General features: G+C 63.9%; 47 protein-coding genes (2 of these 47 running past the window's edge). 25 read left to right on the top strand and 22 right to left on the bottom strand.

What is annotated here, in order from left to right:
- The 3 genes from K420_RS19545 to K420_RS0103070 form a co-directional block, all read right to left on the bottom strand.
- Window positions 1-2,302, bottom strand: the 5' portion of a protein-coding gene (locus tag K420_RS19545; protein ID WP_051452930.1) for a response regulator. 1,364 nt of this gene lie to the left of the window's left edge; the window shows 2,302 of its 3,666 coding nt (coding positions 1-2,302); it begins with the start codon at window positions 2,300-2,302; its stop codon lies off the left edge, out of view.
- Window positions 2,303-2,428: 126 nt separating this feature from the next.
- Window positions 2,429-3,139, bottom strand: coding sequence for a response regulator (locus tag K420_RS0103075; protein WP_084019733.1), 711 nt, complete (start codon window positions 3,137-3,139; stop codon window positions 2,429-2,431).
- 112 nt (window positions 3,140-3,251) lie between these two features.
- Window positions 3,252-5,273: a PAS-domain containing protein gene (locus K420_RS0103070; RefSeq protein WP_027456760.1), complete on the bottom strand. Its 2,022-nt coding sequence runs from the start codon at window positions 5,271-5,273 to the stop codon at window positions 3,252-3,254.
- Window positions 5,274-5,481: 208 nt separating this feature from the next.
- Here K420_RS0103070 and K420_RS0103065 point away from each other — a divergent pair, with 208 nt between their 5' ends.
- The 6 genes from K420_RS0103065 (at window position 5,482) to K420_RS0103040 (ending at window position 13,981) form a co-directional block, all read left to right on the top strand.
- Entirely contained in the window at window positions 5,482-7,119 is a 1,638-nt protein-coding gene (locus tag K420_RS0103065) for an acyl-CoA synthetase (protein ID WP_027456759.1), read from the top strand.
- Window positions 7,120-7,202: 83 nt separating this feature from the next.
- The gene (locus K420_RS0103060; protein WP_027456758.1) at window positions 7,203-8,981 is read left to right on the top strand and encodes an acyl-CoA dehydrogenase family protein; all 1,779 of its coding nucleotides are present in this window, start codon (window positions 7,203-7,205) and stop codon (window positions 8,979-8,981) included.
- Between the two features lie 4 nt (window positions 8,982-8,985).
- The gene (locus K420_RS0103055; RefSeq protein ID WP_198293784.1) at window positions 8,986-10,629 is read left to right on the top strand and encodes an electron transfer flavoprotein-ubiquinone oxidoreductase; all 1,644 of its coding nucleotides are present in this window, start codon (window positions 8,986-8,988) and stop codon (window positions 10,627-10,629) included.
- A 106-nt stretch (window positions 10,630-10,735) separates the two neighbouring features.
- On the top strand, window positions 10,736-11,050 hold the full coding sequence (locus tag K420_RS0103050) for a DUF485 domain-containing protein (RefSeq protein ID WP_027456756.1): 315 nt from the start codon (window positions 10,736-10,738) through the stop codon (window positions 11,048-11,050).
- Window positions 11,047-12,720, top strand: coding sequence for a cation acetate symporter (locus K420_RS0103045; RefSeq protein ID WP_027456755.1), 1,674 nt, complete (start codon window positions 11,047-11,049; stop codon window positions 12,718-12,720). The genes K420_RS0103050 and K420_RS0103045 overlap by 4 nt, the downstream gene beginning before the upstream one ends.
- 193 nt (window positions 12,721-12,913) lie before the next feature.
- Window positions 12,914-13,981 (top strand): GGDEF domain-containing protein, encoded by a 1,068-nt coding sequence (locus K420_RS0103040; RefSeq protein ID WP_027456754.1) that lies wholly within the window; start codon window positions 12,914-12,916, stop codon window positions 13,979-13,981.
- 60 nt (window positions 13,982-14,041) lie between these two features.
- On the opposite strand, the gene K420_RS0103035 is transcribed toward K420_RS0103040, so the two are convergent.
- The 6 genes from K420_RS0103035 to K420_RS17935 all read right to left on the bottom strand — a co-directional run bounded on the left by K420_RS0103035 (window position 14,042) and on the right by K420_RS17935 (window position 18,117).
- On the bottom strand, window positions 14,042-14,590 hold the full coding sequence (locus K420_RS0103035; RefSeq protein WP_027456753.1) for a rhodanese-like domain-containing protein: 549 nt from the start codon (window positions 14,588-14,590) through the stop codon (window positions 14,042-14,044).
- A 73-nt stretch (window positions 14,591-14,663) separates the two neighbouring features.
- Entirely contained in the window at window positions 14,664-15,656 is a 993-nt protein-coding gene (gene clpX, locus K420_RS17940) for an ATP-dependent Clp protease ATP-binding subunit ClpX (RefSeq protein ID WP_035854438.1), read from the bottom strand.
- A gap of 79 nt (window positions 15,657-15,735) precedes the next feature.
- Window positions 15,736-15,990: a cell division topological specificity factor MinE gene (gene minE, locus K420_RS0103025; protein ID WP_027456752.1), complete on the bottom strand. Its 255-nt coding sequence runs from the start codon at window positions 15,988-15,990 to the stop codon at window positions 15,736-15,738.
- A gap of 1 nt (window position 15,991) precedes the next feature.
- On the bottom strand, window positions 15,992-16,807 hold the full coding sequence (gene minD, locus K420_RS0103020) for a septum site-determining protein MinD (protein ID WP_027456751.1): 816 nt from the start codon (window positions 16,805-16,807) through the stop codon (window positions 15,992-15,994).
- 41 nt (window positions 16,808-16,848) lie between these two features.
- Window positions 16,849-17,637 (bottom strand): septum site-determining protein MinC, encoded by a 789-nt coding sequence (gene minC, locus K420_RS0103015; protein ID WP_027456750.1) that lies wholly within the window; start codon window positions 17,635-17,637, stop codon window positions 16,849-16,851.
- A gap of 132 nt (window positions 17,638-17,769) precedes the next feature.
- On the bottom strand, window positions 17,770-18,117 hold the full coding sequence (locus K420_RS17935) for a hypothetical protein (protein ID WP_035854436.1): 348 nt from the start codon (window positions 18,115-18,117) through the stop codon (window positions 17,770-17,772).
- A gap of 273 nt (window positions 18,118-18,390) precedes the next feature.
- Here K420_RS17935 and gpmI point away from each other — a divergent pair, with 273 nt between their 5' ends.
- The 3 genes from gpmI to K420_RS0102990 all read left to right on the top strand — a co-directional run bounded on the left by gpmI (window position 18,391) and on the right by K420_RS0102990 (window position 21,329).
- Window positions 18,391-20,043, top strand: a complete 1,653-nt coding sequence (gpmI, locus tag K420_RS0103005) for a 2,3-bisphosphoglycerate-independent phosphoglycerate mutase (RefSeq protein ID WP_027456749.1) — start codon at window positions 18,391-18,393, stop codon at window positions 20,041-20,043.
- A 219-nt stretch (window positions 20,044-20,262) separates the two neighbouring features.
- Window positions 20,263-20,448 carry a response regulator gene (locus K420_RS0102995; RefSeq protein WP_027456748.1) on the top strand — a complete coding sequence of 62 codons (186 nt, stop codon included), beginning with the start codon at window positions 20,263-20,265 and terminating at the stop codon, window positions 20,446-20,448.
- 122 nt (window positions 20,449-20,570) lie between these two features.
- A complete protein-coding gene (locus K420_RS0102990; protein WP_027456747.1) occupies window positions 20,571-21,329 on the top strand; it encodes a TerC family protein in 759 nt (252 codons plus the stop codon).
- A 3-nt stretch (window positions 21,330-21,332) separates the two neighbouring features.
- On the opposite strand, the gene K420_RS0102985 is transcribed toward K420_RS0102990, so the two are convergent.
- The 4 genes from K420_RS0102985 to K420_RS0102970 form a co-directional block, all read right to left on the bottom strand.
- Window positions 21,333-21,896 (bottom strand): DUF1439 domain-containing protein, encoded by a 564-nt coding sequence (locus tag K420_RS0102985; protein WP_027456746.1) that lies wholly within the window; start codon window positions 21,894-21,896, stop codon window positions 21,333-21,335.
- A gap of 73 nt (window positions 21,897-21,969) precedes the next feature.
- Entirely contained in the window at window positions 21,970-24,957 is a 2,988-nt protein-coding gene (locus K420_RS17930; protein ID WP_051452929.1) for a hybrid sensor histidine kinase/response regulator, read from the bottom strand.
- 3 nt (window positions 24,958-24,960) lie between these two features.
- Entirely contained in the window at window positions 24,961-25,797 is an 837-nt protein-coding gene (locus K420_RS0102975) for a phosphate/phosphite/phosphonate ABC transporter substrate-binding protein (protein WP_035854433.1), read from the bottom strand.
- A gap of 89 nt (window positions 25,798-25,886) precedes the next feature.
- Complete coding sequence (locus K420_RS0102970; protein ID WP_027456744.1) at window positions 25,887-26,960, bottom strand: AraC family transcriptional regulator; 1,074 nt, start codon at window positions 26,958-26,960, stop codon at window positions 25,887-25,889.
- Between the two features lie 142 nt (window positions 26,961-27,102).
- Between K420_RS0102970 and icmF the strand changes: the two genes are divergently transcribed.
- Both icmF and K420_RS0102960 read left to right on the top strand, forming a co-directional pair.
- Window positions 27,103-30,366 (top strand): fused isobutyryl-CoA mutase/GTPase IcmF, encoded by a 3,264-nt coding sequence (gene icmF, locus K420_RS0102965; RefSeq protein ID WP_027456743.1) that lies wholly within the window; start codon window positions 27,103-27,105, stop codon window positions 30,364-30,366.
- 296 nt (window positions 30,367-30,662) lie between these two features.
- Complete coding sequence (locus tag K420_RS0102960; protein ID WP_027456742.1) at window positions 30,663-31,997, top strand: M48 family metalloprotease; 1,335 nt, start codon at window positions 30,663-30,665, stop codon at window positions 31,995-31,997.
- A gap of 38 nt (window positions 31,998-32,035) precedes the next feature.
- Here K420_RS0102960 and K420_RS0102955 read toward each other — a convergent pair whose 3' ends face one another.
- The gene (locus tag K420_RS0102955) at window positions 32,036-32,710 is read right to left on the bottom strand and encodes a Crp/Fnr family transcriptional regulator (RefSeq protein WP_027456741.1); all 675 of its coding nucleotides are present in this window, start codon (window positions 32,708-32,710) and stop codon (window positions 32,036-32,038) included.
- A gap of 177 nt (window positions 32,711-32,887) precedes the next feature.
- Between K420_RS0102955 and K420_RS0102950 the strand changes: the two genes are divergently transcribed.
- From K420_RS0102950 to K420_RS0102900, 11 genes are all read left to right on the top strand, one after another.
- Window positions 32,888-34,855, top strand: coding sequence for an AMP-dependent synthetase/ligase (locus K420_RS0102950; RefSeq protein ID WP_027456740.1), 1,968 nt, complete (start codon window positions 32,888-32,890; stop codon window positions 34,853-34,855).
- Between the two features lie 2 nt (window positions 34,856-34,857).
- The gene (locus K420_RS0102945; protein WP_051452928.1) at window positions 34,858-35,640 is read left to right on the top strand and encodes an ABC transporter ATP-binding protein; all 783 of its coding nucleotides are present in this window, start codon (window positions 34,858-34,860) and stop codon (window positions 35,638-35,640) included.
- Between the two features lie 11 nt (window positions 35,641-35,651).
- Window positions 35,652-35,786, top strand: a complete 135-nt coding sequence (locus tag K420_RS21025; RefSeq protein WP_269746420.1) for a hypothetical protein — start codon at window positions 35,652-35,654, stop codon at window positions 35,784-35,786.
- The gene (locus K420_RS0102935; RefSeq protein WP_027456738.1) at window positions 35,783-36,697 is read left to right on the top strand and encodes a branched-chain amino acid ABC transporter permease; all 915 of its coding nucleotides are present in this window, start codon (window positions 35,783-35,785) and stop codon (window positions 36,695-36,697) included. Before K420_RS21025 ends, K420_RS0102935 begins: the two co-directional genes overlap by 4 nt.
- A gap of 16 nt (window positions 36,698-36,713) precedes the next feature.
- A complete protein-coding gene (locus K420_RS0102930) occupies window positions 36,714-37,790 on the top strand; it encodes a branched-chain amino acid ABC transporter permease (protein ID WP_027456737.1) in 1,077 nt (358 codons plus the stop codon).
- Between the two features lie 40 nt (window positions 37,791-37,830).
- Window positions 37,831-39,153 (top strand): ABC transporter substrate-binding protein, encoded by a 1,323-nt coding sequence (locus K420_RS0102925; RefSeq protein ID WP_027456736.1) that lies wholly within the window; start codon window positions 37,831-37,833, stop codon window positions 39,151-39,153.
- 70 nt (window positions 39,154-39,223) lie between these two features.
- Window positions 39,224-40,054: an ABC transporter ATP-binding protein gene (locus K420_RS0102920; RefSeq protein WP_027456735.1), complete on the top strand. Its 831-nt coding sequence runs from the start codon at window positions 39,224-39,226 to the stop codon at window positions 40,052-40,054.
- A 154-nt stretch (window positions 40,055-40,208) separates the two neighbouring features.
- Window positions 40,209-41,438 carry a phenylacetate--CoA ligase family protein gene (locus K420_RS0102915; protein WP_027456734.1) on the top strand — a complete coding sequence of 410 codons (1,230 nt, stop codon included), beginning with the start codon at window positions 40,209-40,211 and terminating at the stop codon, window positions 41,436-41,438.
- Window positions 41,439-41,452: 14 nt separating this feature from the next.
- The gene (locus K420_RS0102910) at window positions 41,453-41,953 is read left to right on the top strand and encodes a hypothetical protein (protein WP_027456733.1); all 501 of its coding nucleotides are present in this window, start codon (window positions 41,453-41,455) and stop codon (window positions 41,951-41,953) included.
- A complete protein-coding gene (locus K420_RS0102905; protein ID WP_035854428.1) occupies window positions 41,950-43,107 on the top strand; it encodes a CaiB/BaiF CoA transferase family protein in 1,158 nt (385 codons plus the stop codon). The genes K420_RS0102910 and K420_RS0102905 overlap by 4 nt, the downstream gene beginning before the upstream one ends.
- A gap of 83 nt (window positions 43,108-43,190) precedes the next feature.
- Window positions 43,191-43,772 carry a hypothetical protein gene (locus tag K420_RS0102900; protein WP_027456731.1) on the top strand — a complete coding sequence of 194 codons (582 nt, stop codon included), beginning with the start codon at window positions 43,191-43,193 and terminating at the stop codon, window positions 43,770-43,772.
- 100 nt (window positions 43,773-43,872) lie between these two features.
- Here the strand turns inward: K420_RS0102900 and K420_RS0102895 are convergent, their stop codons facing one another.
- Window positions 43,873-44,733 (bottom strand): SPFH domain-containing protein, encoded by an 861-nt coding sequence (locus tag K420_RS0102895; protein ID WP_027456730.1) that lies wholly within the window; start codon window positions 44,731-44,733, stop codon window positions 43,873-43,875.
- 10 nt (window positions 44,734-44,743) lie between these two features.
- Window positions 44,744-45,187, bottom strand: a complete 444-nt coding sequence (locus K420_RS0102890; RefSeq protein WP_027456729.1) for an NfeD family protein — start codon at window positions 45,185-45,187, stop codon at window positions 44,744-44,746.
- 140 nt (window positions 45,188-45,327) lie between these two features.
- On the opposite strand from K420_RS0102890, the gene K420_RS0102885 reads away from it, so the two are divergent.
- A complete protein-coding gene (locus K420_RS0102885) occupies window positions 45,328-46,224 on the top strand; it encodes an AEC family transporter (protein WP_027456728.1) in 897 nt (298 codons plus the stop codon).
- A 35-nt stretch (window positions 46,225-46,259) separates the two neighbouring features.
- Here K420_RS0102885 and K420_RS0102880 read toward each other — a convergent pair whose 3' ends face one another.
- Complete coding sequence (locus K420_RS0102880; RefSeq protein ID WP_027456727.1) at window positions 46,260-46,754, bottom strand: PhaM family polyhydroxyalkanoate granule multifunctional regulatory protein; 495 nt, start codon at window positions 46,752-46,754, stop codon at window positions 46,260-46,262.
- Between the two features lie 166 nt (window positions 46,755-46,920).
- Here K420_RS0102880 and K420_RS0102875 point away from each other — a divergent pair, with 166 nt between their 5' ends.
- Window positions 46,921-47,586, top strand: a complete 666-nt coding sequence (locus K420_RS0102875) for a response regulator (protein WP_027456726.1) — start codon at window positions 46,921-46,923, stop codon at window positions 47,584-47,586.
- On the opposite strand, the gene K420_RS19540 is transcribed toward K420_RS0102875, so the two are convergent.
- The 5 genes from K420_RS19540 to K420_RS0102850 form a co-directional block, all read right to left on the bottom strand.
- A complete protein-coding gene (locus K420_RS19540) occupies window positions 47,556-49,646 on the bottom strand; it encodes a cache domain-containing sensor histidine kinase (RefSeq protein ID WP_051452927.1) in 2,091 nt (696 codons plus the stop codon). The two genes, K420_RS0102875 and K420_RS19540, sit on opposite strands and share 31 nt — an antisense overlap.
- Window positions 49,647-49,652: 6 nt before the next feature.
- Entirely contained in the window at window positions 49,653-50,402 is a 750-nt protein-coding gene (locus tag K420_RS0102865) for a class I SAM-dependent methyltransferase (RefSeq protein ID WP_027456725.1), read from the bottom strand.
- Window positions 50,403-50,649: 247 nt separating this feature from the next.
- A complete protein-coding gene (locus K420_RS0102860; protein WP_027456724.1) occupies window positions 50,650-54,111 on the bottom strand; it encodes an indolepyruvate ferredoxin oxidoreductase family protein in 3,462 nt (1,153 codons plus the stop codon).
- 225 nt (window positions 54,112-54,336) lie between these two features.
- Window positions 54,337-55,716 carry an FAD-binding oxidoreductase gene (locus K420_RS0102855; RefSeq protein WP_232422723.1) on the bottom strand — a complete coding sequence of 460 codons (1,380 nt, stop codon included), beginning with the start codon at window positions 55,714-55,716 and terminating at the stop codon, window positions 54,337-54,339.
- Entirely contained in the window at window positions 55,713-56,993 is a 1,281-nt protein-coding gene (locus tag K420_RS0102850; protein WP_232422722.1) for a GNAT family N-acetyltransferase, read from the bottom strand. The genes K420_RS0102855 and K420_RS0102850 overlap by 4 nt, the downstream gene beginning before the upstream one ends.
- Before the next feature lie 139 nt (window positions 56,994-57,132).
- Between K420_RS0102850 and K420_RS0102845 the strand changes: the two genes are divergently transcribed.
- Window positions 57,133-57,671, top strand: partial view of a branched-chain amino acid ABC transporter substrate-binding protein gene (locus tag K420_RS0102845; RefSeq protein WP_027456721.1) — the 5' end (the start) only. Its footprint extends 838 nt past the window's final position; 539 of the gene's 1,377 nt are visible here — the first part of the coding sequence; its start codon is at window positions 57,133-57,135; its stop codon lies beyond the right edge, outside the window.

Below are 57,671 nucleotides of genomic sequence, written 5' to 3'. Positions count from 1 at the left end.
CGAGGCCGGTGCCACCAAAGCGCCGGGTCACCGAGTTGTCGGCCTGGGTGAAGGGCTGGAACAGACCGGCCTGCTGCTCGGGACTCATGCCGATGCCACTGTCCTGAACACGGAAGCTCAGTTCGGCCTTGCCGTCCGTCCGGTGGTAGCAATCGACGTAGAGCGTGATGCCACCCTCTGCCGTGAATTTGATGGCGTTGCCGACCAGATTGATCAGTACCTGTGAGAGGCGCAGCGCATCGCCCCGGAAGCTCGGCGGCACGTCGGGTGCGACGACAAACTCGAGGGCCAGCTTCTTCTCCTGGGCACGGCCGCGCATCAGACTCGACAGGTTGTCGAGTACGTCATCCAGCTCGAAATCGGCGACTTCCAGCTGCATGCCGCTGGCGTCGATTTTCGAGAAATCGAGCACGTCGTTGACCAGGGCAAGCAGCAGCTTGCCGGCGCCCTGGATACGCCGCACGTATTCCATTTCACGGGGTGGCAGGGGACTTTGCCGGAGCAGATGGGAAAGGCCGATGACGCCGTTGAGCGGCGTGCGGATCTCGTGGCTCATCTTGGCCAGGAAGTCGGTACGGGACTGGGCCATCGCCTCCGCTTCGAGGCGGGCTGCCTCGCGCATGCGGGCCAGCGTGCGATCGCGATCGTGGTCGAAGGCCAGGCGGTTGCGCAGGATCTCCAGGCCGTGGATGAGCTGGGCGACCTCGTCGCTGCCCCGGACGTCGAGTGGCGAGTCGAAGCGGCCGGCCGAGATCGCCTCGAAGGTCGGCAGCACCTGCCTGTTCAGCGGGGCGAGCACGAGGCGGCGCAAGAGATGGCGGGTGATGGCGAGGATGATGCCGGTCAGCAGCAAGCCGCCGAGGATGACGGCCCAGATGACGCTCTGGGTCAGGGCGGTGAATTCCTCGACGGTGGTGCCGCCGGCGATGATCCAGCGCGGCGTGTCCAGGGTTTCGAAGACGACATGCTTGCGACGCGGTGCCGTTTCGCCGGCTTCCTCATTCTGCCAGGCATATTCAATCTCACCTTGCCGCACGCGGAGCATCTCGGCCATCAGGTATTCCTTGCCGTCGATGCGGAATTCACGGAGGTTGCGGCCTTCCTTGAAGGGATGCAGCAGCAACTGGCCAAAGTGTTCGCCTGGCGTGGCGTCGATGATGTAGTAATAGCCGCTGTTGCCAACCTGCAGGGTGCGCACCTGCGCCTTGAGCGGGGCGAGCTGCTCGTCGATGTCGATGCCGATACCGATGGCGCCGATCACCTCGCCGCTTGGGCTGACGAGGGGGGTATACCGCGTGAGGTACTGACGACCGAAGACCGCAATCTGCCCGACGTAGGGCTGACCGGCCAGCAACGCAGCGTGGGCCGGGTGGCTGGTGCTGAGGAGGGTGCCGGTGGCCGGATTCCCCTGTTCGTCGTGTACCGTGCTCAAGCGGCGTTCAAAGCCGTCGGGCGTCAGCCGGAAGAGAGTGCCAAAACCGTGGAACCCCTTCAGGTAGCGTGTGATTTCAGCGGTTCGCTCCGGATCGTCGAACAGGGTGTCGAGATTCCGGCGGGGGCTTTGCCGGGTGCTGCCCAAACTCCGGCCGATCAGCTCAAGCATGATTTTCGAATGTTCCCCGACCTCGACATGGGCGCTCTCGATACGTGACGACACGGCGGCGCGGAGCAGGGCGACCTCGTGAGTCAGCTGCCGCCGTGCGTTATCGTCGAGCATGTGGGTCAGATGACTGCCGATCAGATAGCTGGCGATGAGCAGCACGACGATGGCGGACAGCAGGGAAGCCACCAGGAACTTGCTGCCGAGCGAGGCATTGACCAGTCGGCCGAGCAGCAAATCGAGCGGTCGGTAGCGGATGACCTTGCCGTGCTCGAACTTCAGATCGTTGCGTGTCGGGTCGCGCAGTGCGGCGTAATCGGCTTCGGCGGCGGCCACCTGCTCGCAGCTCGCCTTGCGACGCAGCGACATGTAGCCGACCAGCTGATCACCGTTCCGGAGGGGCGAAACATGCGCTTCGACCCAATAGAAATCGCCATTCTTGCGACGGTTCTTGAGCAGGCCCACCCATGGACGGCCGGCCGTGATGTCGCGCCAGAAATCGGCGAAGACGGTTCGCGGCATGTCGGGGTGGCGCAGAATGCTGTGCGGCTGGCCGATCACCTCGTCTTCGCTGTAGCCGCTGACTTCGACGAAGTCCGGGTTGACGAAGACGATGCGACCGTCGCAGTCGGTCCGCGAGATGATCAGATGGTCATCCCGCAGCATGAATTCATGGCCGGTGACCGGCCGGTTGCCGTGCATGGCTGTGGCTATTCCCGCAGTTTGGCCCGGACACGACGCGTGGCCTGGCAAATCACTAAAAGGCTATTTAAGTGCCAAAAATATTAATCTGTGGTGATTTGCTTGTCAAATTTATGCGATTTGGTTTCAGGCGCTGTCGCCGGACCAAGTGACGGTGGCCAGGAACAGATACCCGGCCCCATAGACCGTCTTGATGAAGGCTGGACTGTCGGCATCGGGTTCGAGCTTGCGGCGCAGGCGGGAGATGCGGACGTCGATGGCGCGGTCGGTTGGCGCCAGGTCCCGGGTGCCCATCAGCTTCTCGCGCTGCAGGATGCGATTGGGGTGATTGACGAAAACCTTGAGCAGTTCCGATTCGGCGGTGCTCAGCGCATGTTCCTCGCCGCTGGGCGCAGTCAGCCGGTTGTTGGCCAGATTGAAGCGCCAGCCACCAAACTCGGCGATCTGGCGGGCCGGGGCCTCGCTGCCTTCGCGGCGGCGGACGATGCTGCGCACCCGAGCGACCAGTTCGCGCGGTTCGAACGGTTTCAGCACGTAGTCGTCGGCGCCCAGTTCGAGGCCCATGACCCGGTCGCTGACATGGGCGCGGCCGGTCAGGATCAGGATGCCGCAGGCCGACTGCGCCTTGACGCGCTGCATGGCCTCCAGGCCGTCCATGTCGGGCAGGCCGAGGTCGATGATGCAGAGGTCGGGGGCCAGCGCGCGCAGGCGGCGCAGCAGGTCGCCGGCGCTGCGGCACCACACGGTGCGAAAACCGAAATCGCCGAGTACCTGCTCGATGATCTTGGCGACATCCGGGTCGTCCTCGACGATGGCGATCAGCTTGGTGGTTTCCATTTCTTTCATCCTGAAGGTCTATTTCACCGCAGAGTGGGCGGAGGAGGGCAGAGCAAGGCAAAAACCCGGTCGTTCCGCCGGGTGCCTCCTTGCCCCGGGGTGAAGGTCGTGCTCATGTCCGTTCCCGTTTCGCGCGCTGCAGGGCGTGGGCGAGGTCCTGGCGGACGAAGGGCTTGGCCAGCACGGGCAGGTCGTTGGCCCCCTCGGCGGCGGCCTCGTCGGTATACCCGCTCATCAGCACGATGCGCATCGCCGGGTGGCGTTCCAGCACGGTTTCGGCCAGCTGCCGACCGTTGAGGCCGCCGGGCATGATGACGTCGCTGACGACGATGGCGATGTCGAGGATCTGGTCGATCATGTCCAGTGCCTGCCGCCCGTTCTCGGCCTCGATCACCGGGTGGCCGAGGTCGATCAGCTGCTGCCGTACGACGCGGCGGACGTTGGGTTCGTCCTCGACCAGCAGGACCAGTTCGCCGCCGTGCGGGAGATCGCTGTCCTCGCCCGGCAGGTTGGCCTCCGGTTCCGGGATTGCCTGCGGCAGGACGAGTAGCACGGTCGTTCCCTGGCCCGGCTGGCTGTGGATGGTCACGCCGCCGCCCGATTGCTTGGCGAAACCGTAAGCCATGGCCAGCCCGAGGCCGCTGCCCAGGCCGAGGCGCTTGGTGGTGAAGAAGGGTTCGCAGGCGCGGGCCAGCGTCTCGGCATCCATGCCGCAGCCGTTGTCGGCGACCTCGATCAGCACGTAGCGGCCGGGCTTGACGTCGAAGGCGGTGGCATCGGCGTCAAGTTCGACGGCACGCGCCGCGATGTGCAGGCGGCCACCTTGCGGCATGGCATCGCGCGAATTCAGCGCAAAGTTGAGCAGGGCACTTTCCAGTTGCCCGGGGTCGACCAGGGTGTGGATGCTGGCTCCGCCGAGATCGGTGGAAACGCTGATCGATTCGGGCAGCGAGCGCCGCACCAGTTTGGCCAGGCTGCCGATCAGCTGGCCGATATCGACGACCTGCGGTTCCAGCGGCTGTTGGCGCGAGAAGGTGAGCAGGCGCTTGATCAGCTGCACGCCGCGGCGGGCCGACTGCAGGGCGGGCTCGACGAATTCGTTGAGCTCGGCATCGTCCGGCCGGTGGTCTTGCAGCGCGGCGAGGTTGCCGATGACGACGGTGAGCAGGTTGTTGAAGTCGTGGGCCAGGCCGCCGGTCAGCTGGCCGATGGCTTCCATCTTCTGCGCCTGGAGTAGCGCCGCCTGCATGCGCTTCTGTTCGGTGATGTCGTGCGAGAAGACGAAGAAGCCGAGGGTTTCGCCCTCGGCGCTGATTTCCGGGACCAGGGTGCTTTGCGCATGGACGGTCTGCCCCTGGCGCTGCATCTGGTACTCGTAGGTGACCTGCTGACCGGAGAGGGCGCGCTTGACGGAATCCTTCACCTGGCCATAGACCTCGGGGCCGATCACGTCGAGGACGCCGCGGTCGGTCACGCCGCCTTCCGGATGGCCGTACCAGTCCGAATAGCCCTTGTTGGCGTAGCGATACACCTCGTCCTTGTCGACGTAGCCGATCAGGATGGGGATGGTGTCGTTGATCAGGCGCAGACGGGCCTCGCTGCGGCGCAGGGCGGCGGCGATCCGTTCGTTTTCCTCGTTGGCCTTGCGCAGGTTGGCGAAGGTGTTTTCAAGCTGGGCGGTACGTCGGCGGACGCGCTCCTCGAGCTGGATGTTCTGGTGCTCGGTCAGGTGCTCGATGTAGCGCTGCTCGGTGACGTCGCTGTACAAGGTAACGAAGCCGCAGTGCGGCAGGGGTTCGCCGCGCAGCAGCAAGACCTTGCCGTTCGGCCGCTGGCGCTCGGTGACATGCGGCGCGAAATTGCGGGCGGCGGCGACGCGCTGGGCGATCTGGATTTCCTTGTCGCCCGGGCCATATTCGCCGCGTTCGGCGTTGAAGCGGATGAAGCCCTCGAAAGGCGCACCGACATAGGCCAGCTGGTCAGGGAATTCAAGCAGGTCGAGGAAGGTCCGGTTCCAGGCCACCAGCCGCAGATCGCCGTCGAAAACGGTGATGCCCTGGTCGAGCAGGTCGAGGCCGGCCTGCAGCATGTCATAGCGCTGGCTGGGGTCGGTGGCGGTGGTTTCGGGCGGCATCGGGCGATTCTAGTGCAGGCGAAACGATGCAATCTGGAGCGTAACGATTCGTTACATTCTGCCAATAGTTGCGCAAGGGTGTTTTGCCATTCTCCTCGAAAACATAAGCACGGTAATGGGCGCGCACCGCAGACGTTCGCCTGGGCCGGGCAACAACTTGCCCCAACGAGAACAGCACACTCGGCAAGCAAACGTGAGGAGATTTACCTTGGTTAACCCGTACACCGTAGGGCTGGACCGGAATCCGGCCAACTATGTCCCGCTGTCGCCGCTGACCTTCATCGAACGGTCGGCCTTCATCTATCCGAAGCGCGTTTCCGTCATCCAGGGTGCCCGCCAATACACCTGGAAGGATAGCTACGACCGCTCCCGCCAGCTGGCCTCTGCCCTGAAGGGGCGTGGCATCGGCAAGGGCGACACCGTCGCCGTGATGCTGCCCAACACCAACGCGATGTTCGAGTGCCATTTCGGCGTGCCGATGGTCGGTGCCGTGCTCAACACGCTGAACACCCGCCTCGACGCCGAGGCCATCGCCTTCATGCTGACCCATGGCGAAGCCAAGGTGCTGATCACCGATCCGGAATTCTCGAAGGTCATCAAGGCCGCGCTGGAACTGCTCGAAGGGCCGAAGCCGCTGGTCATCGACAGCCTCGATCCGGACTATACCGAAGGTGAGTCGCTGGGCGAGAAGGACTACGAGGCCTTCCTCAACGAAGGTTCGCCCGACTTCGCCTGGCAGCTGCCGGAAGACGAATGGGATGCCATCGCGCTGAACTACACCTCGGGCACCACCGGCAACCCGAAGGGCGTCGTCTACCACCACCGCGGCGCCTACCTGAATTCGGCCTCGAACATCATTTCCTGGGGCATGCCGCCGCACTCAGTCTATCTGTGGACGTTGCCGATGTTCCACTGCAACGGTTGGTGCTTCCCGTGGACGCTGGCCGCCAATGCCGGTACCAGCGTCTGCCTGCGCAAGGTCGATCCTGCGCTGATCTTCGACCTGATCAAGGAGCACAAGGTCAGCCACATGTGCGGCGCACCGATCGTGTACGGCATGATGATCAACGCCCCGGAAAGCCTGCGCCAAGGCATCGAGCATCAGGTCAACGGCCTGATCGCGGGTGCCGCCCCGCCGGCCGCCATCATCGAAGGCGCCCAGCGCATGGGCTTCAACATCACCCACGTCTATGGCCTGACCGAAACCTACGGCCCGGCCGCTGTCTGCGCCAAGCAGCCGGAATGGGATCGCCTGCCGATCGACCTGCAGGCGGCTCGCAACGGCCGTCAGGGCGTGCGCTACCACATGCAGGAGGCGATCACCGTCCTCGACCCGGTGTCGATGGAGCCGGTGCCCTGGGATGGCGAGACGATGGGCGAGATCATGTTCCGCGGCAACCTGGTGATGAAGGGTTACCTGAAGAACGAGAAGGCTACCGAGGAGTCCTTCGCCGGCGGCTGGTTCCATACCGGCGACCTGGCCGTCGTACATAGCGACGGCTACGTGAAGATCAAGGATCGCTCCAAGGACGTGATCATCTCCGGGGGCGAAAACATCTCGTCGCTCGAGGTCGAGGATGTCCTCTACCGCCATCCGGCCGTCGTCGCCGCCGCCGTCGTCGCCAAGCCCGACGAGAAGTGGGGCGAGGTGCCGGCCGCCTTCATCGAGCTGAAGGCCGATGCAACGTGCACGGAAGCCGAGATCATCGAGCACTGCCGCGGCCACCTGGCCCGCTTCAAGGTGCCCAAGCAGGTCGTCTTCGGCGAACTGCCCAAGACCTCGACCGGCAAGATCCAGAAGTACGTCCTCCGCCAGCACGCCCAGTCGGCCCTGGCCATCGAGTAGTCATTAGTCGCTAGTCGCCGCTTGTTAGCTCGCCATGGCTGACGACTAGCGACAGCGCCCACACAATTAAAGGAAACCCGCCCATGAGTACCTATACCGCCCCGCTGCGCGACATGCAGTTCGTCTTGAAGGAAATCGCCGGCCTGGAAGAAATCTGCGCCCTGCCGGGTAATGAGGAAATGTCGGTCGATCTGGCCGAGTCCATCCTGGAAGAAGCCGCCAAGTTCGCCAGCGGCGTGCTCGATCCGATCAACCGCGGTGGCGACACCGTCGGCTCCGTCTGCAAGGACGGCGTGGTGACCACCGCGCCGGGCTTCAAGGACGCCTACGCGCTGTTCCGCGACAACGGCTGGAACGCCATGCCCTTCGATGCCGAATACGGCGGCCAGGGCCTGCCGGCAGCCGTCACCATGGCGGTCAATGAAATGTGGAAGTCGGCCAACATGGCCTTCGCGCTGTGCCCGATGCTGACCGGCGGCGCCATCGAAGCCATCGCCCACCACGCGTCCGACGAGCTGAAGCAGAAGTACCTGCCAAAGATGGTCGAAGGCACCTGGACCGGCACCATGAACCTGACCGAGCCGGCCGCCGGCTCCGACCTGGCCGCGATCAGCAGCAAGGCGAAGAAGATGGACGACGGCACCTATCGCGTGTCCGGCACCAAGATCTTCATCACCTGGGGCGAAAACGATGTGGCCGAGAACATCGTCCACCTCGTGCTGGCCCGCCTGCCGGATGCGCCGCCGGGACTGAAAGGCATTTCGCTCTTCCTGGTGCCGAAGTTCCTGGTCAACGACGACGGTTCGCTCGGCGCCCGCAACGACCTGATCTGCGCCTCCATCGAGCACAAGCTCGGCATCCACGGCAGCCCGACCGCCGTCATGTCCTACGGCGAGAAGGACAATTGCGTCGGCTACCTGATCGGCGAGGAGAACAAGGGTGTCGGCTACATGTTCACGATGATGAACCACGCCCGCGTCAACGTCGGCCTGGAAGGTGTCGGCATCGCCGAGCGCGCCTACCAGCATGCCCTGTGGTATGCCCGCGAGCGCGTGCAGGGCGCCATCATCGGTGACAAGTCCGGCGAGAAGAAGACCATCCTGCACCACCCGGATGTCCGTCGCTTGCTGATGGAGTGCAAGGCACGCACCGAAGCCATGCGCACGCTGGCCTATTACGCGGCTGCTCAGATCGACAAGGCCAAGGCCGGCATCGACGGCGCCCAGGCCCGCATCGACCTGCTGACCCCGGTGGTCAAGGGCTGGAGCACCGAGCAGGGTGTCGAACTGTCTTCGACCGCGCTGCAGGTCTTCGGTGGCGTCGGCTTCGTCGAGGAAACCGGCGCCGCCCAGTACTACCGCGATTCGCGCATCACCACCATCTACGAAGGCACCACCGCCATTCAGGCCAACGACCTGGTCGGCCGCAAGCTGGCCCGCGAGAAGGTGCCGGGCGCCGCCATGAAGGCGCTGATCGCCGAGATGAGCACCGATGCCGAAGCCATCGCCGGCAACGCCCAGCTGGCCGGTATCGCCGCCAACCTGAAGGCCGGCATCGCCGCGCTGAACAGCACCGCCGACTGGATTCTGGCCACCTACGCGACCGATCCGGCCGCCGTGCATGCCGGCTCCGTGCCCTTCCTGAAGCTGACCGGCATCGTCGTCGGTGGCTGGCTGATGGGCAAGTCGGCCCTGGTTGCCGCACAGCGTATCGCCGAAGGCAGCAGCGACGGCTACTACACTGCCAAGCTGGCCACGGCTGCTTACTTCGCCGCCCACCAGCTGCCCTTCGCCGCCGCCTACGCGGCCGAAGTGACCGGCGGTGGTGCGTCGACGCTAGCCCTGGCCGAGCCGCTGTTCTAAGGCCATGACCATGCGTACTGATCGCGATGCGATGGAATACGACGTCGTGATCGTCGGCGGCGGCCCTTCGGGGCTGTCTGCCGCGATCCGGCTCAAGCAGCTTGCCGAACAGGCTGGCAAGGAATTGTCCGTCTGCCTGCTGGAGAAGGGCTCCGAGATCGGCGCCCACATCCTGTCCGGCGCGGTGATCGAGCCGCATGCGCTGAACGAGTTGTTCCCGGACTGGCAGGAGCGCGGCGCGCCGCTCAACACCCCGGCCGCCGACGATCGCCTGGTTTTCCTGACCGAGGGCGGTTCGTTCAAGCTGCCGACCCCGCCGCAGATGGCCAACCACGGCAACTACATCATCAGCCTGGGTAACTTCTGCCGCTGGTTGGGCGAGCAGGCCGAGGCACTCGGCGTCGAGATCTACCCGGGCTTTGCCGCCGCCGAGGTGCTCTACCACGAGGATGGCTCGGTCAAGGGCGTCGCCACCGGCGACATGGGCGTCGGCAAGGAAGGCGAGCAGACGGCCAACTTCCAGCCGGGCATGGAACTGCATGCCAGGCAGACCATCTTTGCCGAAGGCTGCCGTGGTTCGCTGACCAAGGCGCTGTGGGCGAAGTTCAACCTGCGCGACGGCGTCGATCCGCAAACCTACGGCATCGGCATCAAGGAGTTGTGGGAAATCGATCCGGCCAAGCACCAGCCGGGCCTGATCATGCACACCGTGGGTTGGCCGCTGCAGAGCGACACCTACGGCGGTTCCTTCCTCTATCACCTGGAAAACAACCTGGTGGCGGTCGGTTTCGTCGTCGGCCTCGACTACAAGAACCCGTGGCTGTCGCCGTACGAGGAATTCCAGCGCTACAAGACGCACCCGGCCATCCGCGGCTTCTTCGAGGGAGGACGGCGCATTTCCTATGGCGCCCGGGCGCTGTCCGAAGGCGGTTTCCAGTCGGTGCCCAAGCTGACCTTCCCGGGGGGCGTACTGGTCGGTGATACGGCCGGTTTCCTCAACGTGCCGAAGATCAAGGGCACGCACATGGCCATGGAGTCCGGCATCGTCGCCGCCAAGGCGGTGTTCGAGCATCTGCAGAAGGAAAATGCCGGGGCGGAAGCGACCGAATACGCCGAGCAGATCCAGCAGAGCTGGCTGTGGGCCGAACTGCACCAGGTGCGCAACATCCGTCCCGCCTTCAAGTGGGGCTTGTGGGGCGGCTTGGCCTACGGGGCGGTCGATACCTTCCTGTTCGGCGGCAAGGCGCCGTGGACCCTGCGTCACCACGACGACCACAGCCAACTGGGCGACAAGAAGGCCTACCCGAAGATCGAGTATCCGAAGCCGGATGGCAAGCTGACTTTCGATCGTCTGTCGTCGGTCTTCCTGTCGGCGACCAACCATGAGGAAAACCAGCCCTGCCACCTGCGCCTGAAGGATGCGTCGGTGGCGATATCGGTCAATTACGCGAAGTTCGGTTCACCGGAAACGCGCTATTGCCCGGCCGGGGTGTACGAAATCCTCGGTGAGGAAGAGGGCCGGCCGCGCTTGCAGATCAACGGGCAGAACTGCCTGCACTGCAAGACCTGCGACATCAAGGACCCGACCCAGAACATCGACTGGTCGGTGCCGGAAGGCGGCGGCGGGCCGAACTATCCCAACATGTAAGAACACCTGACGCCCGGCCGGGCCTTGCTCAGGCCGGGCGCAGCATTAAAAAGCAGAACCAGAGAGCAGCGCAGCTTCAAATCAATCGGAGTTTCCAGGAGGTCTCATGTCTCAAGAAAGTATCCAGGTGAAGATTCGGAATAATCCGAAGTTTGCCGAAATGGTCGGCAAGCGCACGCGCTTTGCGGTTTTGTTGTCGCTGATCGTGCTGGTGCCGTACTACGCCTACATGGCCATGGTTTCCCTGCAGCCGCAGGTGTTTGCGACCAAGATCGGCGAAGGTAGCGTGATCACCATCGGCTGGCCGGTTGCCGCCTTGATCGTCGTCGTCGGCTGGCTGCTGACCGGGGTTTATGTCAGTCGTGCCAATGGCGAGTTCGATCGTCTCAACGAGGAAATCCTGAAGGAGGCCCGCAAATGAAGCGTTCGATCAGTGCATTGATCGCCGGCAGCCTGCTGGCCGTCTCCTTTGCTGTCTTTGCGGGGCCGGGGGCCATCGAAGGCGTCGAGAAGCAGCCGGTCAACGTCAGCGCCATCGCCATGTTCCTGGTCTTCGTCATCGCCACGCTGGGCATCACCAAGTGGGCGGCCGGCAAGACCAAGTCGACGGCTGACTTCTACACCGCCGGCGGCGGCATCACGGGTTTCCAGAACGGCCTGGCCATCGCGGGCGACTACATGTCGGCCGCGACCCTGCTCGGCATTACGTCGATGGTCTATTTCAAGGGCTACGACGGCTTCATCTACGCCGTCTGCTTCTTCATCGGCTGGCCGATCATCCTCTTCCTGATGGCAGAGCGCCTGCGCAACCTCGGCAAGTTCACCTTCGCCGACATCGCCTCCTACCGTCTCGACCAGAACCGGATCCGCACCTTTGCGGCGATCGGCTCGCTGACCGTGGTCTGCTTCTACCTGATCGTGCAGATGGTCGGCGCCGGCCAATTGATCCAGCTGCTCTTCGGCCTGGAGTACAACGTGGCGGTGGCCGTGGTCGGTATCCTGATGATGGTGTACGTCACCTTCGGCGGCATGACGGCAACGACCTGGGTGCAGATCATCAAGGCCTGCCTGCTGCTCGGCGGTGGCATCTCGCTGATGCTGCTGACGCTGGCCCAGTTTGGCTGGTCGCTCGACACCCTGTTCGGCAAGGCGATCGAATCGCACAAGATGGGTGAGAAGCTGATGGCCCCGGGTTCGCTGATGGCCGATCCGGTTTCCGCCTTCTCGCTGTCGCTCGGCCTGCTCTTCGGTACCGCCGGCCTGCCGCACATCATGATGCGCTTCTTCACCGTGCCCAACGCCAAGGAAGCCCGCAAATCGGTGTTCTACGCCACCGGCTTCATCGGCCTGTTCTTCCTGGTCACCATCATCCTCGGCGCCGGTGCGATCACCATCGTCGGCACCAACCCGGCCTTCTTCGAGGGCGGTCAGGTCGGCGGCAAGCTGATCGGTGGCGGCAACATGCCGGTCATGCACCTGGCCAAGGCGGTTGGCGGCGACGTTTTCCTCGGTTTCCTGTCGGCCGTGGCCTTCGCCACCATCCTGGCCGTCGTGTCGGGTCTTGCCTTGGCCGGTGCATCCGCCATCTCGCATGACCTGTATGCCCGCGTGATCATGAAGGGGACGGCATCCAGCCAGCAGGAAATGAAGGTGACCCGCTATGCGTCGGTCTTCCTTGGCCTCACCGCCATCGGCCTGGGTATCGCCTTCAAGGACCAGAACGTGCTGTTCCTCGTCGCGCTGGCCTTTGGCGTCGCTTCCTCGGTCAATTTCCCGGTGTTGATCCTCTCCATGTACTGGAAGGGCCTGACCACCCGTGGCGCGCTGTGGGGCGGCATTGCCGGTCTGGTGTCCGCGGTCGGTCTGGTCATCCTGTCGCCGACCGTGTGGGTCAAGATTCTCGGTAACAAGGCTGCCATCTTCCCGTACGACCATCCGGCCATCGTTTCCATGTCGCTGGCCTTCTTCGTGACCTGGCTGATGTCGGTTACCGACAAGAGCGCTCGGGCAGCGAAGGAAGCCGAAGCGTACGAGGAGCAGTTCATCCGTGCCCAGACCGGCCTCGGTGCCGCTGGCGCGCATGCACACTAAACCACTCTGCGGGTGAGACTTCGGAGAACAGCACCGTCGTCTCGTTCCTTTTCGGGAGCCTTCGGGCTCCCTTTTTTTCAGCTGCTATGACATTTGTGTAGATTTGGCAACTATTACTAATTCTGCAATCGATTTTGCGATATCCTATGCAGTCTACATGAGTGAACTCCCAATCACCGACGTGAGAGAAAAGATGGCTGAAGCTGGAAACAGTCGGCTGCCCGGGTTGCTGGGCAAGCTCGGCAAGATGACCTCGATCCGCGACACCGAGGTGCTCGAGCAGAGTTTGTTGCGCACGCTGGGGCCGTTGCTCGGCGTGCTGGATACCTCGCTGTACCGTACTGACGAACAGCAGAACATGGTGCGCGTCATCAACTACCATCGTTCCAAGGTGATCGAGGCCGACGGGGTGGCGCGCATGGTCGAGCGGGTCGAGGAGGTGTCGCGCCTGAACGATCTGCCGGCCGAAGTCATTGCCCTGACCGACAATGTGCGCCTGCTCGGCAAGCCCTGCACGCGCAAGGTGGGCAAGGAACTGCTGGTGGCCTATCCGCTGTTCGGCGGCAACGATGTCTGCGGTTATTTCGTCTTCCAGCGCGACCGCGAGGTGCAGGCGGCTGAGGACGCGACCATCCGCGGCGTCCTGGAGGTGTTTTCCAACTATTACGCATTGCTCGACATCAGCCAGCGCGACCGCCTGACCGGCCTGTTCAATCGCCAGGCACTGGAGGGCAGCTTCGAGCGCATCTGGCGCGTGCTCGGCCGGCCCGATCACTTTGCCGAACGCGAGGATGGCCGTCGTACGCTGCCCGGCGAAAACTACTGGCTGGCGGTGATCGACATCGACCACTTCAAGAGCATCAACGACCGTTTTGGCCACATGGTCGGCGACGAGATCCTGCTCCTCGTTTCCCGCCTGATGACCCAGACTTTCCGCAGTTCGGACCTGCTCTACCGCTATGGCGGCGAGGAGTTCGTCGCGATCATCGCCGCCGACAATGCCAAGATCGCCCGCAACGTCTTCGAGCGCGTCCGGCTGGCCATCGAGGCGCATGTCTTCCCGCAGATCGAGCGCCTGACGATCAGTATCGGCTATTGCCAGGCCGTGCAGGACGTCCTGCCGGTCGAGGTGCTCAGCCGGGCCGACCGCAGTCTGTACCAGGCCAAGCAGGATGGTCGCAACCGCACCTATTCCTACCACGACCTGCTGGCCTCCGGCGTCTTCCAGGAACAGGTCTGCGCCGAGGCCGAGTTCTTCTGAGGCCTCCCTGCAGAAACGACAAAGGCCGCCCTGGGGCGGCCTTTGTCGTTGACCGGCAGCCTACTTATTGGTCCAGCCGTACATCTTGTCCTTGTTCATCTTGTTGCTCCACGGCAGGCCACTGTTCTGCCAGCCGTTCTGCAGGCGGAAACCGGCCTGCGGGCCTTCCTTGATCACCGTGCCCTGAAAGCCGTTGATCACGTAGCGCGCGTTGACCAGGCCGTTGTCGCGCAGGTATTCGGCGCTTGGCTGGCCGCGCTCGCTGCCCGAGCGGCACATCGTGATGATCTCGGTGTCTTCGCCCCAGCCGCGCTTGGCCAGTTCGGCCTTCACGTCGGCGACGAAATTCGGGTTGTAGTTCGGCTTGTAATTGCCGCGCTTGTCATCCCAGGTCGTGCGGTCGACGATCAGGTAGGGAATGTTGGCATGCACCACATCGGTGAAGCCGACGAACATGATTTCGATCGGGTCCCGCACGTCGATGAACAGCACCTTGGTGTTGGGCTGCCTGACCTTCTCGTAGGCCTCCTTGGCCGAGATGCCGAGCTCGGTGGCGTGGGCGGCAAGGGTTAGAAAGCCGAGGGTAACTGCGGCGATGAAGCGTTTCATGGTTCCTCCTCCTGATCTTGTTGAAACCATTAGATTACTTGAATATTCGAATTTGCTGTGACGTGGTGCTGGCTTAACCGGAAAGGCGTGGCGGCTCGAACAGCGAGCGGATTTCCACCCGCTTGATGGCCGGATGATCCGGCACGGCGTACATCACATCGAGCATCATCTCCTCGAAAATGCCCCGCAGGCTGCGTGCACCGGCCTTGTATTCGATCGCCAGTTCGGCAATCTGCTCGAAGACCGGCGGCGCCACGACGAGCGCCACGCCATCGGCCGCCAGCATGGCCTGGAACTGCTTGTAGAGGGCGTTCTTCGGCTCGGTCAGGATGCGCACCAGCATGTCCTGGGTCAGCTCGTGCAGACGGGTGACAATGGGCAGGCGGCCGGCGAACTCCGGGATCAGGCCGAATTCCAGCAGGTCGGTCGGCTTGATGCGGGCGTTCAGGCGTTCGAGGATTTTCTGATCGTCGCCGCTTTGTGTCGCGATGAAGCCGAAGGTGTGCGTCTGGGTCAGGATGTGGTCGAGGCCGACGAAGGCGCCGCCGCAGATGAAGAGGATCTGCGTGGTGTCGATCAGTTGCCCGTTCTTGAGCTTGACCGGCGCGCCTTCCATGATCTTGAGCAGGGCGTGCTGCACGCTTTCGCCGGAAGTGGCGCGGGCCTGGCCGTCCACCGCCTTCAACTTGTCGACTTCATCAACGAAGACGATGCCGCGCTGGGCCTTGCGCAAATCGCCGCCGGCCCGGTCGAGCAGGCGGTGCAGGATGGCCTCGATCTCGTCGCCGACGAACTGCGTCTGGGCCAGCGACGTGGCATCGGCGGTGACGAAGGGCAGGTCGAGGATGCGCGACAGGGTTTCGCAAAGCAGGGTCTTGCCGCTGCCGGTCGGCCCGATGAGCAGGATGTTGCTCTTGGTCAGCTCGACCTCGCCCCCCAGGTTCTGTGCCATGCGCCGGAAATGCCCATGAACGGCGACGGCCAATGTCTTCTTGGCGGTTTCCTGGCCGATCACGTGCTCGTTGAGGCGGGCGACGATTTCACTGGGCTTGAGCTGAATGGACATCGGGGCATTCCTTGACGGTAATGCCCCGATGCTATGCCGGTTTGCACCGGCCGGTAAAGGCGCCCACGGCGCTTTTGCGTCAGCCCTTTTCGGGCAGTTCGATCTTCACTTCCAGCACTTCGTAGCGATCCTGCTTTTCCAGCGAGACGCGGATGTCGTCCGGATTCACTTTCACGTACTTGGAGATGACTTCGATCAGTTCGCGTTGCAACTGCGGCAGGAAGTTGACGGCGGAAGCGCCGTCGCGTTCGTGGGCGATGATCAGTTGCAGGCGCTCCTTGGCCACTGCAGCGGTTTTCGGCTTGTTGCCGAAGAGCATGGAGAGCAGCGACATCTCACTTGCCTCCGAACAGGCGCTTCAGCAGGCCGGGTTTGACGTAGTCCACGAAGCGCAAGGGCTTCGGCTCGCCAAGGAAGCGGCCGATGACGTCCTGGTAGGCCTCGGCCGCATCGGTTTCCTTCTGGTGGATGACCGGCGAGCCCTGGTTGGAAGCCTGCAGCACTTCTTCCGATTCCGGAATCACGCCGAGGATTTCGACGCGCAGGATTTCCTGGATGTCCTTGTACGAGAGCATCTCGCCGGCTTCGACACGGGCCGGGTTGTAGCGGGTGATCAGCAGGTGCTCCTTGACCGCTTCGCGGCCTTCCAGCGCGCGGCGGGACTTGGCCTGCAGGATGCCGAGGATGCGGTCCGAGTCGCGTACCGAGGACACTTCCGGGTTGGTGACGACGATGGCTTCGTCGGCGAAGGTCAGCGCCATCACGGCGCCATGTTCGATACCAGCCGGCGAGTCGCAGATGATGTAGTCGAAGCCCATGTGCGTCAGGTCCTTCAGGACCTTCTCGACGCCTTCCTCGGACAGCGCATCCTTGTCGCGCGTTTGCGAGGCGGGCAGCACGAACAGGTTGTCGCAGTGCTTGTCCTTGATCAGCGCCTGGTTGAGCGTCGCTTCGCCGTTGATGACATTGATCAGGTCATAAACGACACGGCGTTCGCAGCCCATGATCAGGTCGAGGTTGCGCAGGCCGACGTCGAAGTCGATGACGGCGGTCTTGAAGCCGCGCAGGGCGAGGCCGGTGGAAAAGCTGGCGCTGGTGGTCGTCTTGCCGACGCCGCCCTTGCCGGAAGTCACGGTAACGATACGGGTCACGTTGGGTTCTCGCTGGGGAGGTTATTGAATTGGAATGGATTTTACCTGAGTGCCAGCGGCGCGATGTGCAGGCGCTGCTGTTCGCCATCGCCGGCTAGCGATACGGTGGCCGGCTGGCGGGCCAGGTCGGCCGGCACGCCGGACTCGAAGGTGCGGTAGAGGCCGGCCACGGAAACCAGTTCGGCTTCCAGGCTGGTGGTGAAGATACGCGCCGCCTTGTCGCCGCTCGCCCCGGCCAGGGCGCGACCGCGCAGCGGGGCGTAGACGTGGATGTTGCCGTCGGCGATCACCTCGGCCCCGGCACTGACCATGGCGGTGACGATCAGGTCGCAACCCTTGGCATAGAAGCGCTGGCCGGAGCGCAACGGCTTGTCGAGGGTGATCGTGCGCGGCGGTGGCTCGGCGGGTGCGGCGGCAAGCGGGGCCGGGTGCGGCGGAGTCTCAACGACCGGGGCCGGCTGTGGCTCAGGAGCCGGCGCGGCTTCCGCTGGGCGCGCCTTGCTCGGCCGGCTCAGCGCATCGGCGCTGATCGCCGGCAGTCCGGCCGCTTCGGCCGCGGCCGCGAGCCCATCCGGCAGGCCGAGGGTTGCCGCGGCATGCAGGCCGGAGGCGCGCAGCAACTGGCGGATTGCCGCCCAGTCGGCCGTTTGCGGCAAATCGCCGGCCTGACTGAAGTCGAGCACCGCCAGATCGTTCTCGAAAAAATCCGGGCTGTTGCCGGTCAGGTCGGCCAGCGCGGCGTGCAAGACGGCGAGGTCGGTGGTACGCACCTGCGCCTGAATGATCTTCAGCGCGGTGCCCTTGAATTGGATGGGTGAGTCTTTGGCCATGCCTGCTGCGGTACTGCGAAGGGGAACGCATTATCCCACAGGCCATGCGGCGCCTCGTCTCAATTGCGTGACGGCGGGGCCGGAAATACAAACGCCCCGGGTAGGCCCGGGGCGTCGTGCTGTGTCAGGCGCTTACTTGGCGGCCGGGGCAGCAGCCGGTGCTACCGCGGCCGGCGCTGCGGCTGCTGGAGCGGCTTCGGACTTGGCGGCCTTGCTCGCCTTCTTGGTCTGCTTTTCATGCTTCTCGTGCTTTTCGTGAGCCTCATGCTTGGTTTCCGCTTTGGCTTCGACCTTGGCGGCTTCGGCCTTCACCGGTTCGGCGGCTTTCGTTGCCTCGGTCTTCTTTTCCGCTGCGGCCGGCGCAGCTGCGACGACCTTGGCAGCCGGAGCGGCAGCCGGTGCCGGGGCCGCGGCGCCCTGGGCGAAGGAAGCGGAAGCGAAGCCAGCGGCAACGGCGAGTGCGATAACGGTCTTGATCATTTTGAATCTCCTGAAAGGGTGGGTTGTTTCTTCGATCGGTGCTGCGACAGTGCAGCGCCTTGTGCCGAATAACGCGGCGGGTTGCGCACCGGATGTCATCAGGAATGTGAGCTTGTGTATCGCTGTGTGACCCGGATGTTTCGAAGCGTGTCGGGGCTTTGAGCGGCGGCCGGACGGCGTCTCGAGCAGGCGGGGGGCGGGGTGGGCGCGGTAAAATAGATGCTTTACCAACGTGCCGCCCTGTCGGGGCCGGCCTTTTTGCAGGAATACGCCATGTTGCAGAAGCTTTCCTCTTTCGCCGGTGTTGCCGGGCCGGTTGTCGTTATCGTACTGGATGGCTACGGCCTGCCCAAGACCGATGTCGGCAGCGCCATTGCCGCCGCCAAAAAGCCGACCCTCGACCGCCTGTTCGCCGAGTATCCGAACATCCGCCTGCGTGCCCATGGCACGGCGGTCGGCATGCCGTCCGACGACGATATGGGGAATTCGGAGGTCGGCCACAACGCGATCGGCGCCGGCCAGGTCTATGCCCAGGGGGCGGCGCTGGTATCGAACGCCATCGCCTCCGGCGACATCTGGCAGGGTGAGGCCTGGCAGCACATCGTCGCCGGCGCCAAGGCCGGAATCAACGGAAAAGCGGGCGTGCTCCACTTCATCGGCCTGTTCTCCGACGGCAACGTGCATAGCCATATCGATCACCTGAAGGCGATGGTCGAGCGGGCCAAGGCGGAAGGCGTTCAGACGGTGCGCATCCATGCCCTGCTCGACGGTCGCGACGTGCCGGAAACCAGTGCGCTGGACTATGTCGTCCCCTTCGAAGCCTTCCTGAAGGAGATCTCGACCGATGGTTTCGACGCCCGTATCGCTTCGGGCGGCGGTCGCCAGTACATCACGATGGATCGCTACGATGCCAACTGGGCGATGGTCGAGAAGGGCTGGAAAACGCACGTGCTCGGCGAAGGCGCGCAGTTCGCCAACGCCACCGAGGCGGTCAACGGCTTGCGTGCCGCGCACCCCGGAACCATCGACCAGGATCTGCCGGAATTCGTCATTGCCGAGCATGGCCAGCCGATCGGCACCATCGCGGATGGCGACGCCGTGGTTTTCTACAACTTCCGTGGCGACCGTGCCATCGAGATCACCCGTGCCTTCGTCGAGGCAGATTTCGACAAGTTCGACCGTGTGCGTTTCCCGCAAGTGACCTACGCCGGCATGCTGCAGTACGACGGCGACCTGCAACTGCCCAAGCGCTTTCTCGTGGCGCCGCCAGCGATCAAGGACACGTCGGGCGAGTGGTTCAGCAAGGCCGGTATCACGCAGTTCGCCTGTTCCGAGACACAGAAGTTCGGCCATGTGACCTATTTCTGGAACGGCAACCGCTCCGGCAAGTTCGACGGTGAAACCTATCTCGAAGTGCCGAGCGACGTGGTGCCCTTCGAGCAGCGCCCGTGGATGAAGGCGGCCGAGATCGCCGACGCGATGATCGCCGCCATCCAGTCCGGCCAGTACCAGGTGCTGCGCTGCAACTTCGCCAATGGCGACATGGTCGGCCACACCGGTAATTTCGACGCGGCGCGCATTGCCATTGAGGCCGTCGACCTGTCGCTCGGCCGCCTGCTCAAGGCGGTCGATGCTGCGGGCGGCGTCGCGCTGATCACCGCCGACCACGGCAATGCCGACGAAATGTTCGAGCTGGACAAGAAGACCAAGCAGCCTGCCCTGAATAAGGACGGCAGCTTCAAGGCCAAGACGGCGCACACCCTGAACCCGGTGCCGCTGATCCTTTACGACAACGTTTCGGGCGGCAAGCTGGGCCTGCAGCAGACCGAAACCTGCGGCCTGTCGAATATCGCCGCTACCGTTGCCAACCTGCTCGGCTTCGGGAAGCACGCGGCGTGGGACGACAGCCTGCTCGTCGTCCGTTAGACCTGAGCCACCCCCGGCCGTCGCATTCCGCCGGCGCCCGGGGCACTTGCGACGGCGCGCCAGGTGGGGCGGAGGAGAAGAGCTAATCCCAATATACTGGCGAGCATGCTCATCCAGCGTGGCTATGACGTGTGCAAAGCGGCGTCGGCCGAGGTCGCGCTGGAGCGCCTGGCTCAGGAGCGCTTTGATCTGCTGATGCTCGATGTCATATAGACGGGCATGTCGGGTATCGATTTGTGCCAGATCATCCGCAACGACCTGGCATTGATTGATCTCTCCGTCGTGGTCTTCACTGCAGGGCACCAGGTGGAGCGGGTGGCCCACCTGCGCCTGGCCGGGTTCAACGATTTTCTGTTCAAGCCGGTGCAAAACGCGGCGCTCGGCTCGGTCATGCCGACGTATTGAGCCGCCGTGCCGTTTCGGCGCGACGTTTCGGTTTCTTCGTAGGGTTGCTAAGCCGGGCCTGCTGGTGCCTCGCCCGGTCGCTCCCTATACTGCCGCGATTGTTCATTTGCCGACTTGCTTTCATGTTCGAATTCCTCCTCTCCCCCGAAATCTGGATCGCCTTTTTCACGCTGACTGCACTGGAACTGGTGCTGGGTATCGACAACATCATTTTCATCAGCATCCTGGTCGACAAGCTGCCCAAGGAAAAGCAGGAGGTGGCGCGGCGTATCGGCCTCTTCCTCGCGATGTTCATGCGCATCGCCCTGCTCCTCGTCCTGTCGTGGATCGTCGGCCTGACGGAGCCGGTCCTGACGCTGTTCGGCTACGGCATTTCCGGGCGCGACATCATCCTGATTGCCGGCGGCCTGTTCCTGATCTGGAAGAGCACCGGCGAGGTGCACCAGTTGCTGGAAGGCGAGGAGGGCAGCGAGTCGCGCAAGGTGGCTTCTTCCTTTGCGGGCGTCATTGCCCAGATCATCGTCATCGACCTGGTCTTCTCGCTCGATTCGATCATCACCGCAGTCGGTATGGTCAGCCAGGTCGGTGTGATGATCGCTGCCGTCATCGCCTCGGTCGGCCTGATGATGCTCTTCGCCCGTTCGATCGGCGAATTCGTCTCGAATCACCCGACGATCAAGATGCTGGCCCTGTCCTTCCTGGTCGTGGTCGGTGTCGTGCTGATCGCCGACGGTTTCGGCCACCACGTGCCGAAGGGCTACATCTACTTCGCGATGGCCTTCTCGGTGGCGGTCGAGATGCTCAACATCCGCCTGCGCAAGAAAGCGGCCAGGCCGGTCGACCTGCGTGAGCCCTACGCCCGGGAGTTCAACGCCGACTGAGGGTCAGACCGGCGACAGCACGGCGATGACCTGGCCTGGCTCGATACGGATCGAGCGCAGCAGCCAGCGGGCAGCTTGCTCCTGCAGGCTGCCGTCCTCGCGTAACACGTACACTGGCCGGTTCCGGAAGTAGCTAGCCATCATTTGGGTGATCGCCTGGCGGGCGATTGGCTCGTAGTCCCGGGACAAAGCGGCTGACTGAATCGACTGCACGACCGGGCGGTCGAGGAAGAAGGCCTTGGTGCCGTCGTCGTAGCGCAGCCCGGAGGTGCCGAGCATGTCCACCGGTACAGCCGGTTGGCCGAGCAGGGAAACACGCAAGCGGGCCGTGACCGTGGTCTGCCCGGCGGGTTCGCCCAGGCGAATTTTGGGCGATTCGTCGAGGGTGATGACGATGGTGCCGCTACCGTAGCTTTTCTTGAGCGACCCGTTACGGTCGATCTGGGCCTGCACGTCGGCTTCTGAAAAGTGAATTTCCTTTTCGAGAAAACCGGCCGCCGGTGTGGCAGGTCCGAACAGCATCAAGGAAACGGCGAGCAGGGCGTGGGCAAGGTGGCGGAGTGGCATGGGGAGGGCGTGGATTCCGGGCCCTTCATTTTCTGGCAAAGCGAGGGTCTCGCCAAGCCGCACACCCTGTCGTTCAGACGTACGGCTCCACGGCGGTTGGGGTGCCCAGGCAGGCCTGTGCTGCAACGAAATCGAATTCAGCCAGGTAGTGTTCAAGCTGCATCGTCTGCTCCCGCCCGAGCACTTGTTCCAGGGCCGCGCGGTGTTCGTCAAAATAGTGCTCGGCCCGGATGTCATCTTCCGCGACCAGTTGGCGCAAGGTCTCTAGGCGGCTTGCGACGTCTTCCGGTTTGGTGGGCGCAGCAGTGCTGTCGGTGGGAGCCAGGGCGGCCTCCAGGGCATCGACCAGATGCCCCAGTTCCTCACCGAGGGCGCGCAGCGGCATATCGAACTGTCCGGTCGCCACGGTGCCTTGCTGCTTGATCGGCAACTCGATCTCGGCCGCCAGGCTGGCCAGGCGTGTTGCGCCGATATTGCTGGCACTGCCCTTGAGCGCATGGGCGAGATTGCGGGCCACGTTGGCCTGTCCGCTGGCCAGCGCCTCGCTGAGCCGGCGATGATCGTCGCGGTGAGTGACGGCGAAGAGTTGCAGGACCCGCAGGTAGGCCGGCCATTTGCCGGAAACGACGCGCAGGCCCGCAACGGTGTCCAGCCCATCGATGCCGCTCAGGTTCTTGTGGCCAGGTTCAGTCAACGTGTCATCGGCCGCTACCGCCGGGGGAACGGCCTTACCCCCGCCGTTCGGGCGTATCCAATGCAGCAGAACCTGGTAAAGGCTATCCGGATCGACCGGTTTGGCGATGTGGTCATTCATGCCGGCACCCAGGCAGACGTCGCGATCCTCAGCAAAGGCGTTGGCCGTCATGGCCAGGATCGGTATGGCCGTTCGCCCGGGAAGGGCGCGAATGGCGCGGCTTGCTTCGATGCCGTCCATGACCGGCATCTGGATATCCATCAGGATGGCGTCGTAGTCGGCCTGCGCGGCATAGTCGACGGCTTGCCGGCCGTCGCTGACGACATCGACCCGCAGCCCGACGCTACGCAGCAGTTCGCTGGCGACTTCCTGATTGACCGGGTTGTCTTCGGCGAGCAGCACGCGGTGGCCGCGCAAGGCGGACGGATCGAAGGCAGGCGGTTGCCCGGCCGGTTTGCCAACCGCATCGTGTTGCCCAAGCAGGGCGTCGAGCAGGGCTTCCTGCAGGTCGCTGGGTGTCACCGGCTTGTTGATCTGGTGCACGATGCCTGATTCGCGCAGGCGTTCGAGTGGCCAGTCACGACCGTAAGCGGTGATCAGGATGATCCGTGGCCGTGGTTCGGCAAGCAGCGTGATGCGGCGGCTGGTTTCGATGCCATCCATGCCCGGCATGGCCCAGTCGGTGAGGACGATGTCGTAGGGGCGGCCAGCCCGATGGGCGGCCTCGACGTAGCGCAAGCCGGCCTCGCCGGATTCGGCAACGGTGATGTCGGCGCCGCTGTCGTGCAACATGTGGCTGAATGCTTCGCGGGCGTTGGCATCGTCATCGATGATGAGGACACGCAAGTTGTCGGGCAACGGCAGGCGCTGGCGAGGGAAACTGCCGTCGCTGGCGCGGCGGAAGGGTAATTCGGCCCAGAAGGTGCAGCCCTTGCCGGGTTCGCTGTCTACACCGACCTGGCCACCCATCAGTTCCGCCAGGCGGCGGGTGATGACCAGTCCGAGTCCGGTGCCGCCGTACTTCCGGGTCGTCGACGCGTCGGCCTGCTCGAACGGCTGGAAAATTCGCGCTTTTTGCTCGGGGGAGAGACCGATGCCGGTATCGGCCACTTCGAAGCGGATGCGCAGCGTATCGATGCCCCCAGACAACAGGCGGGCGCTGAGGACGATATTGCCGTGCTCGGTGAACTTGACGGCATTGGTCGCGAAATTGGTCAGCAATTGCGCCAGGCGCATGCTGTCGCCATGGAGCATCGGCGGAATGTCAGGATCGATCCGGTCGACGACTTCGAGCCCTTTGTTCTGAGCCTGCAAACCAATCAAATCGTTGATTTGGCGGAATATCTGGTCGAGTTCGAAATCGGTCGGGTCAAGGGTCAGCTTGTCAGCCTCGATTTTTGAAAAATCGAGAATGTCGTTGATGATGCCGAGCAGATGCCGGGCCGCTAGCGCCACCTTGTCGAGTTGCTTCTTCGCGGTCGGCGTCGCGTCACGATGCAGCAGGTGATTGAGTCCGATGATGGCGTTCAGCGGCGTACGGATTTCGTGGCTCATGTTCGCCAGGAAGCTGCTCTTGGCCCGATTGGCCATTTCGGCCTGGTCGCGGGCGCGGGCCAGTTCGCGGGTCCGATCGGCCACTTCGTCTTCGAGGTGGGCCTTGTGTTCGGCGAGCGCAGCCGCCGTTTGCCGGTGTTCCTCAATCTCGGCACGCAGCGCGTGGTTGGCCTGTTGCAGGCTTTGTCGCATGGCAGCGAAATTGCGTACGAGGTCACCGACCGCATCGCGGCTAGCTGTGGGCAGGGGAGCGGTGAAATCGCCTTCGGCCAGTTTTCCGCTGGCCGTCGAGAGTCGGCGCAGGGGGCGAATGACGGTGAGTTCGACGATCAGGGCGACACTGACGGCCAGCACGGCGAGGATGACGATCAGGGTTGCCAGCAGGGCGCGATGGTGCGACAGGTTGTTGGTGATGAAGTCATCCAGGTCGATCGCCACGGCCAGTGTGCCGAGTTCGATGTCGTGGTAGCGGATGGGCAGCGCCATGCGATGGACGCTGGGGGGGGAGGGGCGTTCAGCCGGTGGCAGGAGCGGGTAGAGACGCTCGCCTTCCGGGTCGGTGACCAGTACCTGGCGCCAATTCGGGTTCTTTGCCTGCAGCGCCTCAAGGGTTTCATGGGCCCCCGCCAGCTGACCGGCCAGGAGCGGCGTGACCAGGCTTTCGGCAACGCTTTCGAGGTGGCGCCCGATGACTGCCAGGTGATCCTTTTCGGCGTGCTCGATCGCGTGTGGAATCCAGACAAATTGCAATATCGCGCCGATCAGGCCGGTGATCAGGACCAGTGGCAGGATGAGTTTTAGACGGAGCGGCATGGCTCAGTCGGCCCAGAAACGGTCGAGGCCCCACTGTCGCATCGGCAGGTAATCTTGCATGCTGGTGGCGACGGCCCGTTGAATCGGCACATGAGCCAGTAATTCATGACCGGCCTTGCTTCCATTGAGATCGAGGATCGCTTGCTGGACGGCTTGGCGAAGGCGGGGCGGCACGCGGGGATGCGCGGCAACCGGATGGGAAGGCATGTCGCGGGTGGTGTAGATGACCCGTAATAGGTCGCGGACCCGGACGTCCTGCTCCTGCAGTGTTTTTTCGACGCCGCCTGCCGCCGGCAACTGGCCGCTGGCAACCTGCAAATAGGCCGAACTGTGCGTCTTGACGTTAACCGGAATCATCTCGACCTTGAACAGGTCTTCGAGGTCAGCCCGCAACAGCAGGCTGGCGCCGACGGCATTGAAGGAGGGGATGGCCAGCCTTTGCCCCCGTAATTCGACCGGCGAGCGAACCGGGTTGTCGCGGTGCACGACGAGAATGCCGCGTAGTGGGTTGTCGTCCCGCACCAGCGGCAGGTAGCCCTGGTGGGTATATTCGCGCAGGATGTGGTAGGGGTTGGCGTAAACGAAATCGTAGTTTCCAGCCGACAACGCCCGTTCGAATTCCGGCACCGTCAGCGTCGCAGCCAGCTCAAGGCGGATTCCTGTACGACGGGAAATTTCGTCGATGATCGGCTTCCAGATGGCGAATAGCTTGCGGTGTTCGAACTGTGGAACGACACCGAAGCGATAGACGGTTTCGTCGGCCTGGCTGGCGCGGGGGGATAGAAGGGCAAATAACCCCAAAAACACCAGAAATAAGAAATGGTAAGCAAGGTGGGGCATCAGGGTGGCTTTTTTGGGTGTTTTTGGTGCAGATGGTATTCGGCACCATTATATCCCTATAAAGCTTGGGGTCATGTGCTGCCTGGTGGTCAGCACCCGCTGGGTGCCGTCATCCGGCGCCGGTAATGGGCCGGCGCCATGCCGGTCCATTCGACGAAGGCGCGGTAGAAGGCCGAAGTGTCGGCGTAGCCAAGGTCGGCGGCGACCTTGGCGATGGAATCCCTGGTCTTGGTCAGGCGGGCCAGCGCCATGTCGCGGCGCAGGGCGTCCTTGATGCCGCGGAAGCTGGATCCTTCATCCTCCAGACGGCGATGCACGGTGCGCGGGCTCAGATGCAGGCGATCGGCCACGTCGTCGAGGCTGAGCGTTGCCGGTAGGGCGGCGCGCAGCAGATCGCGGACGCGGATGACCATTTCGCGGTCGCGCCGGTACAGCAGGGTGATCTTGCCCGGGGCGCCGTCGAGAAAGCTGGTCAGTGCCGCCTCGTCACGGCGGATGGGGAGGTCGAGCAGGTTGGCGTTGAACGACGCGACCAGCGTGCCGGTACCGCCTGGTACGGTCGGTGCAAAGCGCGAGTCCTCGGTAAAGATCAGCGCGTAGTCGGCAAAGTGGGGCGGCTTGCGGTAGGGAAAGATCACGCTGTCGAGTGCGATGCCGCGGCCGGCGAGCCAGCAGGCCAGGCCGTGCAGCAGGCGGAGCAGCCATTCGAAGGCGAAGACGCGCCCAGGGTCGTCCGTATCGGCCGCGAGCTTGCAGGTTTCGGCAATGACCAGTTCGGCGTGGCCATGCGTGCGCCGGACACTGACGGCGAGATCGGGCAGCACGATATGCAGGAAGCGGCTGGCCCGGGCCAGGGCTTCGGCCAGGTTGGGGGCGGAGAGACAGCCGCGGCAGAGGAACTCGAAGCTGCCGACGCGCATCGGCTGGGCGAACAGCCCGAAACCTTCATCGTCCAGGTGGCGATTCAGGCGGTTGTAGAGTGCCGCGTAGCGCTCGAGCGGAATCCGGCTGGCGGTGTCTGCAATATCAATGTCCAGGGTGTTGAGGAGGGGGGCCGGGTCGAGTCCGTGCCGTGTCATGCCGGCCAGCATCCCGGTAACAAATCCCATGGCGACAGTGGCTTGCGAGCGGGCGGGCGGACTGTCGATCTTGCGGTGCACCATTTTTCGGTCTTTCCTCAGGTTACAGACCATAGCCTACCACCTTGGCGGAATTTGCACGATTATCGTCATTGCCCACAATGGCGCGAGGGTTGAAGCGGCCTACCATGGGCGCCTTTCCATCTATTTCGATGAGGCTGGTGCCATGACCGATCTGTCCGTTGCCAAGAAGCTCTCTCCGTACAAGCCGAAGAACAAGGTCCGCTTCGTGACCGCGGCATCGCTGTTCGACGGCCATGATGCGTCGATCAACATCATGCGGCGCATCCTGCAATCGACCGGCGCCGAGGTCATCCACCTCGGCCACAATCGCTCGGTGCAGGAAATCGTCAATGCCGCGCTGCAGGAGGACGTGCAGGGCATCGCCATCACCAGCTACCAGGGTGGCCACGTCGAATTCTTCAAGTACATGATCGACCTGCTCAAGGCGAACGGCGGCGAGAACATCAAGGTCTTCGGCGGTGGCGGCGGCGTCATCGTACCGACCGAGATCAAGGAACTGCACGAGTACGGCGTGACCCGCATCTATGCCCCGGAAGACGGCGTGCACATGGGCCTGCAGGGCATGATCAACGATGTCGTGCAGAAATCCGACTACGACCTGGCGGCTGAGGGCGTGCCGAGCGCCGAGCAGGTGCTGGCCGGCCTGAAGGCGGGCGACAAGCGCCTGCTGTCGCGCGTCATCACGCTGCTCGAAAACGGCGCCGCGCCGGCCCTCAAGGAGCCGCTGCTCAAGGCTGCCGCGCAGACCGCCATCCCGGTCCTCGGCATCACCGGCACCGGTGGCGCCGGCAAGTCCTCGCTGACTGACGAAATCGTCCGTCGCTTCCGCCTCGACCAGGAAGACAGCGTCAAGATCGGCCTGATCTCGATCGATCCGTCGCGCAAGCGGACCGGCGGCGCGCTGCTCGGCGACCGCATCCGCATGAACGCCATCGAGCATCCGAACATCTTCATGCGCTCGCTGGCCACCCGCGACACCGGCTCGGAAATTTCCGCCGCGCTGCCGGAAGTCATCGCCGCCTGCAAGCTGGCCGGCTTCGATCTGGTCATCGTCGAAACCTCCGGCATCGGCCAGGGCGACGCGGCCATCGTGCCCTTCGTCGATGTCTCGATGTACGTCATGACCCCCGAGTTCGGCGCCGCCTCGCAACTGGAGAAGATCGACATGCTCGACTTCGCCGACTTCGTGGCGATCAACAAGTTCGACCGCAAGGGCGCCGAAGACGCGCTGCGCGACGTGCGCAAGCAGTACCAGCGCAACCGCGAACTGTTCACGACGCCGACCGACGATATGCCGGTCTTCGGCACCATGGCCGCCCGCTTCAACGACGACGGCGTCACCGCGCTGTACCAGGCGCTGGTGCCCGCCCTCTCCGAAAAAGGCCTCAAGCTCAAGTCGGGCAAGCTGCCGCTGGTCACTGTCAAGCAGTCGTCGGCCAGCCGCGCCATCGTGCCGACCGCCCGCGTCCGTTACCTGGCCGAGATTGCCGACACCGTGCGCGGCTACCATGCGCATACCGAAGAGCAGGTGAAGATCGCCCGCGAGCGCCAGTCGCTGCGTATCGCCAAGAACGTCTTCGCCGGCTGCGACAAGAATGTTGCCGACTTCGACGAGCTGCAGGCTTTCAAGGACAGCCAGCAGGACCCGAAGGCCAAGAAGCTGCTCGACATGTGGCCGCAGACGCTGGAAGCCTATTCCGGCGATGAATATGTCGTGAAAATCCGCGACAAGGAAATCCGCACCAAGCTGACCACCGAATCGCTGTCCGGTACCAAGATACGCAAGGTCATCCTGCCGAAGTACACCGACGACGGCGAAATCCTGCGCTTCCTGATGAAGGAAAATGTGCCGGGTTCCTTCCCCTACACGTCCGGCGTGTTCGCCTTCAAGCGCGAGGGTGAAGACCCGACCCGCATGTTTGCCGGCGAAGGCGATGCCTTCCGCACCAATCGCCGCTTCAAAAAGGTGTCCGAAGGCATGCCGGCGCACCGCCTGTCGACCGCCTTCGACTCGGTGACCCTGTACGGCTGCGACCCGGACGAGCGTCCCGACATCTACGGCAAGATCGGTAACTCCGGCGTCTCGATCGCCACGCTCGACGACATGAAGGTGCTCTACGACGGCTTCGACCTCGTCTGTCCGACCACCTCGGTGTCGATGACGATCAACGGCCCGGCGCCGATCATCCTGGCCTGCTTCTTCAACACCGCCATCGACCAGCAACTGGCCAAGTTCGAGCAGGAAAACGGCCGCCAGCCGACCGAGGACGAAGCCGAGAAGATCCGCGAGTGGGTACTGAAGACCGTGCGCGGCACGGTGCAGGCCGACATCCTGAAGGAAGACCAGGGCCAGAACACCTGCATCTTCTCGACTGAGTTCGCGCTGAAGATGATGGGCGACATCCAGGAATTCTTCGTCCATAACCAGGTGCAGAACTTCTACTCGGTGTCGATCTCCGGCTATCACATCGCCGAAGCCGGCGCCAACCCGATCAGCCAGCTCGCCTTCACGCTGTCCAACGGCTTCACCTACGTCGAGTCCTACCTGGCGCGCGGCATGCACATCGATGACTTCGCGCCCAACCTGTCCTTCTTCTTCTCCAACGGCATGGACCCGGAATACTCGGTGATCGGCCGCGTCGCCCGCCGCATCTGGGCCGTGGCGATGAAGAACAAGTACGGCGCCAACGAGCGCAGCCAGAAGCTGAAGTACCACATCCAGACCTCCGGCCGTTCGCTGCACGCCCAGGAGATGGACTTCAACGACATCCGCACCACGCTGCAGGCCCTGATCGCCATCTACGACAACTGCAACTCGCTGCACACCAACGCCTACGACGAAGCGATCACCACGCCGACCGAGGAATCCGTGCGTCGTGCGATGGCCATCCAGCTGATCATCAACCGCGAATGGGGTGTCTCGAAGAACGAGAACCCGAACCAGGGCGCCTTCGTCATCGATGAGCTGACCGACCTGGTCGAGGAAGCCGTGCTGAAGGAGTTCGAAGCCATCGCCTCGCGTGGCGGCGTGTTGGGTGCCATGGAAACCGGCTACCAGCGCGGCAAGATCCAGGAAGAGTCGATGTACTACGAGCACAAGAAGCACGACGGCTCGTACCCGATCATCGGCGTCAATACCTTCCTGAATCCGAAGGGTATGGCGCAGCAGGAAATCGAACTGGCGCGCTCGACCGATGACGAAAAGCAGTCGCAGATCCAGCGCCTGCGCGACTTCCAGACCCGCAACGCGGATCAGGCGCCGGCCATGCTGGCCAGACTGAAGCAGACCGTCATCGACAACGGCAACGTCTTCGCCGTGCTGATGGATGCCGTCAAGGTCTGCTCGCTCGGTCAGATCAGCTCGGCGTTGTACGAAGTGGGCGGCCAGTACCGCCGTTCGATGTAAGGGATTCCTCAGCGGGAGAACAGCAACCCGGACCCGAAAGGGCGGAGGAGTAAAACGACGGCGAGGCCAAGTACCTCGCCGTTTTCATTGGAGCAGGTTGCGACACGTCAATCGCGTACCCGACGTTCGAGTGGGTTGCCCCCTGTTTTCTTGCGGCGTTACCGCTGTCGGGGGGGCGAAACACCGATCGTCAGCTGTTACGGGAACCATCGTGACAGCGATCTCCGGTTCTTTTGTTTGCGCCACCTTTGACGCAGAATGAAGCCCTACGTCAATTTTGAATGCCGGGGCGTTTCATGGATCACCAAGCCTTCGCCAGCGATCTGTTTCACAACCGCATCACCCGCCGCCAGGTGCTCTGGCTGCTCGGTGCCAGCGCGCTTTCCGCCGCTTCCGGCTGCGCCACCTCGCCGGTCGGCAGCGGCTCCATCCTGGTCGGCATGAGCGAGGACGAGGAAAAGGCGGTTGACCGCAAGGTGGCGCCGCAGCAGTTCTCGCAGGATCTCGGCCCGGTGCAGGATGCACCGCTCAACCAGTATCTCGGTGACGTGGGGCGGCGACTGCACGCCCAGTCGCACCGGCCGCAGATGCCCTATTCCTACCGGGTGCTCAATGCCAATTACGTCAATGCCTACACCTTCCCGGGTGGGGCGATGGGCGTGACGCGTGGCATCCTGGTCGATCTGGACGACGAGGCGGAGCTGGCCGCCCTGCTCGGCCACGAACTGGGCCACGTCAACGCCCGTCATGCCGCGCAACGCCAGGGACAGGCGATGGTCGCCTCGGTGGCGGCGACCGGCATCAACATCATCGGTTCGGCCGCCGGCTTCGGGGGGCTGACCGACATCGGCACGCAACTCGGGGCGAGCGCACTGCTCTCCAGCTATTCGCGCGACAACGAGCGCGAGGCCGATGCCCTCGGTCAGGAGTACATGGTGCGCGCCGGCTACCCGGCGAGCGGCATGGTTGGCCTGCAGCAGTTGCTGGTCAATCAGGAAAAGGAATCGCCGGGCATGTTGCAGACCATGTTCTCGACCCACCCGATGAGCCGCGAACGGCGCGATACCGCCAAGCAACTGGCCGAGACGAAGTACGCGGCGAGCAACGGCCGCGACAAGGGGCGCGAGCGCTTCATGGACAACACCGCCTCGCTGCGCCGCATCAAGCCGACCATCGAGGCTTGTCAGAAAGGTGAAGTCGCCATGTCGCGCAAGGATTACGGCAAGGCCGAGGAGGGCTTTCGCACGGCGCTCAAGGCGACGCCGCGCGATTACGCAGCCAACCTGCTGTTCGCCAAGTGCCTGTCGGCCCAGGACAAGGACGCGCAGGCGCTGGAGTACGCCCGGGCAGCGACCACCATCTATCCGCAGGAGGCCCAGGCCCAGAAGCTGGTGGGCGTGCTGGCCCTGGCGCAAAAGGATCCGGGAACCGCCTATGAGCATCTTGACCGCTATGACCGTCTGATGCCGGGCGATGCCGGCGTCACCTTCCTCAAGGGCGTGTCGCTGGAAGGCATGGGGCGCCGGCAGGAAGCCGCCAACCAGTACGCCGCCTACCTGAAGCGCACGCAAAAGGGACAGGCGGCGGAATATGCCTACAGCCGCCTGCGTGGCTGGGGTTACGTCAAATAGGAAGGCCGGGCCCCGCTGTCATGCGGCGGGGCGGGGGCTCAGTCGCCGAAGGTGCGCAGTCCGTCCAGGTCGAGGACGTGGATGCCGCCATACTCGCTTTTCACCAGCCCGGCATCCTCCAGCACCTTGAGGCCCTGGTTGGCGCGCTGGCGGGAGACGCCGGCCAGGTAGCCCAGTTCCTCCTGCGAGATGTGCAGGAAACGCTGCGTGCCGGGGTAGAGCACCGGGTTGAACAGGGCGGCCAGCACCCGCGCGATGCGGGTATCGATGTCGAGCAGGCGCTCGTTTTCCATCATGCCGATGAACTGGCCGAGGCGCTCGTTCAACTGCTCGATCATGTAGCGGTTGAAGGGAATGCTGTGGTCAAGCAGCCACAGGAAAGTGCTGCGGTTCATGAAGGCGACGCGCGTTTCACGGATGGCCATGACGTCGTAGCGGCGCGGCTCCCGCTTGAGCAGCGAGCCTTCACCAAACCAGCCGCCGGTGCTGATGCCGGTCAGCGAGGTGGTCTTGCCGGTTGTCCAGTGGCTGGCCATCTTGCCCAGGCCGTCGATGATGCCCATCCAGAATTCAACCGGCTCGCCCTTCATGCAGATGAAGGCGCCTGGCGCATAGCTGCGCTCGGTCGTGCCGGCGAGCGCCTTCGCCAATTCCTCCTCGGTCAGGGCCTTGCCCCAGCTGGACGAGCGCAGCAGTTCCTCAGCGTTTTTCAAAATATTTTCCGGATTGTCTGCCGAACGACAATTATACGTCGGCCAACTCCCTACACTGCCCTGCAACGGTGAGCGATTGGGTGCCCGCTGCAAGGCTGGCGTAAGCCGGCAGGCGCCACAATCGTTCGTACGAAGCTTAGATCGCGAACAATGAGTCGCGGCAGAGGAGACAAAGAAATGGCCACGCAGGCGAAATACGCCGCGGTGGATGGGTTGCACACCTTTCCCCGCTTGCTTTTCCATCACGCGACGGTGCGCCCGAATGCGCCCGCCATGCGCGAGAAATACCTGGGTATCTGGCAAACCTGGACCTGGTCCGACGTTGCTGATCGCGTGCGCGCCCTGGCCTGCGGCCTGGCGGCGCTCGGTTTCAAGCGCGGCGACAACCTGGCGATCATCGGCGACAACCGGCCGCATCTGTACATGATGATGACCGCCGCCCAGTGCCTGGGTGGCGTGCCGGTACCGCTCTATCAGGATGCGGTGGCCAACGAAATGCTGTTCGTGCTGCAGGATGCCGGAGTTCGCTTCGTCGTGGTCGAGGACCAGGAGCAGGTCGACAAGATGCTCGAAGTGAAGGATCAGGTAGCGACGCTCGAACACGTCATCTACGACGATCCGCGCGGCATGCGCCACTATTCGCAGACCTTCCTGCACGATATCCACGAGCTGATGGAAATGGGTCGGATTCATGATCGGAACCATCCGGATTTCCTGAATGCCGAAGTTGAGCAAGGCCATTTCGACGATACCTCGGTGATGCTCTACACCTCGGGTACCACCGGCAAGCCGAAGGGCGTCTGTCAGACGCACACCGCCTTCATTGCCGCTGCCCAGGGCGGGGTGCAGGTCGACAACCTCGGCGCCGACGGCGACATCCTGTCCTACCTGCCCATGGCCTGGGTGGGCGACCACCTGTTCTCCTACGCCCAGGCGCTGGTCGCCGGTTTCACCATCAACTGCCCGGAATCCGGCGACACCGTGATGTCCGACCTGCGCGAAATCGGCCCGACGTGCTATTTCGCCCCGCCGCGCGTCTTCGAAAGCCTGCTGACGTCCGTGATGATCCGCATGGAAGACGCCGGCAAGCTGAAGTACAAGATGTTCCATCACTTCATGGGGGTTGCGAAGCGTTGCGGCGCCGACATCCTGGACGGCAAGTCGGTCGGTTTCGGCGACCGCCTGCAGTACTGGCTCGGCAACCTGCTGGTCTATGGTCCGCTGCGCAACGTGCTGGGCATGAGTCGCATCAAGGTGGCCTATACCGCCGGCGCAGCGATTGGCCCGGACCTGTTCAAGTTCTACCGCTCGATCGGCATCAACCTCAAGCAGTTCTACGGCCAGACCGAAACCTGTGCCTACGTCTGCCTGCAGCCGGATGGCCAGATCAAGTTCGATTCGGTCGGCCAGCCGGCCCCCGGTGTCGAGATCAAGATCGCCGACAACGGCGAGGTGCTGGTCAAGGGGCCGATGCTGCTCAAGGAGTATTACAAGCGCCCGGATGCCACGGCCGAGACGATCAACGCCGAAGGCTGGTTCATGACCGGCGACGCCGGCTTCCTCGACGAAGACGGCCACCTGAAGATCATCGATCGCGCCAAGGACGTCGGCAAGCTGTCGAACGGCGCGATGTTCGCCCCCAACTACATTGAGAACAAGCTCAAGTTCTTCCAGCACATCAAGGAAGTGGTCTGCTTCGGTCACGACCGCGACATGGTCTGCGCCTTCGTGAACATCGACATGGGCGCGGTCGGCAACTGGGCCGAGCGGCGCGGTATCGCCTACGCCGGCTACACCGACCTGGCCGGCAAGCCGGAAGTGCTGGAACTGATCCGCGAATGCGTCGAGCAGGTCAATGCCGACCTGGTGCACGACAGCATGGTGGCCGATTCGCAGATCCACCGCTTCCTCGTCCTGCACAAGGAACTCGATCCGGACGACGACGAACTGACCCGTACCCGCAAGGTGCGCCGCAACTTCGTTGCCGAGAAATACAAGGTGCTGATTGACGCGCTGTATGCCGGCAAGTCCAACCAGTACATCGAAACCGAGGTCAAGTTCGAGGATGGCCGGCGCGGCAAGGTTGCCGCCGACCTGAAGATCATCGATGCCAAGACCTTCCCGATCGTGAAAAAGGCTGCCTGAACATGTCCAAGAAAATAGGCGACGTCATTCTCGACCTGCAGAACATTTCCCTGCGCTTCGGCGGCGTCAAGGCGCTGACCGACATCTCCTTCAACGTCAAGGAGCATGAAATCCGCGCCATCATCGGCCCGAACGGTGCTGGCAAGAGCTCGATGCTCAACGTCATCAACGGGGTCTATCACCCGCAGGAAGGCAAGATCTTCTGGCACGGCAACGAGCGCAAGAAAATGGAGCCGCACATGGCGGCCCAGCAGAACATCGCCCGTACCTTCCAGAACATCGCGCTGTTCAAGGGCATGTCCGTGCTCGACAACATCATGACCGGACGCATCACCAAGATGAAGTCCAACTTCATCGAGCATGCGCTGTGGTTCGGCCGGGCCAAGAAGGAAGAGCTGGAGCACCGCCAGAAGGTGGAGGAGGTGATCGACTTCCTGGAAATCCAGCACATTCGCAAGACGCCGGTCGGCCGCCTGCCCTACGGCCTGCAGAAGCGCGTCGAGCTCGGCCGCGCCCTGGCCGCCGAGCCGTCCATGTTGCTGCTCGACGAGCCGATGGCCGGCATGAACGTCGAGGAAAAGCAGGACATGTGCCGCTTCATCCTCGACGTGAATGACCAGTTCGGCACCACCATCGTGCTGATCGAGCACGACATGGGCGTCGTGATGGATATCTCCGACCGCGTCGTCGTGCTCGACTACGGCAAGAAGATCGGCGACGGCGTGCCGGATGAAGTGAAGAACAACGAAGACGTGATCCGCGCCTATCTCGGCGCAGGGCACTGAGGAGCGATGGCATGGAATTCGTTATTGCCGCAGTTTTGATGTCGGCCCTGATGTGGGGCCTGGTGCCGCGCCGGGCACTCAGCCTGGCCAAGGTTCATAGCCGTGTTGCCGAATCGGCACGCCGCAACCGTCGGGAGGTCGCATGAATTTCTTCTTCGAAGTCCTGATCGGCGGCTTGCTGTCCGGCGTCATGTACGCCCTGGTGGCCCTCGGTTTCGTGATGATCTACAAGGCCTCCGGGGTGTTCAACTTCGCCCAGGGCGCCATGGTCTATCTGGCCGCGCTGTCGGTGGTTGGCTGCATGGAGAAGGGGGCGCCGCTCTGGCTGGCCATCATCCTCGCCTTCGCCATCATGACCGCTTTCGGTATCGCCACTGAAAAGTTCGTACTGCGCAAGCTGGTCAACCAGCCACCGATTGCCTTGTTCATGGCGACCATTGGCCTGGCGTTCTTCATCGAAGGCCTGGCCCCGATGATCTTCGGTTCCGAGCCGCGGGCGCTGGATATCGGTATCGTCGATGAGCCGATCGCCTGGTTCCTCGATGAGTGGAACATGGTGATCTCCAAGTTCGATCTGGTCGCCGCGGCGGTCGCTTCCGTGCTGGTCGCCACGCTGGCCCTGTTCTTCCAATACACCCGGGTCGGCCGCGCCCTGCGGGCGGTGGCGGACGATCATCAGGCCGCCCTGTCGATCGGCATTCCGCTGCAGAACATCTGGGCCATCGTCTGGGGCGTGGCCGGTTTCGTCGCCCTGGTTGCCGGCATGATGTGGGGTGCCCGTAATGGCGTGCAGTTTGCGCTCACTTTCACGGCACTCAAGGCGCTGCCGGTGTTGATCCTCGGTGGCTTCACTTCGGTGCCGGGCGCCATCGTCGGCGGCCTGATCATCGGCGCCTCGGAAAAGCTGGCCGAAATTTACATCCCGCCGGTCATGCAGGACCTGTTCGGCGGCAACTTCGGCGGTATCGAAGGCTGGTTCCCGTACGTGCTGGCGCTGCTCTTCCTGCTGGTTCGCCCGGAAGGCCTGTTCGGCGAAAAACACATCGACCGCGTGTAAGAGGGGATAGAACAACATGCTTTACCGTGAAGCCGGTCAATTCAAGACCACCTACGCCGCCGATCAGCAATTGTTCCCGATCCGTCAGGACCGGATCGGCATCCTCGTGCTGCTCGCTGTGGCTTTCCTCGGCGTGCCGTTGTTTGCCAGCGAGTACTGGTTCTCGGCCATCCTGATTCCCTTCCTGATCTTTGCGCTGGCGGCGCTCGGACTGAACATCCTGACCGGCTACGCCGGCCAGTTGTCGCTCGGTTCGGCGGCCTTCATGGCGGTCGGGGCCTACGCCGCCTACAACTTCCAGTTGCGCATCGAAGGCATGCCGATCCTGGTTTCCTTCATCTGTGGCGGTTTGACGGCAGCCGGTGTCGGTGTGTTGTTCGGCCTGCCCAGCCTGCGCATCAAGGGCTTCTATCTGGCGGTGGCAACGCTGGCGGCGCAATTCTTCATCGTCTGGTGCCTGACCAAGTTCCCCTGGCTGTCCAACAATTCCTCGTCGGGCGTGATTTCGACGCAACAGCTGATCATTTTCGGCCACGAATTCAATACGCCGGTCGAGAAGTACCTGCTGGTGCTGAGCATCGTCGTGGTGCTGGCGCTGGCGGCCAAGAATCTGGTGCGCTCCTCCACCGGCCGCGCCTGGATGGCGGTACGCGACATGGACGTGGCCGCCTCGGTTATCGGCATCAAGCTGATGCCGACCAAGCTGCTCGCCTTTGCCATCAGCTCCTTCTACTGCGGCGTCGCTGGCGCGCTGTACGCCTTCTGCTACCTCGGCTCGGTCGAGCCGGACGGCTTCTCGCTGGAAATGTCGTTCAAGATCCTGTTCATGATCATCATCGGCGGTGTCGGGTCGATCATGGGCAGCTTCCTGGGGGCGGCCTTCATCCTGCTGCTGCCGATCTTCCTCGACATCCTGCTGCCTTTCTTCGCCGAGCTGTTCGGCCTGCCTTTTTCCAGCGCCACCGTGTCGCACATCCAGATTCTGGTGTTCGGTGCGCTGATCATGTTCTTCCTGATCGTCGAGCCGCACGGGTTGGCCCGTTTGTGGCAGATCGCCAAGGAGAAGCTGCGCCTGTGGCCGTTCCCGCATTAAACCGGGCTACCACGCATTCATAACTAAAGGAGACAAAATCATGATTAAAAGCATCAAACCCGCCCTGACCGCCGTCGCGCTGTCCGTCGCCATGCTGTCTCAAGGCGCAGTCGCTGCCGAAGAGCAGTTCTTCCCGATTCCCGGCTACCGCGTCGGTCCGTACGGCGCCAACGGCCAGTCCTTCTATGGCGGTTTCATCGACTACCTGACCTACGTCAACCTGAAGGAAAAGGGCGTCAACGGCGTCACCCTGACTCACGAAGAGTGCGAAACCGAGTACAACAACGCCAAGGGCGTCGAGTGCTACGAGCGCCTGAAGAGCAAGGCGGCCAAGTCGGCCGGCCCGATCCACACGATGTCCACCGGCATTTCCTACGCCTTGATCGACAAGTCGGCCCAGGACAAGCTGCCGCTGGCCATGATGGGCTACGGCCGGACCGACGCAGTCGATGGCTCGGTCTTCCCGTATGCCTTCCCGCTGGTCACCACCTACCAGATGCAGGCCTCCGCCATCGTCAAGTTCATCAAGGAAAAGAATGGCGGCAACCTGGCCGGCAAGAAGATCGTGTATCTCTATCACGATTCCGCCTATGGCAAGGAAGCCATCATCGCGATGGAAGCCGAGGCTTCGCTGAACAAGTTCCAGCTGGTGCAGATTCCGGTCGCTCACCCGGGCAACGAGCAGGGCGCCCAGTGGCTGAAGATTCGCCAGGAAAAGCCGGATTTCGTCGTTTTCTGGGGTTGGGGCGTGATGAACCAGACCGCCCTGAAGGCCGCCCAGAAGGTCGGCTATCCGCGTGACAAGATGATCGGTTCGTGGTGGACCGGTTCGGAAGAGGATGTCGTGCCGGCTGGCGATGCCGCCAAGGGCTACATGGCCGCCACCTGGAACGTCGCCGGCAAGGATGTGCCGGTGATCGCCGATATCGAGAAGGTGGTGTACGGCGCCGGCAAGGGCAACCTGCAGGACAAGTCCAAGATCGGCACCATCCTCTATAACCGCGGCGTTTCCGCTGCCGTGCTGTCGGTCGAGGCGATCCGCAAGGGCCAGGAGAAGTACGGCAAGGGTAAGGCGCTGAATGGCGAACAAACCCGCTGGGCGCTGGAAAACCTGGATATCACCGATGCTCGCCTGAAGGCGATCGGCGCCACCAACCTGCTGCCGCAGATCAAGACCTCCTGCGACAACCACGAAGGTTCCGGCAAGGTGAAGATCCAGCAGTGGGACGGTGCCAAGTGGGTGCCGGTGTCCGACTGGATCGAAGGCAACAAGGCGCTGATCCACCCGCTGTTCCAGGCTTCTGCCAAGCAGTACGCCAAGGAAAAGGGCATTACGCCGCGCGATTGCTCCAAGGAAAAATGAGACGCCAGGAGGAAGGAGTGGGGGCGTGAGCCCTCGCTCTTTCTCTCCGTCCCATGAATCGGAAACGATGATGAATACACAAACTGCCGCTGCCGTGCCCGACAACTACCTGAGCATCAACAACATCGAGGTCATCTACGACCACGTGATTCTGGTGCTCAAGGGTGTGTCGCTGAACGTGCCGAAGGGCAAGATCGTCGCCTTGCTCGGTGCCAACGGCGCCGGCAAATCGACGACGCTGAAGGCGATTTCCAACCTGCTGCACGCCGAACGCGGCGACGTGACCAAGGGCTCGGTCGAGTACAAGGGCCAGCGCGTCGACCAGCTGACCCCGAACGAACTGGTCAAGCGCGGCGTCATCCAGGTCATGGAGGGACGCCACTGCTTCGGCCACCTGACCATCGAGGAGAACCTGCTGACCGGTGCCTACACGCGCAGCATCTCGCGCAGCCAGCTGAAGGAAAACCTCGAGAAGGTCTATCACTACTTCCCGCGCCTCAAGACGCGGCGCACCTCGCAGGCCGGCTATACCTCCGGCGGCGAGCAGCAGATGTGTGCTATCGGCCGGGCGCTGATGGCCAACCCCGAGATGGTGCTGCTCGACGAACCCTCGATGGGTCTGGCGCCGCAGATCGTCGAAGAGGTGTTCGAGATCGTGAAAGACTTGAACAGCCGCGAGAACATCAGCTTCCTGCTCGCCGAGCAGAACACCATGGTCGCCCTGAAGTACGCCGATTTCGGCTACATCCTGGAAAACGGCCGGGTGGTGATGGAAGGCGATGCAGAGGGGCTGCGGACCAATGAGGACGTGAAGGAGTTTTATCTCGGGCTGTCTTCGGCCGGGCGCAAGTCCTTCAAGGACGTCAAACACTACCGCCGCCGCAAGCGCTGGCTGTCGTAACGGCAGTGCGCCGCGCATGGCGGCGTTGTCGGCGGGCTTGTTGGCAGGAGTCAACGGCGCCCGCCTCCGCCGTGCCCGACGTGGCTACTTTGCCGTTCCAGGGAGCGGCAGGAAGGGCCGCCACGGCCAACCGGAACAAACGGAGAACATTGAAATGAGCTATTACGATCCGCTCGAAACCCGCGATCCGGAAGAGCGCGAGGCGGACTTGATGGACAAGCTGGCCCGTCAGGTGGCGCACGCCCGGGAGACGACGCCTTACTATTCCCAGGTTCTGGCCGGGGTGAATCCCGGCGATTGCACGTCGCGCGAGGCACTGGCCAAGCTGCCGCTGACCCGCAAGCGCGACCTGATCGAATTGCAGAAGAAAAACCCGCCGTTCGGTGGCCTCAACGCCCTGGCATCCGGCAAGGCCAAGCGGGTTTTCGCATCGCCCGGGCCGATCTACGAGTTGCAGGGTATGGAGATGGATCACTGGCGCGTGGCTCGGGCCCTGTACGCCGCCGGTTTCCGGTACGGCGACGTGATCCATAACTGCTATTCCTACCATTTCACACCCGGTGCCTTCATGATGGAGGGCGGGGCCCGCAAGCTCGGTTGTGCGGTCTTCCCGGGCGGTGTCGGGCAAACCGAGCAACAGGTGCAGGCGATGGTCGACCTGCGGCCGGACGGTTATGTCGGCACCCCTTCCTTCCTCAGGATCATCGTCGAGAAAGCCGAGGAAATGGGGGCGGATATTTCTTCGCTGAAGAAAGCGCTGGTCTCCGGCGAGGCACTGCCCGGCGTCACCCGCCACTGGCTGGGCGAACGTGGCATCACGGTGCGCCAGTGCTATGCGACGGCTGATATCGGCGTTATCGGCTACGAAACCGAGGCCGAGGAAGGCCTGGTCGTCGAGGAGGAACTGCTCGTCGAAATCGTCCGCCCCGGCACCGGTGACCCGGTCGCGCCGGGCGAGGTCGGCGAGGTGGTGGTGACGACCTTCAACCCGGACTATCCCCTGATTCGTTTTGCCACAGGCGACCTGTCGGCCATGCTGCCTGGGCGTTCGTCCTGTGGCCGGAGCAATGTCCGCCTGAAGGGCTGGATGGGGCGGGCCGATCAGACGACCAAGATCAAGGGCATGTTCGTCCACCCCGAGCAGGTCGCCGAGATCGCCGTGCGCCACCCGGAAATCCAGCGCATGCGCCTGGTGGTCGACAACCCCGGTGGCCAGGACCGTATGGTGCTGCATTGCGAGATCGAGGCCGGCAGCGAGGCACTCGACAAGGCGCTGGTCGCCAGCCTGCGCGACATCACCAAGCTGCGCGGCGAAGTGGCCTTCACCGCTCCCGGGGGCTTGCCCAACGACGGTAAGGTCATCGAAGATATCCGGATTTACTGATCCGGGTATTTTCCATGCGTTTTCTCGCTGTATTACTGGCCGGCCTGGCCTGTGCTGTCCAGGCCGACGAAGCCCCCCTGCGCCCATCGGCCCACCTGCTGTTCAAGCAGCCCGAGATGCTGCGCACCGGGCAGTGCGTGCGCTATGAGGAGGGTGGTGCCGGCTGGGTCATGACCGAGCCGGTCTATTTCCTGAAGGGCGAGGTGTTGGCCGCCGAGGTGCGTACCCGGCAGGTCGGCAAGTGCCCGCCGATGCCGGGAAAGCCACTGAACCAGTACAGCCGCGACGAATTCAACCGCCACGTGCTGGCCCATCCCTGCGTCGGGCCGAAGGGGGTGGCGCGTGATGAGCAGATCGGCATCGTCCGTCTGCGCGTCACCGACTGGGAAACGCCGCACGCCAGGAAGGCCGAGAATGCCGGCCGGCTCTACCGCGGCATGTTCATCGACCGCAAGCTGAAGAAGGATATGGAAATCGAACTGGAAGCCGACTTGCTCGGCCTGTGCAAGTCATGAGCCGCCCGGCACCGCTCGCCGGCATCAAGGTGCTTGACCTCACCCGCCTGCTCCCCGGGCCGGTCGCCACCCTGCACCTGGCCGATCTGGGGGCCGAGGTGATCAAGATCGAAGACCCGCAGATCGGCGATTACGCCCGTACGCTGGGCACCGGCACGGGTGAGGACAGTGCCTACTTCCGCATGATCAACCGCAACAAGCAGGGCATGGTGCTCGACCTGAAGAAGCCGGAAGGCGTCGAGGTCTTCCTGCGTCTGGCGGCAACGGCGGATGTCATCGTCGAAAGCTTTCGCCCCGGCGTGGTGGACAAGCTGGGTATCGGTTACGAAACGGTCAGGGCGATCAATCCGAAGATTGCCTACTGCGCGATCAGCGGCTACGGCCAGGACGGGCCGTACAAGAATCTGGCCGGCCACGACATCAACTACCTCGGCTACGCCGGCGTGCTGGAGCAAATCGGTATCGAAGGCAGCCAGCCGGCCGTTCCCAATTTCCAGATCGCCGACCTGCTGGGCGGTGCGCTGACCGGTGTCATGGGCATCCTGGCGGCCGTCGTCGAGGCGCAGCGCACTGGCCAGGGGCGCTACGTCGACGTGTCGATGACCGACAGTGTGCTGGCCCATACCTATTTCGCCATGCTGCGCCTGAACGACGCCGGCCATTCCGTGCCGCGCGGCAGCGACCTGTTGTCCGGCGGCCTGCCTTGCTACGCCACCTACCGCTGTGCCGACGGCAAGTACATGGCGGTCGGGGCACTGGAAGGGAAGTTCTGGAAGATTTGCTGCACCACGCTGGAGCGCCCCGACTGGGTGGCCCGTCAGTGGGATGCCGGCCTGCGCAGCGAGATGGCGGCGCTGTTCGCCACCCGGCCGCGCGATGACTGGGCCGAGCGCTTCCTGCCGACCGATTGCTGCGTGACGCCCATCCTCAGCCCGGAGGAGGCGCTACGCAACGAGCAATTGCAGGCGCGCGGCATGATCATCGAAGGGGCGGGCCTGACCCAGTTCGCCCCGCCGCTCAAGCTCTCCGGCTTCGACTTTACCGTCCGACAGCCGGCGCCACGGGTCGGCGAGCATAACGCGGCCATCCTCGCGGCGGCCGGCTACGATGCCGCGGAAATCGCCCGTCTGGAGGCGAGTGGCGCCCTCGGCTGATTCACCGGCGGCGTGACGCCGCTCCCGGCATCGGGCATCATCCGCCCTTTGCCGATACCCATCGGCCTCCGGAGACACCGTGCATGAAGCAGCACATCGACGAACTGCTCGCCCGTATCGAGGCTCTGCAAAATGAACTGGAGGAGGAATACCGCCAGGCGCGGGAAGACTGGGAACAGAAGAAGCAGGAGCTGGCTGACGAGTTCCTGCGCCAGCAGCGGCGCTACAAGACGGGGCTGTTCCGTTTCCTGCTGCGCAGCCGTTTGCTGGTCATCCTTAGTGCCCCGGTCATCTACGCCGGCTGGATTCCCTTCCTGCTCCTCGATCTGTTCGTCACGGTGTACCAGGCCATCTGCTTCCCGATCTACCGAATTCCCAAGGTGCGGCGGCGTGACTATCTGGTTTTCGATCGCGCCGATTTGCCCTACCTGAACGCGATCGAGAAATTCAACTGCTTCTATTGCTCCTACGGCAACGGGGTGGCGGCCTATTTCCGCGAGGTGGCGGCGCGGACCGAGCAGTACTGGTGCCCGATCAAGCACGCCCGGCGCGTCAAGGCGGCACACGACCACTATCCGAAATTTTTCGACTACGGCGATGCCGAGGCCTTCCAGCAAGGCCTCAATCGCCTGCGCCGGCAATACGACGACAGCGCGGAAAAATAGACAGGACGGAGGCTGGCAGCGTGATTCCGTCGTGATCCTTTCGCAATGTGACGGAATGCGCTGAATTCAGCAGCCCTGGCCGGCGGCGAGATGGTTGTGCTCAGCCTTTGCGGCCGAACAGCCCGCGCACGGCTTCCTGCAGGTCGGCCGGCAACACGACGACCTTGGCGTTGTCCTTCTCACCCATCCGTTCCAGCGCGGCGATGTATTTCTCGCCGAGCAGGTAGGACATCGGGCCGCTCTGCTCGCCGATGGCCGAGGTCACCCTCCGAATTGCCTCGGCCGAGGCTTCGGCCAGCATCACCTGGGCATTGGCATCGCGCTTGGCCGATTCGAGGCGCGCCTCGGCTTCGAGGATGGCCGACTGCTTGGCGCCTTCCGAGCGGGTGACGACGGCCTTGCGCTCGCGCTCGGCGGCGGCCTGCATTTCCATGGCCTTCTGCATCGACTGCGAGGGCTTGATGTCCTGGATCTCCACCGACTTGACGGTGAGGCCCCAGTCCACTGCCTCGTCGGCGATGCTCTCGCGCAGCCGGGCCTTGATCTTGTCGCGCGACGACAGCGCCTCGTCGAGTTCCATCTCGCCGACGATGGAGCGCAGCGTGGTCATGATCAGGTTGCGGATCGCCTCCGAGAAATCGGTCACGCCATAGACTGCCTTGACCGGGTCGGTAACCTTGATGAAGGCGATGGCGTTGGTCAGGATCACGGCGTTGTCGCGGGTGATGACCTCCTGCTCCTGGACGTCGAGGATGATGTCCTTGGTCACCAACTGGTAGGCGATCTTGTCGAGATAGGGGATGACGATGTTCAGGCCGGGCTTGAGTGTGCCGTGGTATTTGCCGAGCCGCTCGACGATCCACTCCTCGCCCTGCGGCACGATGCGCACGCCCTTGGCGATGGTGACGGCAACAAAGGCCAGAACGGCAACAACGACGATGAATCCGGGACTTGCTTCCATGCTCTGCTCCTCAAATCTTGCTGACGGTCAGGAAACTACCTTCAATGGCGACGACCTTCACCCGTTCGCCGGCGGCGATCGGGCTGTCGGCCATGCACACCCATTCTTCCGAGCCGAGCACCGGACGCTGGAAACGTACCTTGCCGCGCTCGAACGGGGCGACGGCGCTGACCAGCAGGCCGATCTCGCCGATGGCTTCGCCGGCTGCCGTGCCGATGCGGGTTTTCTGGAAGCCGGGTTTGAAGACGCGGAACCACAGCACCACCATGCTCAGCGAGGCCGCCGTCCAGATGGCCAGCTGCGCGGTCAGCGACAACTCGGGCAACCCGAGCATGAGCAGGCCGACGAGCAGGGCGCCCAGCCCGAACCAGATGACGAAAAACGACGGAATCGCCAGCTCGGCCACGATGAGCCCGATGCCGCCGACGATCCACGCCCACCATTCGAGTTGCATGTCATTCTCCTTGTCGTGGCCCGCTACGCACGCTGTGCGGCAGGCCGGCAGAGGCAGTATTTCGGGTTTGCCCCGGAGGGTCAAGCCGGGGTCGGATAGTACGGATAGGGCGAGGGCGCAGCCGGATTTAGAATGCGTCGATGAACACTGCCCTCCTGCTGCTCCCCGATTTCGCCCTGATCCTGCTCGGCGTCGCCATCCGGCGCTGGATGCACCTCGGTGATCATTTCTGGGCGGGGGTGGAAAAGCTGGTCTATTTCATCCTCTTCCCGGCCTTGCTCATCAACGCCATCGTGCGCACCCGCCTCGATCTGGCGGCGGCGTTGCCCCTGCTCGCCACGGCGTTCGCGGCAATGGCCGGCGGCATGGCGCTCGGCCTGCTGCCCAGGGTGTTCATGAAAATCCCGGCGCTGACCTATGCCTCGATGTTCCAGTGCGCCTACCGCTTCAATTCCTACATCGCGCTGGCTGTCGCCGGCATGCTGTTCGGCGCGCCGGGCATCGCGACCATGGGCCTGATCGTCGGCGCCGCGGTACCGGTCGCCAACCTGGTCTCGGTCTGGATGCTCGCCCGGCATGGCGATGCCGGCCTGTGGCGCGAACTGGCGCGCAATCCGCTGATCTGGGGAACCAGCCTCGGCTTTCTGCTCAACCTGGCCGGGTTCGTGCCGCCGGCGCCGGTCCAGGCCTTCCTGGGGCGCCTGGCCGATGCCTCGATCGCGCTTGGCCTGATCACCGTCGGCGCCGCACTGCGCCTGGACGGCACAGCCGGAGTCAAGGGCTTCGCCGTCTGGCTGATCGCCGTCAAACTGCTTGCCCTGCCGCTGGTGGCGCTGGCTGTCGGCAGCTGGCTGGGGCTGAGCGGCCTGAACTATCAGGTCGTCGTGCTCTTTGCGGCGCTGCCGACCGCATCCTCGGCCTATATCCTGGCCATGCGCATGGGGGGCGACGGCAGGAGCGTCGCCTGGTTGATCTCGGCGACGACGCTCGGCTCGATGCTGACCCTGCCGCTCTGGGCCGCCTGGCTGCTGCGCTGAGCCTCAGCGCGAGCCGCTCGGCGTCGTTGTTCGTCTTATTTCTTGCTGCGGGTCGTCTTCGGCTTGGCCGCGGGGGGCGCCGCTGCCGCGGCCTGCGTCGCCTGCGCGGCAGCGTCGGCATGTTGCTGCATCTGGTCGCGCATCTGCTGCATCATCTGCCACGGCCACATCGCAGCGTCGGACAGGGAGCCCTTGGCTGGGTCGGCCACGCCCTGGAAGAAATGCGGGGGCGGCGCCGCTTCCTCGGCGGTTGCTTCCGGCGTCATCGACTTGGCCGCATCGGCGGCCATCTTGCCCATGGTCTGCACGGCGCTTACCGTGGTGCGCTGCATTTCGAGACCCTGGATGGTCATCTGCAGCATCGACAGGTTCATGCGCAGCCAGCCTTCGACGGCCTTCATGTCCTTGATACGCTTGTCGAGTTCGTCGATGTCGAAGGTCGGTGCGACCATGCCGGGGAGCGAGAAACCCATGTTGCCCCACATGTTGCGCATGAAATTGAGGGGGTCGTTAACCTGTTCGTCAGCCATTGTCGTCTCCTTCCGGTTGGATGCTGACATCTTAAACCCGGATGCCCGAGCAGGGGCAAGGTTACGTGCCCAAGGCGCGGTTTTCGGGCGATTGGGTACCTGATCTGCATCAACCCAGCGGCTATGCAAAATGCTAAATTAGCGGCCTGTCGAAGGAGGGGTGGGTATGCTCAAGCTGTTGGTGGTGGAAGATCATGCACTGGTCCGCGAAGGCCTGGTCCGTTTGCTCGGCCAGTTGGAGCGCGGCGCCGTGGTGCTCGAAGCACCGGATTTCGAATCGGCCCTCAACGTGCTGGATGGCGAGGGCGAGTTCGATCTCGTCCTGCTCGACCTGGCCCTGCCGGGCATCGACGGTTTCGCCGGCCTCGACATCCTGCGCCGCCGTTATCCGGCAATGCCGGTCGCCGTCGTGTCGGCATTCGATGACACGCCGACCATCACCCGCGTGCTCAATCTCGGCGCATCCGGCTTCATTCCCAAGGCTTTTTCCGGCGAGGCGCTGCTCTCGGCGGTGCGCGCGGTGCTGGCTGGCAACATTTTCCGGCCGAGCGGCCAGTCGGCCGCTCCGACGCTCGATGCCGAAACGCCGATCCCGCCGGCCAAGAACGGTGTCAGACCGGATGAGGTGGGGCTCACCGAGCGGCAGGCGCAAGTGCTCGCCCTGATGGTGCGCGGCCTGACCAATCGCGATATTGCCGACCAGCTCGGCCTGTCGGAAGGGACTGTGAAGATTCATGCGACCGCCGTCTTCAAGACCCTTGGCGTCAGCAGCCGGACCCAGGCGCTGGTCGCCGTGGCGCGCTACGGCATCGACTTCGAAAGCGCTTTCTGAAGCTGGCTGAGTAGGGCCCGCAGCTTGGCGGGCCGTAGCGGCAGCGGCAGGGCATGCACCCCTTCGGGCAGCTTGCCCGGCGTCTCGCGGGCCAGTACGATGACCGGCATGGGGGGCGCCTGGCCGCCGCAGAGCGCACCGAGCGCGTCCTGATCGGCGATGACCACGCTGTCCTTCAACTCGCGGCCGGCATGGCCGCTCGGCCGACAAACCACTTCATAACCCCAGTGTCCGAGCAGTTCGGCGCTCGCCCGCAAATCGTCGGAATTGCCGATGCAATGCACCTTGCCGGCCGGTGTGCCGGTTTCGGTACGGGCTTCCATTGCCAGCGGCGCACAGGCCGGGACAAGGAGGGTGAACAGGGTGCCTTCGCCTGTGCGTGACTTCAGCGTCACCTGGATATCGAGCGCCTTGGCCAGCCGGTCGACGATGGAGAGACCGAGGCCGAGGCCCTTGTTCTGCTCACGCGCCGCGTTGCCGACCTGGTAGAACTCGGCAAAGATCGCCGCCTGGTGTTCCTTGGCGATACCGATGCCGCTGTCCCTGACCTCGATGGCGACCCGCCCGCCGCGGCGGCGGGCGGCAACCAGGACACGGCCGCCAGCCGGGGTGTAACGCAGCGCATTGGAGACCAGGTTGGCGATCATCCGCTCCAGCATTACCGGATCGGTATCGACCCATAGCTTGCTCGGCCGGCAGCGCAGGGTCAGGTTACGGTCGGTTGCCGCTCGCCGGAAGGAGTCGGCGACGCGCTGGAAGATCGGCTGGAGTCCGGATGGGCGGCTATCCGGTTTGATGCCGGCGACATCGAGCCGGGAGATGTCGAGCAGCGAATCGAGCAATTCGCCGAGCAGGGCGGTCGAGGCGGCGATCTGCTCAGCCAGGCGCGGCAGTTCCTGCGGCGTGCTACTGCGCACCTGGCGCTGCAGGTCGGTGGCGAACAGTGACAGGGCATGCAGGGGTTGTCGCAAGTCATGGCTGGCGGCTGCCAGGAAGCGGCTCTTGGCGGTATTGGCGCGCTCCGCCGCGTCCTTCTGCCCGGCCAGTTCGAGCGTTGCCTCTTTGATGCGCTCTTCGAGATGCTCGTGGCTGGCTGCGAGTTCGATGGTCATGCGGGCCATTTCCCGTACCTGGCGGCGGATCAGGGCGGCGCTGACGAGCAGGACGACGGTGACCAGCGTGGCGAGCGTGCCGAGTTCGAACAGGCGGTTCTGCCAGTTGGTGAGCAGCGTGCTTTCCGGAATCGCGCTCAGGATGCGCAGGTCGGCAAAGCCCGGCACCGGAGCAGCGGCGACCAGCAGGCCGTTGACGGTGAGCAGGCCCTGGTTGGGCAGGGCACCGCGCAGCTTCCCCTCGAACAGCACCAGTTCAGCCAGGGCGCCGATCACCGGCGATTGCCGGCTGAGATCGGTCGGCCGGCAGGAGGCGACAACCTCGCCGCGGGCATTGACGAGGACCGATTCGAAATCGTCGGAGAGGCGGTTCGACCAGCAGAATTCCTGCATGAAGGCTGGCTCGATCGCGCCGAACACCGCCCCGTTGAAATGGCCGTTGTCGCCGGTCAGCCGGCGGGCAATGGCGTAGGTGTAACGGGCCGAATTGCGCCCGATGAAGGGGCCGAAGGTGGCTCCCTCGGCACCGCCTTCGAGGGCGGCGAAGTAGGGGCGGTCGCGGACGTTGATCTGTGGCGCCGGGAAATAGGTCGAGATGAAACGCTGGTTGCCCAGCCGGTCGAAGATGATCAGGTCGCGCAATTGCGGCATTGACCGGGAATGGCGTTGGGCGATGTATTCCCAGCCCTTGCTCGCCTCCCAGTTTTCCCAGTCGCGCCGACTGTGCGACAGGTCGGTCGCCGTCTCGCGCAACAGCACATCGACGGCCTCGAAGGTACGTGCCGTGTGCTCGGCCATCATGATGCCGAAATGCTGCAGCCGGCGTTCGCCGGCATCCAGGTCGCGGTGGCGGGCGACGACGAGGTCGGCCAGGAAGACCAGCAGCACGATCAGCGTACCGATCAGCGATACGGTCAGTGCCAGGGTTTCGGGCTTGCGGGCGGGCATGCCGGGCTAGCGCTGGTAGCAATAGAGCGGTCGCGGCGGGACGCAATCCACTTCGATGATGCGTTCCGGCGTGGCACCGGGAACCGGGAAGCTGTTACTGATGAACAGGCTGCCCGGCTTCATTTCGGCCTGCACCTTCTCCCACAGCTGAGACATCGGGGCTGGCGACAGGAAGGCATAGACCACGTCGTGCTCGCCCAGGTCGGCCTGCCACAGGTCACCCCAGCGCCACGCCAGATTCGGCCGGCCGATGCCGAGGAGGCGGCCGGCAAGCCAGGTCAGCGGGGCGTTTTCGACGCCGGTGAAGCGGTGTTCGGGCAGGTTGTCGGCCAGCGGTACCACCGTGCTGCCCAGTCCGGCTCCGAGATCGATGAAGCGGCAGGGGCCGCGCTCGGCGAGCAGTTCAGCCAGTGCCTGCACCGTCTGCCGGTTGGACAGATAAAGCGGCACCTGCCCGCTCAGCGCGCCGCGATAGACGAGCAGCAGCAAGATGGCGGCGAGCAGGAACCAGCCGGGGTCGATGGCCAGCTGGTAAGTCGCCCAGACCAGCGGCATGAAGAGGGCGTGGATCAGCCGCCACCACCATGCCTGGCGCGACAGTGTGGCGAAGAGCAGGGCAACGCCGCCGATCGCCAGGCTGGTCTCCCGCCAGGGCAGGGCTTCGCCCTGCACGCCGAAATAGGGCCAGGCAAGGGAAAGGACGAGGATGACGGCGGCGCCCTGCAGGGCGAGCTGGCGGAGCGGCGGCGAGAACATCCCGCGATTATCCCGGATTGTTCGCCAGGGTACGAGATCAGGAGGTTGGAAAAAGATGGGCCGGTAAAAGACACATGCCACCCGGCGCCCAGCTAGCGCAAAGGAGATCCAGCGCAGGGGGCGAGCTATTCCGGCCGGGTGTTTTCGTGGTGAACCTCGGCGGTGGGTTTTCGATAGTCCCCCCGGATTGCGCATCAGCGCGCGTGCCGGCCCGCAGGGACAATCTGGGGGACAGCCCTGCAAGGGCTCAGGTCATCGCCCGGAGCTTCTCGCGCGCCGCTTCCCGTTGGCGCAGGGCGCGTTCGGCGGCCGCCTCGCGGACCGGGCCGAAACCGCGTACATCGCCCGGCCAGTTGGCGAGCGCCTGGGCAGCCGGGCCACCCTGGCCAGCCTGGAGCAGCAGGTCGAGATCGGCTTCATAATCGGCCAGCAGGCGGCGGTCGAGGGCGCGCTCCGGGCTGCGCAGGAACGGATCGAGCCAGGTGCCGCGCCACCGCCTTGCACGTGCCAGCAGGCGCAAGGCCGGCAGTAGCCACGGGCCGAAACGCCGTTTGCGTGGACGGCCATCCGGCCCCGGTTTGGCCAGCCAGGGCGGGGCGAGATGGAAGGCGAGGCGGAAATCGCCGTCGAACTGTTGCCGGAGGCCGGCCAGGAAATCGCTTTCGGCATACAGGCGGGCGACTTCGAACTCGTCCTTGGGCGCCAACAGGCGGGCGTACTGGGTGGCAACGCCGCGGCTCAGGTCAGCGTCGCCGAGTGTACGGATAGCGGCGATGCGCCGGCGGAAGCGCTCGGCCAGGGCGTCATCCTGGTAAGCGGCGAGATGGGCGCTGCGCTGGGCGATCAGTTCGTCGAGCGAGGGGGTCGCCCGGGTTTCGCCCGCCAGAGGGCCCGCCAGCGCGGCAACCCGTTCCGGGTAGAGGGCAGCTCGCCGGCCCCAGGCGAAGGCCAGTCGGTTGGCCTCGATGGCGGCGCCGTTGAGTTCGATGGCTTGCTCCAGAGCCGCACCGGATACCGGTACCAGACCGTGCTGCCAGGCGTAGCCGAGAAGCAGCATGTTGGCGTAGAGGGCATCGCCCATCAGCCGGGTCGCCAGGTGCTGGGCATCAATGAACTGCACCTGATCGGCGCCCAGGGCTTCGCGCAGCTGGCCTTGCAGCCCGGTGAGCGGGAAGCGCCAGTCGCGGTTGCGGGTGAATTCGGCGGTCGGCGTGTCGGTGCAGCTGACAACCGCCCGGGTGTGGCCCTCGAGCATCTTCGACAGGGCTTCGCTACTGGCGCTGACCACCAGGTCGCCACCCAGCACGGCATGCGCCTCGCCGGTCGCGATGCGGGCGGCGTGGATGTCCTGCGGGCGGTCGGCGATGCGCAGATGCGAGAAGACGGCGCCGTATTTCTGGGCGAGGCCGGTCATGTCGAGCACTGAAACGCCCTTGCCGTCGAGATGGGCGGCCATGCCGAGCAGGGCGCCGAGGGTGATGACGCCCATGCCGCCGACGCCGGTGATCAGCAGGTTGTAGGGTTGCACCGTCGCCGGCAGGGCGGGGGCCGGCAGGATCGGCCAGTCTGTATCGTCGGCCGCAGCCGCGGCCTTTTTCGGCCGGGCGCCTTCCAGCGTCACGAAGCTCGGGCAGAAGCCCTTCAGGCAGGAGAAATCCTGATTGCAGGCCGACTGGTCGATCTGGCGCTTGGTGCCGAAAGGCGTTTCGACCGGCACGACCGACAGGCAGTTGGATTGCACCGAGCAGTCGCCGCAACCTTCGCAGACCGCTTCGTTGATCACGACGCGCTGCGTGACAGCGGGCATCTTGCCGCGCTTGCGGCGGCGCCGTGCTTCCGTCGCGCAAACCTGGTCGTAGATCAGCACCGAGACACCCGGGTATTCGCGCAACTCGCGCTGCACCGCATCGAGCTCGTCACGGTGGCGGATCGGGATCGCCTTGCCACCGGGTTGGGCGAGATCGGTCACTTCGGCATATTTGTCCGGTGCGGCGGCGACGATGACCATTTTCTCGACGCCTTCGGCTTCGAGCTGGCGGGTGAGGCGGGCCACGCTCAGCGAACCGTCCACCGGCTGGCCGCCGGTCATCGCCACGGCATCGTTGTAGAGAATCTTGTAGGTGATCGGCACCCGGGCAGCCAGGGACTGCCGGATGGCGAGCAGCCCGGAGTGGAAGTAGGTGCCGTCGCCAAGGTTGGCGAAGATGTGCTTTTCCTCGGTGAAGGGCGCCTGGCCGACCCAGGGCACCCCTTCGCCGCCCATGTGGGTGAAGGTTGAGGTTGAGCGGTCCATCCACGTCACCATGTAATGGCAGCCGATACCGGCCACGGCGCGTGAGCCATCCGGCACCCGGGTCGAGGTGTTGTGCGGGCAGCCGGAGCAGAAGTGCGGCTTGCGTTCGGCCAGCACGATGGGGGTTTTGCCGGCCTGCTGCTTGGCGGCGATGATGTTCAGGCGGGCGGCGATGGTCGACGACGTGAAGAAGCGGCCGATGCGTTCAGCGATGACGCGGGCGATGCTCGCTACCGGCAATTCGCCAGCAGCGGGCAGCAGCCAGTTGCCCTCGCTCCACTCGCCGATTTCGTCGAACTTGCCGATGACACGCGGGCGTACGTCTTCCCGCCAGTTGTAGAGTTCCTCCTTGAGCTGGTATTCGAGCAGCTGGCGCTTTTCCTCGACGACGAGGATTTCCTCGAGCCCTTCGGCGAACTGGCGGACACCTTCCGGCTCCAGCGGCCAGACCATGCCGACCTTGTACAGCCGGATACCGATCTCGGCGGCCAACGGCTCGTCAATGCCGAGTTCGTCCAGCGCCTGGCGCACGTCGAGATAGCTTTTTCCCGCCGTCAGGATGCCGAGACGCGGGGCGGGCGAGTCGATTACCAGGCGGTCGAGACGGTTGGCCCGGCAATAGGCGAGCGCGGCGTAAAGCTTGTGGTTGAGCAGACGGGCTTCCTGCACCAGCGGCGGGTCGGGCCAGCGGATGTTCAGGCCGTCTGCCGGCAGCGGGAAATCCCCGGGAATGACAATGCGGACGGCGGCGGGATCGATCGTGACCGAAGCGGAGGTTTCCACCGTATCGGCCAGGGCCTTGAAGGCGACCCAGCAACCGGAATAGCGGCTCATCGCCCAGCCGTGCAGGCCGAAATCGAGGTATTCCTGCACATTGGCCGGGTAGAGCACCGGCATCATCACCGCCTTGAAGACATGCTCGGTCTGGTGCGGCAGGGTGGACGACTTGGCGGCATGATCGTCGCCGGCAATGACCAGCACACCGCCGTGCCGGGCGGTGCCGGCGGCGTTGGCGTGGCGGAAAACGTCGCCGCAGCGGTCGACGCCCGGGCCCTTGCCATACCACATGCCGAAGACGCCGTCGTATTTCGCGCCGGGGAAGAGGCCGACCTGTTGGCTGCCCCAGACCGCCGTCGCGGCAAGATCTTCGTTAACGCCGGGCTGGAAGGTGATGTGATGGTCGGCGAGGTGCTGCTTGGCTTTCCATAGCCCGAGATCGAGATTGCCGAGCGGGCTGCCGCGGTAGCCGGCAATGAAGCCGGCCGTATTCAGTCCGGCGGCGAGATCGCGTTCCCGTTGCAGCATGGGTAGGCGGATCAGCGCCTGGGTGCCGGTCAGGAAGACGCGGCCGGCCGTGCGGGTGTATTTGTCGTCCAGCGTCGCGGATAGCGCGGCTGGCAAATCGGGTTTGCCCATTTTTGTCTCCATTTATGCGGCCTTGTGGGCCGGTTCGTGTGTTGCCCGCTCGTCGGGGGTGATGACGGGCGGGGTTGGAGATTTGAGTATTGGGGAGTGGGGATGGTTCTGGCAAGTGGGGGATTTCCCCGGGCGCTTCGTGTGTTCGGTTAGGGGCTGTCGCGCTGCAAGCGCGAAAAAAAAGGTCAACTACGAAGCGCCCGGAGTGCACATCACCCCTCAGCCTCAGGGCAAAACCTTCCCCGGGTTCAATAACCCCCGCGGATCAAGCGCCGCCTTCACCGCCCGCATGACATCCACCGCCACCTCTCCGTGCTCAGCGACGAGATATTTCTTCTTCCCGAGCCCAATCCCATGCTCCCCGGTGCAGGTACCTTCCATCGCAATCGCCCGTTCGACTACCCGCCGGCTGATCCACGCGGCTTCTTCCATCTCCTTCGGGTTGTCGGTGTCGACCAGCACGACAAGATGGAAATTGCCGTCGCCGACATGCCCGAAGAGGGCAATCGGAATACTTACTTGGGCGATGTCGGCCTGCGTTTCGGCAATGCACTCGGCCAAGCGTGAGATCGGCACGCAGACGTCGGTCGGGAAGCAGCGGCAGCCGGGCTTCAATTGCAGGCAGGCGAAGTAGGCGTCATGGCGGGCTTGCCACAGGCGGCTGCGGTCTTCCGGCCGGGTGGCCCACGCAAAGTTGGCCCCGCCCAGGTCATCGGCGATGGCCTGCACCGTCTGCGCCTGTTCCTCGACACCGGCCGGGCTGCCGTGGAACTCGAAGAACAGGGTCGGCGCTTCGGCCAGCGTGGTCTTGCTGAACTGGTTGATGGCCTTCAGGGAAAGGGCATCGAGCAGTTCGATGCGCGCCACCGGCACGCCGAGCTGGATGGTCTGGATCACCGTCTGCACCGCTGCTTCGATGCTCGGGAAGGTGCATACGGCGGCCGAGATGGCTTCCGGGATCGGATAGAGCTTGACGGTCAGTTCGGTCATCACCCCCAGCGTGCCTTCCGAGCCGACCAGCAGGCGGGTCAGGTCGTAGCCGGCCGAGGACTTGCGGGCGCGGCCGCCGGTTTTCATCACCCGGCCGTCGGCCAGCACTGTCGTGGTGGCCAGCACGTTATCCTTCATCGTGCCGTAGCGCACGGCATTGGTGCCCGAGGCGCGGGTGGCCGCCATGCCGCCCAGGGTGGCATCGGCGCCGGGGTCGATCGGGAAGAAGAGACCAGTACCTTTCAGGGCATCGTTCAACTGCTTGCGGGTGACGCCGGCTTGTACGACCGCGTCGCCATCGTCGGCATGGATGGCGAGGACCTGGTTCATGCCGGAGAGGTCGAGGGAAATGCCGCCCCGTGGTGCCAGGACATGGCCTTCGACCGAGCTGCCGACACCGTAGGGAATGACCGGCACGCCCTGCTCGGCGCAGAGGCGGATGACGGCGGCGACTTCTTCCGTACTTTCCGCCATCACCACGCCGTCGGGCGGCTGCGGGGCATGTACCGACTCGTCGCGGCCATGCTGCAGGCGGGCCGATTCGCCGAGGGTGAAACGTTGCTGGAACTGTTGCTGGAGGGCTTGGATCAGGGAGGAGGGAAGGGCTTGGCTCACGTCAGGAATCGGGTTGCTTGGTCAAGATCCGTGTGAGTATGCCCTTCATAGAGTGCCGTGACGAATTTTCGCCAGACGAGGTCGGGTTCGCCGATACGAAAACCGCAGTAATGCTGATCGTTCATCTCGGTTTCCTGCACCGCCTGGACGGTCAGCCGCGACACCTCATTGAGGCCGAGTTGCACGGTGGCTTTGAGCCACACGTTGGCCGGAATCTGCTGGGCGACGCGGGCCCGGAACCCGTAGCGCGATACCTCATTGACCTCGACCTGGATCGGCCCGCTCGCCAGCGGGTTACTGTCGGCCAGTCGGGCCGGGCATTTGACCGAGAAACGCCGGTGCTGGCGAATCTGCCGGACGACGCCGTCACTGGGCAGGGGGGGCAGCACCTTCTTGTATTCCGGCAGATCGTAGATCAGGTGCAACAGCGCCTTCTTGCGGTCGCTCAGCTCGGCGAAAACAGAGGTGCGCTTGTTGAAGAAGTGATCGATCAGCTGCGGCGTCATCACCGGGTCGTTGGTGGTGAAGAAACGGCGGTGCGGAATCTGGATGTTGGGCAGCTTGATTTCGCAGAAATAGCGATGCAGGTTGCGATTGGGCGGTTTCTTCGCATACGCCTTGCGCATGATTTCCGGCGCGTGCTTGAGATCCAGCGTGGCGCCGACGGCCGGTGCGCCGTTCACGAAATCGTAGTTCTCGACGACGTTGGCGGTCAGCCGCTTGAAGAAGAGCAGCGACTCGTACATCTCGATGTGGCGCGGATTGACGGCGATGACCAGATGCCGGGTGTCGAAGAAGGTCGTGCAGTATTCATACATGAACTTCATCAGCGGGAAGAGGATGGTCCCGCCCGTGCGCCGGTAGCGCGGATGTACGGCCAGCGCGGAAACCTCGGCGATCTGGCCCTCCTTCTCGCGGACGTCGGTCAGGTCGAAGATGCGTTGCAGCGGGAAGCCGATCGCGCTCTCGCGGATCAATGACAGCGTGCCGACCACCTGGTCGCCGATCTTGGCGCACAACGTCGTGGTGGTGGGCAGTGCATGGTAGATGGTGACCCGCATGCCGGACGGGTCGGGGGTCATGAAGCCGCTGCTGACATACGCATCGTGCAACAGCGTGAAGCAGGCTTCCAGTTCTTCCTGGGTTTCGGCGATTTTCAGAACGAGGCGCTGGTTCGGCTCGCGGCAGTCGACGAAGGAGCGGTAGACCTCGTGGCGGCTCTTTTGTGGCAGCATCGAGAACAGCTTGCGAGCCGCCTGGGTGAGCAAAAAGCGCATTCGGGCAAATGCCGGCATTGAGCACCCTCGTCCAGAATTGTCTGATTTTGATCATACACCTAATTATTGACATGGTCTAAGCGCCTCCGCACAATCGGCGCGTACCACACCATCCCGCCAGAATTCAGGAGAAAAACCGATGCAAGCGAAGCTTTCCGTAGTTGCCCTCTCCGTTGTCGCCGCCTTTGCCCTGTCTGCCTGCGGGCAGAAGGAGGAGCCGAAACCGGCCGCTGCGCCCGCTGCCGCGTCGGCCGGCAAACTGGAAGTTGTCGTCAAGCTCGGCCATGTCGCCCCGATGACCGGTCCGCAGGCCCACCTGGGCAAGGACAACGAAAACGGTGCCCGCCTCGCCATCGAGGAACTGAACGCCCAGGGCGTGGAAATCGGCGGCGCCAAGGTCAAGTTCGAACTGTTGGCCGAGGACGATGCGGCCGATCCTAAGCAGGGAACCGTTGTCGCGCAGAAACTGGTCGATGCCAAGGTCAACGGCGTCATCGGCCACCTGAATTCGGGTACCACCATCCCGGCCTCCAAACTCTATGCCGATGCCGGCATCCCGCAGATTTCCGGCTCGGCAACCAATCCGAAGTACACCCAGCAAGGCTTCAAGACGGCCTTCCGCGTGATGGCCAACGATGTCCAGCAAGGCAAGGTGCTCGGCGAGTTCGCGGCGCAGCA

The organism is Dechloromonas agitata is5 (assembly GCF_000519045.1).
Classification (GTDB): domain Bacteria; phylum Pseudomonadota; class Gammaproteobacteria; order Burkholderiales; family Rhodocyclaceae; genus Azonexus; species Azonexus agitatus.
The sequence above is the reverse complement of the archived record's forward strand: the minus strand, read 5'-3'. Positions and strand labels throughout refer to the sequence as shown.

Coding starts and splice junctions, on each gene's coding strand:
- K420_RS0103075 (WP_084019733.1), bottom strand. CDS start 3,139: ATGGAAACCACCAAGCTGATCGCCATCGTCGAGGACGACCCGGATGTC.
- K420_RS0103070 (WP_027456760.1), bottom strand. CDS start 5,273: ATGCCGCCCGAAACCACCGCCACCGACCCCAGCCAGCGCTATGACATG.
- K420_RS0103060 (WP_027456758.1), top strand. CDS start 7,203: ATGAGTACCTATACCGCCCCGCTGCGCGACATGCAGTTCGTCTTGAAG.
- K420_RS0103055 (WP_198293784.1), top strand. CDS start 8,986: ATGACCATGCGTACTGATCGCGATGCGATGGAATACGACGTCGTGATC.
- K420_RS0103050 (WP_027456756.1), top strand. CDS start 10,736: ATGTCTCAAGAAAGTATCCAGGTGAAGATTCGGAATAATCCGAAGTTT.
- K420_RS0103045 (WP_027456755.1), top strand. CDS start 11,047: ATGAAGCGTTCGATCAGTGCATTGATCGCCGGCAGCCTGCTGGCCGTC.
- K420_RS0103040 (WP_027456754.1), top strand. CDS start 12,914: ATGGCTGAAGCTGGAAACAGTCGGCTGCCCGGGTTGCTGGGCAAGCTC.
- K420_RS0103035 (WP_027456753.1), bottom strand. CDS start 14,590: ATGAAACGCTTCATCGCCGCAGTTACCCTCGGCTTTCTAACCCTTGCC.
- clpX (WP_035854438.1), bottom strand. CDS start 15,656: ATGTCCATTCAGCTCAAGCCCAGTGAAATCGTCGCCCGCCTCAACGAG.
- minE (WP_027456752.1), bottom strand. CDS start 15,990: ATGTCGCTGCTCTCCATGCTCTTCGGCAACAAGCCGAAAACCGCTGCA.
- minC (WP_027456750.1), bottom strand. CDS start 17,637: ATGGCCAAAGACTCACCCATCCAATTCAAGGGCACCGCGCTGAAGATC.
- K420_RS17935 (WP_035854436.1), bottom strand. CDS start 18,117: ATGATCAAGACCGTTATCGCACTCGCCGTTGCCGCTGGCTTCGCTTCC.
- gpmI (WP_027456749.1), top strand. CDS start 18,391: ATGTTGCAGAAGCTTTCCTCTTTCGCCGGTGTTGCCGGGCCGGTTGTC.
- K420_RS0102995 (WP_027456748.1), top strand. CDS start 20,263: ATGTCGGGTATCGATTTGTGCCAGATCATCCGCAACGACCTGGCATTG.
- K420_RS0102990 (WP_027456747.1), top strand. CDS start 20,571: ATGTTCGAATTCCTCCTCTCCCCCGAAATCTGGATCGCCTTTTTCACG.
- K420_RS0102985 (WP_027456746.1), bottom strand. CDS start 21,896: ATGCCACTCCGCCACCTTGCCCACGCCCTGCTCGCCGTTTCCTTGATG.
- K420_RS17930 (WP_051452929.1), bottom strand. CDS start 24,957: ATGCCGCTCCGTCTAAAACTCATCCTGCCACTGGTCCTGATCACCGGC.
- K420_RS0102975 (WP_035854433.1), bottom strand. CDS start 25,797: ATGCCCCACCTTGCTTACCATTTCTTATTTCTGGTGTTTTTGGGGTTA.
- K420_RS0102970 (WP_027456744.1), bottom strand. CDS start 26,960: ATGGTGCACCGCAAGATCGACAGTCCGCCCGCCCGCTCGCAAGCCACT.
- icmF (WP_027456743.1), top strand. CDS start 27,103: ATGACCGATCTGTCCGTTGCCAAGAAGCTCTCTCCGTACAAGCCGAAG.
- K420_RS0102960 (WP_027456742.1), top strand. CDS start 30,663: ATGGATCACCAAGCCTTCGCCAGCGATCTGTTTCACAACCGCATCACC.
- K420_RS0102950 (WP_027456740.1), top strand. CDS start 32,888: ATGGCCACGCAGGCGAAATACGCCGCGGTGGATGGGTTGCACACCTTT.
- K420_RS0102945 (WP_051452928.1), top strand. CDS start 34,858: ATGTCCAAGAAAATAGGCGACGTCATTCTCGACCTGCAGAACATTTCC.
- K420_RS21025 (WP_269746420.1), top strand. CDS start 35,652: ATGGAATTCGTTATTGCCGCAGTTTTGATGTCGGCCCTGATGTGGGGC.
- K420_RS0102935 (WP_027456738.1), top strand. CDS start 35,783: ATGAATTTCTTCTTCGAAGTCCTGATCGGCGGCTTGCTGTCCGGCGTC.
- K420_RS0102930 (WP_027456737.1), top strand. CDS start 36,714: ATGCTTTACCGTGAAGCCGGTCAATTCAAGACCACCTACGCCGCCGAT.
- K420_RS0102925 (WP_027456736.1), top strand. CDS start 37,831: ATGATTAAAAGCATCAAACCCGCCCTGACCGCCGTCGCGCTGTCCGTC.
- K420_RS0102920 (WP_027456735.1), top strand. CDS start 39,224: ATGAATACACAAACTGCCGCTGCCGTGCCCGACAACTACCTGAGCATC.
- K420_RS0102915 (WP_027456734.1), top strand. CDS start 40,209: ATGAGCTATTACGATCCGCTCGAAACCCGCGATCCGGAAGAGCGCGAG.
- K420_RS0102910 (WP_027456733.1), top strand. CDS start 41,453: ATGCGTTTTCTCGCTGTATTACTGGCCGGCCTGGCCTGTGCTGTCCAG.
- K420_RS0102905 (WP_035854428.1), top strand. CDS start 41,950: ATGAGCCGCCCGGCACCGCTCGCCGGCATCAAGGTGCTTGACCTCACC.
- K420_RS0102900 (WP_027456731.1), top strand. CDS start 43,191: ATGAAGCAGCACATCGACGAACTGCTCGCCCGTATCGAGGCTCTGCAA.
- K420_RS0102895 (WP_027456730.1), bottom strand. CDS start 44,733: ATGGAAGCAAGTCCCGGATTCATCGTCGTTGTTGCCGTTCTGGCCTTT.
- K420_RS0102890 (WP_027456729.1), bottom strand. CDS start 45,187: ATGCAACTCGAATGGTGGGCGTGGATCGTCGGCGGCATCGGGCTCATC.
- K420_RS0102885 (WP_027456728.1), top strand. CDS start 45,328: ATGAACACTGCCCTCCTGCTGCTCCCCGATTTCGCCCTGATCCTGCTC.
- K420_RS0102880 (WP_027456727.1), bottom strand. CDS start 46,754: ATGGCTGACGAACAGGTTAACGACCCCCTCAATTTCATGCGCAACATG.
- K420_RS0102875 (WP_027456726.1), top strand. CDS start 46,921: ATGCTCAAGCTGTTGGTGGTGGAAGATCATGCACTGGTCCGCGAAGGC.
- K420_RS19540 (WP_051452927.1), bottom strand. CDS start 49,646: ATGCCCGCCCGCAAGCCCGAAACCCTGGCACTGACCGTATCGCTGATC.
- K420_RS0102865 (WP_027456725.1), bottom strand. CDS start 50,402: ATGTTCTCGCCGCCGCTCCGCCAGCTCGCCCTGCAGGGCGCCGCCGTC.
- K420_RS0102860 (WP_027456724.1), bottom strand. CDS start 54,111: ATGGGCAAACCCGATTTGCCAGCCGCGCTATCCGCGACGCTGGACGAC.
- K420_RS0102850 (WP_232422722.1), bottom strand. CDS start 56,993: ATGCGCTTTTTGCTCACCCAGGCGGCTCGCAAGCTGTTCTCGATGCTG.